The sequence below is a fragment of the Nocardia salmonicida NBRC 13393 genome, from assembly GCF_001613085.1.
GTDB lineage: Bacteria > Actinomycetota > Actinomycetes > Mycobacteriales > Mycobacteriaceae > Nocardia > Nocardia salmonicida.
The window spans coordinates 1-57,671 of the sequence record NZ_BDBR01000031.1; the positions used below are offsets into that span (position 1 = coordinate 1).

The 57,671-nt window shown below is 68.9% G+C and carries 53 protein-coding genes and 1 riboswitch (1 of these 54 running past the window's edge); of the genes, 18 read left to right on the top strand and 35 right to left on the bottom strand.

What is annotated here, in order from left to right; all coding sequences use genetic code 11:
• Both NS1_RS25820 and NS1_RS25825 read left to right on the top strand, forming a co-directional pair.
• Positions 1 to 655, top strand: a 655-nt coding sequence (locus NS1_RS25820) for an AMP-binding enzyme (protein ID WP_157125383.1), incomplete at its 5' end; no start/stop codon positions are given.
• A gap of 63 nt (positions 656 to 718) precedes the next feature.
• Entirely contained in the window at positions 719 to 1,402 is a 684-nt protein-coding gene (locus tag NS1_RS25825) for an LON peptidase substrate-binding domain-containing protein (RefSeq protein WP_084504415.1), read from the top strand.
• Between the two features lie 2 nt (positions 1,403 to 1,404).
• Here the strand turns inward: NS1_RS25825 and NS1_RS25830 are convergent, their stop codons facing one another.
• Positions 1,405 to 2,388 (bottom strand): NAD(P)-dependent alcohol dehydrogenase, encoded by a 984-nt coding sequence (locus NS1_RS25830; RefSeq protein WP_062988575.1) that lies wholly within the window; start codon positions 2,386 to 2,388, stop codon positions 1,405 to 1,407.
• A gap of 243 nt (positions 2,389 to 2,631) precedes the next feature.
• Here NS1_RS25830 and NS1_RS25835 point away from each other — a divergent pair, with 243 nt between their 5' ends.
• Positions 2,632 to 3,054: a QcrA and Rieske domain-containing protein gene (locus tag NS1_RS25835; RefSeq protein WP_062988577.1), complete on the top strand. Its 423-nt coding sequence runs from the start codon at positions 2,632 to 2,634 to the stop codon at positions 3,052 to 3,054.
• Positions 3,055 to 3,062: 8 nt separating this feature from the next.
• Here the strand turns inward: NS1_RS25835 and NS1_RS25840 are convergent, their stop codons facing one another.
• A complete protein-coding gene (locus NS1_RS25840) occupies positions 3,063 to 3,533 on the bottom strand; it encodes a VOC family protein (RefSeq protein WP_056816387.1) in 471 nt (156 codons plus the stop codon).
• A gap of 191 nt (positions 3,534 to 3,724) precedes the next feature.
• Between NS1_RS25840 and NS1_RS25845 the strand changes: the two genes are divergently transcribed.
• Complete coding sequence (locus NS1_RS25845) at positions 3,725 to 4,573, top strand: TIGR03619 family F420-dependent LLM class oxidoreductase (protein WP_062988579.1); 849 nt, start codon at positions 3,725 to 3,727, stop codon at positions 4,571 to 4,573.
• A gap of 13 nt (positions 4,574 to 4,586) precedes the next feature.
• Here the strand turns inward: NS1_RS25845 and NS1_RS25850 are convergent, their stop codons facing one another.
• A complete protein-coding gene (locus NS1_RS25850; RefSeq protein ID WP_084504417.1) occupies positions 4,587 to 5,303 on the bottom strand; it encodes a sensor domain-containing protein in 717 nt (238 codons plus the stop codon).
• Positions 5,300 to 6,253 (bottom strand): hypothetical protein, encoded by a 954-nt coding sequence (locus tag NS1_RS25855; protein WP_062988580.1) that lies wholly within the window; start codon positions 6,251 to 6,253, stop codon positions 5,300 to 5,302. The genes NS1_RS25850 and NS1_RS25855 overlap by 4 nt, the downstream gene beginning before the upstream one ends.
• A gap of 85 nt (positions 6,254 to 6,338) precedes the next feature.
• On the opposite strand from NS1_RS25855, the gene lspA reads away from it, so the two are divergent.
• The 3 genes from lspA (at position 6,339) to NS1_RS25870 (ending at position 8,711) form a co-directional block, all read left to right on the top strand.
• The gene (lspA, locus tag NS1_RS25860; protein WP_056816396.1) at positions 6,339 to 6,956 is read left to right on the top strand and encodes a signal peptidase II; all 618 of its coding nucleotides are present in this window, start codon (positions 6,339 to 6,341) and stop codon (positions 6,954 to 6,956) included.
• The gene (locus NS1_RS25865; RefSeq protein ID WP_062988582.1) at positions 6,953 to 7,879 is read left to right on the top strand and encodes an RluA family pseudouridine synthase; all 927 of its coding nucleotides are present in this window, start codon (positions 6,953 to 6,955) and stop codon (positions 7,877 to 7,879) included. The genes lspA and NS1_RS25865 overlap by 4 nt, the downstream gene beginning before the upstream one ends.
• Before the next feature lie 82 nt (positions 7,880 to 7,961).
• Complete coding sequence (locus NS1_RS25870; RefSeq protein WP_255284692.1) at positions 7,962 to 8,711, top strand: hypothetical protein; 750 nt, start codon at positions 7,962 to 7,964, stop codon at positions 8,709 to 8,711.
• Positions 8,712 to 8,727: 16 nt separating this feature from the next.
• On the opposite strand, the gene NS1_RS40255 is transcribed toward NS1_RS25870, so the two are convergent.
• Both NS1_RS40255 and NS1_RS25875 read right to left on the bottom strand, forming a co-directional pair.
• Positions 8,728 to 8,901, bottom strand: coding sequence for a hypothetical protein (locus tag NS1_RS40255; RefSeq protein WP_157125384.1), 174 nt, complete (start codon positions 8,899 to 8,901; stop codon positions 8,728 to 8,730).
• 118 nt (positions 8,902 to 9,019) lie between these two features.
• Positions 9,020 to 11,443, bottom strand: coding sequence for an HAD-IC family P-type ATPase (locus NS1_RS25875; protein WP_062988584.1), 2,424 nt, complete (start codon positions 11,441 to 11,443; stop codon positions 9,020 to 9,022).
• A 34-nt stretch (positions 11,444 to 11,477) separates the two neighbouring features.
• On the opposite strand from NS1_RS25875, the gene rarD reads away from it, so the two are divergent.
• Together rarD and NS1_RS25885 are read left to right on the top strand one after the other, a co-directional pair.
• Positions 11,478 to 12,395 (top strand): EamA family transporter RarD, encoded by a 918-nt coding sequence (rarD, locus tag NS1_RS25880; protein ID WP_062988587.1) that lies wholly within the window; start codon positions 11,478 to 11,480, stop codon positions 12,393 to 12,395.
• Between the two features lie 123 nt (positions 12,396 to 12,518).
• Entirely contained in the window at positions 12,519 to 13,448 is a 930-nt protein-coding gene (locus tag NS1_RS25885) for an ADP-ribosylglycohydrolase family protein (RefSeq protein WP_082844261.1), read from the top strand.
• Positions 13,449 to 13,478: 30 nt separating this feature from the next.
• Here the strand turns inward: NS1_RS25885 and NS1_RS25890 are convergent, their stop codons facing one another.
• From NS1_RS25890 to NS1_RS25900, 3 genes are all read right to left on the bottom strand, one after another.
• Positions 13,479 to 16,718, bottom strand: a complete 3,240-nt coding sequence (locus tag NS1_RS25890) for an arabinosyltransferase domain-containing protein (RefSeq protein WP_062988726.1) — start codon at positions 16,716 to 16,718, stop codon at positions 13,479 to 13,481.
• Between the two features lie 104 nt (positions 16,719 to 16,822).
• Positions 16,823 to 17,320: a WKL family lipoprotein gene (locus NS1_RS25895; protein WP_056816407.1), complete on the bottom strand. Its 498-nt coding sequence runs from the start codon at positions 17,318 to 17,320 to the stop codon at positions 16,823 to 16,825.
• A 60-nt stretch (positions 17,321 to 17,380) separates the two neighbouring features.
• On the bottom strand, positions 17,381 to 18,682 hold the full coding sequence (locus tag NS1_RS25900) for a DNA polymerase IV (protein ID WP_062988728.1): 1,302 nt from the start codon (positions 18,680 to 18,682) through the stop codon (positions 17,381 to 17,383).
• 179 nt (positions 18,683 to 18,861) lie between these two features.
• Between NS1_RS25900 and NS1_RS25905 the strand changes: the two genes are divergently transcribed.
• Entirely contained in the window at positions 18,862 to 19,743 is an 882-nt protein-coding gene (locus NS1_RS25905; RefSeq protein WP_056816413.1) for a UTP--glucose-1-phosphate uridylyltransferase, read from the top strand.
• Here the strand turns inward: NS1_RS25905 and NS1_RS25910 are convergent.
• Positions 19,740 to 20,270: an NlpC/P60 family protein gene (locus NS1_RS25910; protein ID WP_062988589.1), complete on the bottom strand. Its 531-nt coding sequence runs from the start codon at positions 20,268 to 20,270 to the stop codon at positions 19,740 to 19,742. The genes NS1_RS25905 and NS1_RS25910 overlap by 4 nt on opposite strands.
• Before the next feature lie 273 nt (positions 20,271 to 20,543).
• The gene (locus tag NS1_RS25915; protein ID WP_062988591.1) at positions 20,544 to 21,077 is read right to left on the bottom strand and encodes a TetR/AcrR family transcriptional regulator; all 534 of its coding nucleotides are present in this window, start codon (positions 21,075 to 21,077) and stop codon (positions 20,544 to 20,546) included.
• A gap of 111 nt (positions 21,078 to 21,188) precedes the next feature.
• On the opposite strand from NS1_RS25915, the gene NS1_RS25920 reads away from it, so the two are divergent.
• Positions 21,189 to 21,602 (top strand): organic hydroperoxide resistance protein, encoded by a 414-nt coding sequence (locus NS1_RS25920; protein ID WP_062988593.1) that lies wholly within the window; start codon positions 21,189 to 21,191, stop codon positions 21,600 to 21,602.
• A 60-nt stretch (positions 21,603 to 21,662) separates the two neighbouring features.
• Here the strand turns inward: NS1_RS25920 and ileS are convergent, their stop codons facing one another.
• The 8 genes from ileS to NS1_RS25960 form a co-directional block, all read right to left on the bottom strand.
• Positions 21,663 to 24,797 (bottom strand): isoleucine--tRNA ligase, encoded by a 3,135-nt coding sequence (gene ileS / locus NS1_RS25925; RefSeq protein WP_062988595.1) that lies wholly within the window; start codon positions 24,795 to 24,797, stop codon positions 21,663 to 21,665.
• Between the two features lie 282 nt (positions 24,798 to 25,079).
• Positions 25,080 to 25,280, bottom strand: a complete 201-nt coding sequence (locus tag NS1_RS25930; protein WP_062988597.1) for a hypothetical protein — start codon at positions 25,278 to 25,280, stop codon at positions 25,080 to 25,082.
• Positions 25,281 to 25,369: 89 nt separating this feature from the next.
• Complete coding sequence (gene wag31, locus NS1_RS25935) at positions 25,370 to 26,227, bottom strand: DivIVA-like cell division protein Wag31 (RefSeq protein ID WP_062988599.1); 858 nt, start codon at positions 26,225 to 26,227, stop codon at positions 25,370 to 25,372.
• Positions 26,228 to 26,287: 60 nt separating this feature from the next.
• Entirely contained in the window at positions 26,288 to 26,590 is a 303-nt protein-coding gene (locus NS1_RS25940; RefSeq protein ID WP_056816435.1) for a YggT family protein, read from the bottom strand.
• 89 nt (positions 26,591 to 26,679) lie between these two features.
• The gene (locus NS1_RS25945; protein ID WP_056816438.1) at positions 26,680 to 27,435 is read right to left on the bottom strand and encodes a cell division protein SepF; all 756 of its coding nucleotides are present in this window, start codon (positions 27,433 to 27,435) and stop codon (positions 26,680 to 26,682) included.
• 107 nt (positions 27,436 to 27,542) lie between these two features.
• Positions 27,543 to 28,265, bottom strand: coding sequence for a YggS family pyridoxal phosphate-dependent enzyme (locus tag NS1_RS25950; protein WP_062988601.1), 723 nt, complete (start codon positions 28,263 to 28,265; stop codon positions 27,543 to 27,545).
• Positions 28,262 to 28,993 carry a peptidoglycan editing factor PgeF gene (gene pgeF / locus NS1_RS25955; protein WP_062988603.1) on the bottom strand — a complete coding sequence of 244 codons (732 nt, stop codon included), beginning with the start codon at positions 28,991 to 28,993 and terminating at the stop codon, positions 28,262 to 28,264. Before pgeF ends, NS1_RS25950 begins: the two co-directional genes overlap by 4 nt.
• 82 nt (positions 28,994 to 29,075) lie before the next feature.
• Positions 29,076 to 32,006, bottom strand: a complete 2,931-nt coding sequence (locus tag NS1_RS25960) for a helix-turn-helix transcriptional regulator (protein WP_062988605.1) — start codon at positions 32,004 to 32,006, stop codon at positions 29,076 to 29,078.
• Positions 32,007 to 32,184: 178 nt separating this feature from the next.
• On the opposite strand from NS1_RS25960, the gene NS1_RS25965 reads away from it, so the two are divergent.
• On the top strand, positions 32,185 to 32,730 hold the full coding sequence (locus NS1_RS25965; RefSeq protein WP_062988730.1) for an LppU/SCO3897 family protein: 546 nt from the start codon (positions 32,185 to 32,187) through the stop codon (positions 32,728 to 32,730).
• A gap of 66 nt (positions 32,731 to 32,796) precedes the next feature.
• On the opposite strand, the gene ftsZ is transcribed toward NS1_RS25965, so the two are convergent.
• The 15 genes from ftsZ to NS1_RS26040 all read right to left on the bottom strand — a co-directional run bounded on the left by ftsZ (position 32,797) and on the right by NS1_RS26040 (position 50,874).
• Positions 32,797 to 34,056, bottom strand: coding sequence for a cell division protein FtsZ (gene ftsZ, locus NS1_RS25970; RefSeq protein ID WP_056816448.1), 1,260 nt, complete (start codon positions 34,054 to 34,056; stop codon positions 32,797 to 32,799).
• 160 nt (positions 34,057 to 34,216) lie between these two features.
• Positions 34,217 to 34,894 carry a cell division protein FtsQ/DivIB gene (locus NS1_RS25975; RefSeq protein ID WP_062988732.1) on the bottom strand — a complete coding sequence of 226 codons (678 nt, stop codon included), beginning with the start codon at positions 34,892 to 34,894 and terminating at the stop codon, positions 34,217 to 34,219.
• Positions 34,895 to 34,902: 8 nt separating this feature from the next.
• Positions 34,903 to 36,417 carry a UDP-N-acetylmuramate--L-alanine ligase gene (gene murC / locus NS1_RS25980; RefSeq protein ID WP_062988608.1) on the bottom strand — a complete coding sequence of 505 codons (1,515 nt, stop codon included), beginning with the start codon at positions 36,415 to 36,417 and terminating at the stop codon, positions 34,903 to 34,905.
• On the bottom strand, positions 36,414 to 37,529 hold the full coding sequence (gene murG / locus NS1_RS25985; protein ID WP_062988609.1) for an undecaprenyldiphospho-muramoylpentapeptide beta-N-acetylglucosaminyltransferase: 1,116 nt from the start codon (positions 37,527 to 37,529) through the stop codon (positions 36,414 to 36,416). Before murG ends, murC begins: the two co-directional genes overlap by 4 nt.
• A gap of 51 nt (positions 37,530 to 37,580) precedes the next feature.
• Positions 37,581 to 38,954, bottom strand: a complete 1,374-nt coding sequence (gene ftsW, locus NS1_RS25990) for a putative lipid II flippase FtsW (protein WP_062988611.1) — start codon at positions 38,952 to 38,954, stop codon at positions 37,581 to 37,583.
• A gap of 153 nt (positions 38,955 to 39,107) precedes the next feature.
• On the bottom strand, positions 39,108 to 40,544 hold the full coding sequence (murD, locus tag NS1_RS25995; RefSeq protein ID WP_062988613.1) for a UDP-N-acetylmuramoyl-L-alanine--D-glutamate ligase: 1,437 nt from the start codon (positions 40,542 to 40,544) through the stop codon (positions 39,108 to 39,110).
• Between the two features lie 50 nt (positions 40,545 to 40,594).
• Positions 40,595 to 41,671, bottom strand: a complete 1,077-nt coding sequence (gene mraY / locus NS1_RS26000) for a phospho-N-acetylmuramoyl-pentapeptide-transferase (RefSeq protein WP_062988615.1) — start codon at positions 41,669 to 41,671, stop codon at positions 40,595 to 40,597.
• The gene (locus NS1_RS26005; RefSeq protein WP_062988617.1) at positions 41,668 to 43,161 is read right to left on the bottom strand and encodes a UDP-N-acetylmuramoyl-tripeptide--D-alanyl-D-alanine ligase; all 1,494 of its coding nucleotides are present in this window, start codon (positions 43,159 to 43,161) and stop codon (positions 41,668 to 41,670) included. Before NS1_RS26005 ends, mraY begins: the two co-directional genes overlap by 4 nt.
• Positions 43,158 to 44,747, bottom strand: a complete 1,590-nt coding sequence (locus tag NS1_RS26010) for a UDP-N-acetylmuramoyl-L-alanyl-D-glutamate--2,6-diaminopimelate ligase (RefSeq protein ID WP_062988619.1) — start codon at positions 44,745 to 44,747, stop codon at positions 43,158 to 43,160. The genes NS1_RS26005 and NS1_RS26010 overlap by 4 nt, the downstream gene beginning before the upstream one ends.
• Positions 44,748 to 44,952: 205 nt before the next feature.
• Positions 44,953 to 46,830 (bottom strand): peptidoglycan D,D-transpeptidase FtsI family protein, encoded by a 1,878-nt coding sequence (locus NS1_RS26015; RefSeq protein WP_200950449.1) that lies wholly within the window; start codon positions 46,828 to 46,830, stop codon positions 44,953 to 44,955.
• Entirely contained in the window at positions 46,827 to 47,846 is a 1,020-nt protein-coding gene (gene ftsL / locus NS1_RS41855; protein WP_063816263.1) for a cell division protein FtsL, read from the bottom strand. Before ftsL ends, NS1_RS26015 begins: the two co-directional genes overlap by 4 nt.
• Positions 47,843 to 48,841 (bottom strand): 16S rRNA (cytosine(1402)-N(4))-methyltransferase RsmH, encoded by a 999-nt coding sequence (gene rsmH / locus NS1_RS26025; RefSeq protein WP_131816764.1) that lies wholly within the window; start codon positions 48,839 to 48,841, stop codon positions 47,843 to 47,845. The genes ftsL and rsmH overlap by 4 nt, the downstream gene beginning before the upstream one ends.
• A gap of 196 nt (positions 48,842 to 49,037) precedes the next feature.
• The gene (gene mraZ / locus NS1_RS26030) at positions 49,038 to 49,469 is read right to left on the bottom strand and encodes a division/cell wall cluster transcriptional repressor MraZ (RefSeq protein WP_062988735.1); all 432 of its coding nucleotides are present in this window, start codon (positions 49,467 to 49,469) and stop codon (positions 49,038 to 49,040) included.
• Between the two features lie 401 nt (positions 49,470 to 49,870).
• Positions 49,871 to 50,299, bottom strand: a complete 429-nt coding sequence (locus NS1_RS26035) for an SCO2097 family morphological protein (protein ID WP_056816472.1) — start codon at positions 50,297 to 50,299, stop codon at positions 49,871 to 49,873.
• Between the two features lie 125 nt (positions 50,300 to 50,424).
• Entirely contained in the window at positions 50,425 to 50,874 is a 450-nt protein-coding gene (locus NS1_RS26040; protein WP_062988621.1) for an SAV_6107 family HEPN domain-containing protein, read from the bottom strand.
• A gap of 117 nt (positions 50,875 to 50,991) precedes the next feature.
• Here NS1_RS26040 and NS1_RS26045 point away from each other — a divergent pair, with 117 nt between their 5' ends.
• From NS1_RS26045 to NS1_RS26065, 5 genes are all read left to right on the top strand, one after another.
• Entirely contained in the window at positions 50,992 to 51,618 is a 627-nt protein-coding gene (locus NS1_RS26045; RefSeq protein WP_062988623.1) for a GNAT family N-acetyltransferase, read from the top strand.
• A complete protein-coding gene (locus NS1_RS26050) occupies positions 51,615 to 53,180 on the top strand; it encodes a phytoene desaturase family protein (protein WP_062988625.1) in 1,566 nt (521 codons plus the stop codon). Before NS1_RS26045 ends, NS1_RS26050 begins: the two co-directional genes overlap by 4 nt.
• Positions 53,181 to 53,326: 146 nt before the next feature.
• A complete protein-coding gene (locus NS1_RS26055) occupies positions 53,327 to 54,097 on the top strand; it encodes a carotenoid biosynthesis protein (protein WP_255284693.1) in 771 nt (256 codons plus the stop codon).
• A gap of 84 nt (positions 54,098 to 54,181) precedes the next feature.
• Positions 54,182 to 54,937, top strand: a complete 756-nt coding sequence (locus NS1_RS26060) for an LppM family (lipo)protein (protein WP_084504447.1) — start codon at positions 54,182 to 54,184, stop codon at positions 54,935 to 54,937.
• A 1-nt stretch (position 54,938) separates the two neighbouring features.
• Positions 54,939 to 56,111 (top strand): glycosyltransferase family 2 protein, encoded by a 1,173-nt coding sequence (locus NS1_RS26065; protein ID WP_062988627.1) that lies wholly within the window; start codon positions 54,939 to 54,941, stop codon positions 56,109 to 56,111.
• 36 nt (positions 56,112 to 56,147) lie between these two features.
• Here NS1_RS26065 and NS1_RS26070 read toward each other — a convergent pair whose 3' ends face one another.
• Positions 56,148 to 56,861, bottom strand: coding sequence for a hypothetical protein (locus NS1_RS26070; RefSeq protein WP_062988741.1), 714 nt, complete (start codon positions 56,859 to 56,861; stop codon positions 56,148 to 56,150).
• Between the two features lie 371 nt (positions 56,862 to 57,232).
• Positions 57,233 to 57,326: riboswitch (SAM riboswitch) on the top strand.
• A 158-nt stretch (positions 57,327 to 57,484) separates the two neighbouring features.
• Between NS1_RS26070 and NS1_RS26075 the strand changes: the two genes are divergently transcribed.
• Positions 57,485 to 57,671 carry the 5' end (the start) of an amino acid ABC transporter permease gene (locus tag NS1_RS26075; protein WP_084504425.1) on the top strand. It continues 821 nt past the right edge of the window, so the window shows 187 of its 1,008 coding nt (coding positions 1-187); it begins with the start codon at positions 57,485 to 57,487; its stop codon lies off the right edge, out of view.

Below are 57,671 nucleotides of genomic sequence, written 5' to 3' on the forward strand. Positions count from 1 at the left end.
CGGAGTCACCGCGACCAAGCCCGGCGCGGCGATGGGCCCCCTACCGGGCATTTCCGCCGCGGTCGTCGACGACGACGGCACACCACTGGGTACCGACGGATCCGGTCTGCTCGTCCTGGATCAGCCGTGGCCGTCGATGCTGCGCGGCATCTGGAACGACATGGACCGCTACCGTGAAACCTATTGGCAGCGTTTCACTTCCGAGGGCTGGTACTTCGCCGGGGACGGCGCCAAGCTCGACGCCGACGGCGATCTGTGGATCCTGGGGCGCGTCGACGACGTCATGAATGTGTCCGGTCACCGCATCTCCACCGCCGAGGTGGAATCCGCGCTCGTCGGCCACCCGGCCGTCGCCGAGGCCGCCGTGGTCGGCGCGTCCGACGAGACCACCGGTCAGGGGATCGTGGCCTTCGTCATTCTCACCGGCAGGGCCGGTGCGGCCGAGTCGCTCGTGGCCGAGCTGAAGGCGGCGGTCTCGCTGGAGATCAGTCCGATCGCCAGGCCGCGTGAGATCCATATCGTGCCGGAGCTGCCCAAGACGCGCAGCGGCAAGATCATGCGCCGATTGCTGCGCGATGTCGCCGAAGGTCGCGAACTCGGCGACACCTCGACACTGGTCGACCCGACCGTGTTCGAGTCGATCGCCACCGCGTGAGCGGTCGGCGACGCGGTCCCTCGTCACCATGGAGCGTGCCCGACCTTGCCGAAAGGACACAGCATGAGCGCGCCGGATGGACGTAGTCCGCGCGACACCGGGCATGCTGGAACGGTGGAGATACCAATATTCCCGCTGGGCGCGGTGCTGCTACCCGGTGAGTCGCTGTCGTTGCAGATCTTCGAGCCGCGGTACGTAGCGCTGGTCGAGGACTGCACGGATGGGCGGCGGGAGCCGGAATTCGGTGTCGTGCTGATCGCGCGCGGGCACGAGGTAGGAGGTGGTGAGGTGCGCACGGAGGTGGGCACCGTCGCCAGGATCACCGAGGTGATCGAACTGCCCGGTTCGCGATACCGGCTGCGCTGCAAGGGAACCGACCGCATCCGCGTCGAGAAGTGGCTCGACGACGCCCCGTATCCCCGGGCGGAAACCGAGCTCTGGCCGGACGGCGCCGGTGCCGACGACGGCGAGTTGCTGGCGGGCTTGCGTGAACGCGCGGACCGTCTGCACACGCTGACGGCCCAGTTCGCGCGGCGCAACGGCATCCGCAGGCCGCCGCCGTCGGCATCGCTGGACGATCTGTCCGACGATCCGACCACCCGCTCCTACGAGCTCGCCGCCCGCCTGCCGATCGGGCCGACCGACCGCCAGTCGGCCCTGGCCGCCCCGGATGCATTCAGTCGGCTCGCGGCCCTGTCCACCTCCGTCGATGACGCGATCGCGATGATGGAGTTCCGCCTGCTGTGAGGTCAGTCCGTCGACGCGACGGTGATCACGATTTTCGCCCGCGCGTGTTCGGTCTCCATGTACTCGATCGCGGCGGGCGTTTCGGCCAGCGGATAGGTCCGGTCGATTGCCGGGCGGAGCAGGCCCGACTCGATCAGTTCCCGCAGTTCGGTCAGCGACTCCGAAGTCTGCTCGGCCGTGGGAACCCGGATAGCGGGTTTCACGAACGGTCGCGCCAGCTGACCGCGCGCGAGCAGGCCGACCGGGCCGAACCAGCTGCCGCCGTCGAAGTTGCCGCCACCGGACAGCACCAGCGTGCCGGTGGGTTCGACCAGGTGCAGCAGTGCCCGCAGGGTCCGCGTTCCAGCCAGGTCGAGGACGGTGTCGTAGCGGCCGGTCACGGTGTCGCGGGTGTAGTCGACGACGTGCTCCGCGCCGAGCGAGCGCGCCGCCTCGACATTGCGGGTGCTGCACACCCCGGTGACCTGCGCGCCCCGTGCTCGGGCGATCTGGACCGCGAAGGTGCCGACCCCACCGGACGCGCCGATGATCAGCACACGCTCCCCCTCGCCGACGTGGCGCAGGCAGGTCAGGGCGGTATTGGCGGCCAACGGCACCGCCGCGGCTTCCTCGAAGCTCAGATTCGCCGGTTTCCGGTCGAGCAACGCCCGCGGCACCGCGATGTACTCCGCGAACGCACCGCTGACCGCCTCCCCGAACACCTCCTCGCCTACGGCCAGGTCCGAGACACCGTCCCCCACCGCCTCGACGGTCCCCGCGAAATCCCCACCCTGCACCGGGTTCGTCGGCCCATGGCGACCGAACACCGACCGATCCATCCACCGCGCGATCTTCGGATCCCCCCGCATCACATGCCAATCCCGCGCGTTCACCGACGCGGCGCGCACCCGAACCAGCACCTCACCCGCGCCCACCGACGGCCGCTCGACCTCCACCGCCGCCAACATCGCCGCTGACCCGTATACCTGCTGCGCAATCGCCCTCACACCGAGAACGCTAGGCTCCCCCGACCGCCCACCACATCAGGGAATCCCCCGATCTACCCGGAGATTTCACGCCGGGTCGGCACTACCCGGCGAGGCACCGGCCGCTGGGGCGAACCGGGTACCTACGCGTCGAACAACGCCTGTAATCGGGTTCGGTCGAACCGGGAGGGGATGTCCGACGTTGACAGGGGAAGAGCCGGTCGGCGGACCGGTGGGGGTATCGACTGAATCGGAGAACGAGCGATGACCATCAACGATTTCTCGCTGAACCGGCGCGCTGTTGTCGTCGGCACGGGCGTGTTGGCCGCCGCGGCGACGCTGACCGCGTGCGGCGCCGCCGAGATGGGCGACGCGGCACCCGTGGCGCCGCCCGGGCCCGGGGCACCCGCCAGTGCGCTGGTCAAGGTGGCGGATGTCCCGGTGGGCGGCGGGGTGATCGTCGGCGACACGGTGGTCACCCAGCCGACCCCGGGCAACTTCGTCGGGCTGTCGTCGACCTGCACGCATGCCGGGTGCAAGGTCGCGACCGTGGCCGATGGCACGATCAACTGCCCGTGCCACGGCAGCCGATTCGGGCTCGACGGCGCCGTGCGTGGCGGGCCGGCCACGAAGCCGCTGGCCGCCGAACCCGTTCGCGTCGAGGGAGACTCGATCGTTCCCGCGTGAGCGGACGATCAGCCGGCGGCCTCCATCATCTCGGACATGCGCCGTTCCATTTCTTCCGGCGAGACGTCTTCGATGTGGGTGGCCACCGTCCAGCGGTGACCCCACGGATCTTCGAAGGCGCCGCTGCGGTCACCGTAGAACTGGTCGGTCATGGGGGTGGTCGCGGTGGCGCCCGCGGTGAGCGCCGCGGCGAAGGCGGCGTCGGCGTCGGCGACGTAGACCATCAGGTTCACCGGGGAGCCCCCGACGGACTTCGGGTCGACGAAGCCGATCTCGGGGACCGGGTCGCCGACCATGAGTACCGAGTCGCCGACGAGCAGTTCACTGTGGACGACGGTGCCACCCGGCCCGTCCATCTTCATGCGCACGGTCGCGCCGAAGATCGCGGTATAGAAGTCGATCGCGGCGGCCGCTCCCGCGCACGCCAGCCCGGGACAGATCCGCGGATAACCGTCAGGAAAGGGGGAAACATCAGACATCGGATACCTCCGTGTCGAGAGTGATGCTCGGACCGAACCAGCGTATTCCCCTCGCCTGATCGGGGAAAGGCCATCACCCGTTCGGCCGTCCCTCGAGATCAGGACTAGTAGAACTGGTTCTACTCATGTAGAACTGGGTTCAGGTTGTAGAACTTGTTTCAGTTTTGCTGTCGAAGTCGGAGGGCCGGGACGTGCGCTACGGGGTTGTGTTGTTCACCAGTGACCGGGGCATCACGCCCGCCGATGCGGCCAAGGCCGCCGAGGACGCCGGATTCGACGCGTTCTACGTCCCCGAGCACACCCATATCCCGGTCGTGCGCGCTGCGGCCCACCCGCAGACCGGGGACTCCTCGCTCCCCGACGACCGGTACCTGCGCACCCTCGACCCGTGGGTCGCGTTGGCCACCGCCGCCGCGGTCACCGAGCGGATCACGTTGTCGACGGCGGTGGCGCTGCCCGCCGAGCACCATCCGATCACCCTCGCCAAGACCATCGCCTCCCTGGATCACCTGTCCGGTGGCCGGGTGGAGCTGGGTGTCGGATTCGGGTGGAACACCGACGAACTCGCCCATCACGGCGTTCCCGCGAACAAGCGACGCACGGTGTTGCGCGAGAACCTCGACGCGATGCGGGCACTGTGGTCGCAGGAGGAAGCCGAGTTCTCCGGCGACTTCGTGAAGTTCGGAGCGAGCTGGTCTTGGCCCAAGCCGGTGCGCGCCGGGGTCCCGGTGCTGCTCGGCGCGGGCGGTACCGAGAAATCGTTCGGTTGGCTCGCGGCCAACGCGGACGGTTGGATCACCACCCCGACCGAAGGCGACCTCGGTGCCAAAGTCGAACTGCTGCACCGTGTCTGGAAGGACGCGGGTCGCGACGGTACCCCACGGGTGATCGCGCTGGCGGGTCGTCACGACGGCGAGCAACTCGCTCGCTGGGCCGACCTCGGCGTCACCGAGGTCGTCTTCGGCCTTCCCGACAAGAGCTCCGACGACGTCCGTGGCTATCTCGGCCACCTCGGCGGGAAACTCGCCGTCTCGGCGTGAGTCCGAACCGGTTTCAGCCGCGGAGCTTGCGCACCTGCGCCGCGGTGAGATCGGAGAGCACGCCGGGGTCGACGACTTCCGGCGCGGTGACGACCACCTGAACCAGCGTGTTGCCCACCTGGACCAGCGATGTCGCCGAGGTGAGGGTGAGCCCGTCGCTCGTCGCGGTCAGGGTGAACGCCGAGCGGGCGTCGCCCACGGGCGGCTGCGCGAGCGCGCTGGTTCGATACTCGATCCGCACTCCCGCGTCGTCACCGGAGTAGCTGGTACAGCGCCGGGGCTGGGCCTGGAGCGCGTCGAAGGCCGGAGCCAGCGCCGCGTCCGGGTAGCTCGCGGCGTCGATGTCGATGGTGGCGAAGCTGGGCCCCGCGAACTGCACCGACGCGGCCGCGGCCGACCCCGGCCACTGCTGCGCGATCGGCGAGAGCAGACGCCCGCAGTCCGGCGGATCCGTCGGCGCCGCAGGCGGTACCGCGGGCTCGGCGGCGTCACCGCGCGGCGGCACCACCGCGAAATCACCGGGCAGATCCGTAGCGGCGAGCAGACCGGCCGACAACTGCGCCGCATCGCGAACGACAGCGCCGGTTCCGGGGGCGGCCGTGACGGGGGCGGAGAACGGACCCGATCCCGGCGAATCCGCCGCGTCGTCGGACCCACAGCCCGCGACCGCGGCCAACCCGACACATGCCGAAACAGCCGCGCCGACGCGCAGCGCACCTGCTCGCATCATTCCGTCCAGGAAACGCGGGTCGACTGCGTCTGCACCAGGGTGCTCACGCTGCGCGCGTCCCGATAGGTCTGCTGGCCACCGATCTCGATGGAACCCGAAACCGGCAGCGGCATACCGAGATCGATGGTGATCGAGCCGACGCCTTCCATCACGTAGCCGTCGATGTCGAGCTCACCCGCGTCGTTGGGCAGCTCCCACACAGTGTCGGTGGGCGTCTGATTCACCTGCAGATCGATGGTGAGCCGGTCGCCCTCCCGGCTGGTGAGCGTGGCCGTGGTGATCTGGTCCAGGGTGACCCCGCCGGTGATCGTCTGGTGCACCGTCCACACCGCACCGACCCCGACAGGCTGGTCCGGGAACGCGATCGACTGATACACAGCCTGGTAGAAGGCCTGTTCGAGCGCGGCCCGCGCGGTATTCGGGGTATCCGGCGACGGGGCCATGCGCAGCTCGGTGATCGCGCCGAAGTCGCTCATCCCCAAACCGGCGTGTGAACCGTCGGCGGAAGTGAACGCCTTGTTGAGCGCGGGGTCGGGGGTGGTGACCGCGCCGACGGTGAGGTCGACGCCATCGCTGCCCGCGCGTGCGGTCATCGGGATGGTCAGCGCGGCGGGCGAGAAGTCGCGGGAGGGCTGATCGTTGACCTGCTGCTGGATCCGGTAGTCGGTGCGCAGCGTCACTTCCTGGGTAGTGCCCGTGGCATAGCGCGGCCGCAGCAGATCGCGCGGCTCCTCGCCGGGCGAGACCATCGTGGTGACCGCGGCCGAGATCGGCACGGTGACTTCCTTGCCGATGCCGAGCGGCTCGGTGCCGTCCACCTCCGCGGCAGGGGCCGAGCGGTCGGCACACCCGGCGCCGAAGGTCGCGAACCCGAGCACGAGCGCCACCAGTAACACCCCGGGGCGCGCGATGCGGGGTACGCGAGATCTAGACAACACCGTCACAGCCATCAGGGTACGACCGCTTCCTGAGTAACACCTGGGACTCCTCGGCACCGCGGCGCAGGCCAGATCACCACTAGGGAATGATGGACGCGTGAGTGAAGACCGGCCCACCGACAACGCTGCCGTCCCCGAGACCGGCGACGACTCAGCCACCCCCTCGGCCGCTGCCACACCAGAGGCCGCCGAGACGGCGAAACCCGCTGGTCGCCGCCGTTTGACGACGCTGCTGATCATCGCCGTCGTCCTGTTCGGGCTCGACCTGCTGACCAAATGCCTCGCGGTCGCCTTCATCGACCCGGGCGAATCGGTGCCGATCATCGGCGATTTCGCGCGGTTCACCCTGGTGCGCAACCCGGGCGCGGCGTTCTCGATGGCGACCGGCATGACCTGGCTGCTCACCCTGATCGCCGCCGCGGTGGTGATCGGCGTGATCCGGATCGGGCGCACCCTGCGTTCGCTGTGGTGGGCCATCGGCCTCGGCATGGTGCTGGGTGGGGCGCTGGGCAACCTGGTCGACCGGATCTTCCGATACCCAGGCCCGCTGCAGGGCCATGTGGTCGACTTCGTCGCCGTCGGCTGGTGGCCGGTCTTCAACGTCGCCGACTCGGCCATCGTGTGCGGGGCGATCCTGCTGGTCGCGCTCACCGTGTTCGGTTTCGAACCGGACGGCACCCGCAGCGGTCGCAAACACACCGAGGAGACCGTATGAGAGAAACCAGAACAATGCCCGTCCCCGATGGACTCGACGGGATGCGGGTGGACGCGGGGCTCGCCCGCCTGCTCGGCCTCTCGCGGACCGCGGTCGTGGCGCTGACCGAGGACGGCTCGGTGCAGATCGACGGGGTCGCCGCGGGTAAGTCCGACCGGCTCACCGCGGGCGCGTGGCTGGAAGTGATCTTCCCCGAACCCAAGCGCGAACTGACGGTCGAGGCCGCCCCGGTCGACGGGATGAACATTCTCTACGCCGACGACGACATCGTCGCCGTGGACAAGCCGATCGGCGTCGCCGCGCACTCCGGTGTCGGCTGGACCGGACCGACCGTGGTCGGCGGCCTGGCGGCGATGGGTTATCGCATCTCCACCTCGGGCGCGCACGAACGACAGGGCATCGTGCACCGGCTCGACGTGGGCACCTCCGGTGTGATGGTGGTGGCACAATCCGAACACGCGTACACGATGCTCAAGCGCGCCTTCAAGGAACGCACGGTCGACAAGCAATACCATGCACTCGTGCAGGGACACCCCGATCCGAGCAGCGGCACCATCGACGCGCCGATCGGGCGCGCGCGCGGTAATGCCTGGAAGTTCGCGGTGACCGGCGACGGCAGGCCGAGTGTCACCCATTACGACACCATCGAGGCGTTCCAGGCGGCCAGTCTGCTCGACGTCCACCTCGAAACCGGCCGCACGCACCAGATCCGGGTGCACTTCTCGGCGGTGCGCCACCCCTGCGCGGGTGACCTCACCTACGGCGCCGACCCGACGCTGGCCAAACGCCTCGGCCTGGAACGGCAGTGGCTGCACGCGCGTCAGCTCGGCTTCCATCATCCCGCTGACGGGCGCTGGCTCGAGATCACCAGCGAGTACCCCGCCGACCTAGCGGGCGCCCTGGACGTATTACGCAATGCCTGACGACCCGCGGTCGTCCGAACCGGCGCCGGACACGGCGCCGGACGACCGCGGGGAACCGCCCGCCGAACCAGCGGGAGCACCGGTGGACGACAGCGCACCCACCTCCTCGGAAACGCTCGGGAACATGCCCGCCGAGCCGGGATCACAGGCCGACGACGGCGATTCGGACGACCGACGACACTCCCTACGCAATGCCGTCATCTACGGGATCGCGACGATCGGTGCGGTGATCCTGCTGGTCGTCGCGTTCCGCGAGCCGCCGCCCGCGTCGGCGGTGGCGACCGACCGGCTCGGACCCGCACCCGGCGAGCAGGTTCAGCACTACCTCGACGACGCGCGGGCCTCGCTCGGCGGTGACGACGCCGACCAGCACTGGGCGCTGGTGTCGTTCTCCGAATACCTGACGCCCCAACAGATTCCGGCTACGGCCGAAGGGTTGCGGATCTCCGGGGTGATCCAGCACGTGCCGGTCGATCGGGTGCAGACACCGGTGATCACGGTCGCCACTGCGGCCGGCGACGAGCCCGCGGTGAAATCCGGCGAGGCGGCAGCGGGTCTGGTCGCGGCACAACAGTTCCGCGATCAGCGCAGCGCCGAGATCGCCCATCTCACCGAGTCGCGCCTGCGCGCGGGCTGCGCGTGCACGGCGGGCGTCGTCGTGCGCGGCACGCTGCCCCAATTACGTGACCTCGCAACACGATCCGGAGTTCGGGCGGTGCAGGCGCTACCGGCCGACGCCGTAGCGGGCCGGTTCGCGGTGAGCCCGTTGCTGCCGGGCAGCACCGATACCGTCACCCCGAACCCCGACGACGGCCCGGTTCCGACCGAGTAGCACTCCGGTCGGCCACCTACGGCCGATCGCCGGCACGGCGTGAATCGGCCAGCTCCCACAGCGTGCGTGCCCGGTCCACATCGCCGGCCTGGTCGTAGGCATCCGCCATCACTTCGAGCGCACCGGCATCGAGCCGGTCGACAGCCACGATGAGATCGGAAAAAAGATCGTCCAGTTCGTCGGGGGTCACCGGGTGGTCCCGAGACGGCGCGACAGCGTTACCTCCATAACCGGCAAAGGTACTCCAACACCGAATGTCGGTCCGGCACAAGGGTTCTGGAATCGGTTACGGCAGGGTCAGCTACTCCTCACGCCCCCTGCGCGCCCACCGGAGGAAAGAGCTTGCCCGCGCCGCCGGAGCGCCGGGCCTGCACCCACCATGCCAGCTCGACCAGCACGATGCCGATCGCACCGCACACCACCGCGGCCAGCGTCAGCCGCGGATTGGACGGGTCGAGTTTGAAGAACTCGCGGGTGAACGGGATGGTGAACAGCGCGACGTAGGCGAGTACGGAGACCGCGATCAGCACGACCTTCCACCACACATACGGCCGCGCCACCAGCACGAGCACCCACACCGCGATCATGATCAGCGTGATCAGCGCGGTGGTGCCCGCCTGCACCTTCTGCGTCTCCGAGGCTTCCGGTCCGGCGTAGGCGATGAGGTAGGACACGAACGTCGCGACGCCGATCACCACGCCCGACGGCACGGCCAGGCGCATCACCCGACCGACGAAGCCGGTGCGGGCGCGCTCGTTGTTGGGCGCCAGCGAGAGCACGAACGCCGGGATGCCGATGGTGAACCAGGCCGCGATGGTGACGTGGCGCGGCAGGAACGGATACCCGATGGGGTCGTAGCCGAAGATCTGCGAACCGACGCCCGCGATGCCGACGAGGAAGGCCAGCAGCACCGAGTACACGGTCTTGGTGAGGAACAGGTTCGAGACGCGCTCGATATTGCCGATCACCCGGCGGCCCTCCCCCACTACGTACGGCAGGGTCGCGAACTTGTTGTCCAGCAACACGATCTGCGCCACCGCGCGCGTGGCCGGGCTACCCGCGCCCATCGCGACGCCGATATCGGCATCCTTGAGCGCCAGCACGTCGTTGACGCCGTCACCGGTCATGGCGACGGTGTGCCCACGCGACTGCAAGGCGCCGACCATGGCGCGTTTCTGGTCGGGACGGACCCGGCCGAAGGTGGTTTCGTGGTCGAGGATGTCGGCGAGCGCGGCCGGATCGTCGGGCAGGGTGCGCGCGTCGACGGCGTGGTCACCGCCGGGCAGGTCGAGCGAGGAGGCGACCGCGCCGACGGACACGGCGTTGTCGCCGGAGATCACCTTGATCGAGACCTGCTGGCTCGCAAAGTATTCCAGGGTCTCCTTGGCGTCCGGCCGCACCTTCTGCTCGAGCACCACCAGGGCGGCGGGCTCGACCCGGCCGGGCGCGTCGTCGGCGTCGACCGGGCGGTCGCTGCGTGCCAGCAGCAGCACACGCAGACCCGACGAGCCGAGCTCCTCGGCATGGGCCGCATCGGCGGAGCCGGAATCGAGCAGCACGTCGGCGGCGCCGAGCAGCCAATCCCCCTGGGCGCCATAGGAAATGCCGCTCCACTTCTTGGCCGAGGAGAACGGCGCGATGGCGGTCTGCGCCCAGCCGGGCGAGTCGGGCAGCGCCTCGGCGATGGCCTGCACGCTGGCATTGGGGCGCGGGTCGTCGCCGGCGAGTGCGGCCAGTGCGGTCTTCACCTGTGCCTCGTCGAACGCGCCGAGCGGTTCGACCTGAGCCAGTCGCATGCCGTTCTCGGTGAGGGTGCCGGTCTTGTCCGCGCACACCATGTCGACGCGGGCCAGGCCCTCGATCGCGGGCAGTTCCTGGACCAGGCACTTGCGTTTGCCCAGACGCACCACACCGACCGCGAAGGCGATCGAGGTCATCAGGACCAGGCCCTCGGGAACCATCGGCACCAGCGCGGCGACCATCCCGGTCACGGCGGGTCGCCACGATTCCCCGCTGGAGACCAGCTGGTTGTAGATGCTGAGCAGACCGGCCGGAATGAGCAGGTAGGTGATGAATTTCAGGATTTTGTCGATACCCGAACGCAATTCGGAGTGCACCAGCGTGAACTTGCTGGCTTCCTCCGCCAATTGCGCGGCGTAGGCGTCCTTGCCGACCTTGGTCGCGCGGTAGGCGCCCGAACCCGACACCACGAAGCTGCCCGACATCACCGGCGCGCCGACGCCCTTGTGGATCGGGTCGGCCTCACCGGTCAGCAGCGACTCGTCGATCTCGAGCGCGGCGGCCTCTTCGACCTCGCCGTCGACCACGATCTGATCGCCGGGGCCGAGCTCGATCAGATCGTCCAGGACCACCTCGCCGGGCGCGACCTGCTGAGCGAGGCCGTCGCGGCGCACGGTCGGCTTGGCCTGGCTGACGATCGCCAGCTCGTCCAGGGTGCGCTTGGCCCTGACCTCCTGGATGATGCCGACCGCGCTGTTGGCCACGATGAGCAGCCCGAACATGCCGTCGATGATCGAGCCCGTCGAGAGTACGAGCAGGAACAGCACACCGAGAATGGCATTGATACGGGTGAAGACATTCGCGCGAACGATCTCGGCGACCGAACGACTCGCCCTGGCCGGGACGTCGTTGGTGCGCCCGTCGCGGCGACGCTCATCGACCTGTGCTGCGGTGAGCCCGGCGGCCGCGGGTTCCTGCACGGATATGGACATGCTCGCCAGATTAGCCGGTCGTAACATGGGATGAATGCAGCGCAGCTCCTCCCCGCCCGGCGTGATTTTCGGTGCGGGGGCCTACCTCATCTGGGGTTCGTTCGCCGCCTTCTTCGGGCTGCTGTCGTTCGCCTCACCTGCCGAAGTGGTGGCGCAGCGGATCGTCTGGACGCTGGTCGTGGTGCTGCTCGTGCTCACGCTGACAGGGCGACTGGGGAACTTGCGCGGGATCGATGCCAGGACCTGGCGTCTGGCGGCCGCGGCGTCGGCGGCGTTGTCGCTGAACTGGGGCGTGTACGTCTTCGGCGTCACCACCGGGCACATCGTGGAATGCGCGCTCGGTTACTTCATCAATCCGCTGGTCACCGTCGCCATCGGCGTGTTGCTGTTCCGGGAACGACTCACCCGGGCGCAGTGGGTGGCGTTGGGGCTGGGCGCGCTGGCGGTGGTGGTGCTGACCGTCGACTACGGCAGACCGCCGGTGATCGCGCTGATTCTGGCCTGCTCGTTCGCCACCTACGGGCTGGTGAAGAAGGTGATCCGGCTCGACGCGCTGCCCGGGATCGCGGCCGAGGGCATTGTCGCCGTTCCTTTCGCGCTGGCCTTTCTGATCGTCCTGATGGCCACCGGCCGCAGTGAGATGACCTCCAGCCCTGCTCATTTCGGTCTCATGCTGGCCACCGGGCCGGTCACGCTGCTACCGCTGCTACTGTTCGCCGTCGCGGCCAAGCGGGTCCCGCTCTCGACCATGGGCATCCTGCAATACCTCACCCCCGCCCTGCAGATGGCCTGGGGCGTGGCGGTCATGCACGAACCCATGCCCGCCTCCCGTTGGGCCGGATTCGCCTTGATCTGGACGGCGCTGGCGGTGTTCACCACCGACGCCCTGCTGCGGGCGCGCCGCACCAGGCAGCTCTCGGTGACCGAGACGGCGGACGCGACCACGCACTAGCCCGATTCGGTGTCACACCGGAAGCTCGATTCGGTGTCACCCCGGCGTGAATCGCCGGTGGATCACAAGCCGACCGGTAGGCTTGTCAAGCGGACAATCGGATAGCGGACACACCCGAGAGGGGTGGATTCTGTGCACGATGCGGGGTACTCGGATCGGGTCGCCGGCGTGCTGGTCGGTACCGCCGCCGGTGATGCGCTGGGGGCGGGCTACGAGTTCACTCATCCGGGGCCGGACACGGTGATCGACATGATCGGCGGCGGGGTATTCGACTGGGCGCCGGGCGAGTGGACCGACGATACGTCGATGGCCGTCGCCGTGGCGGTAGCCGCGTCCAGTGGGCCGGGAATCGATCTCGACGCGGTCGCGGCCGGGTTCGTCTCCTGGTACGACTCGAAGCCGCCGGACATCGGGAACCAGACGCGAAACGTGCTGTCCGCCAGGCCTTCCTCCGCGCTGGACATGCAGGCCGTGGCGATGTCGCTCACCGGCCGAACCGGCGGAAACGGCTCGCTGATGCGGACCGCGCCGGTCGCGCTGGCCTATCTCGACGACGCCGCGGCATGCATCGCGGCAGCGGGCCGGGTCGGGTTGCTCACGCACCACGACGAGAACGCCGTCGAGGCATGCAAGCTGTGGACCTACGCGATCCGGCACGCGGTGCTGAACGCCGATTTCGACGGAGTTCGCGAATATGTCAGCGGCTCACCACAATCCGCGTACTGGACCGACCGTCTCGACGAAGCGGAGAAGGGCACGCCCGCCGACTTCCCGAACAACGGCTGGGTCGTGCACGCCCTCCAGACCGCGTGGTGGGCGATCACGAGCACCGACCAGTCGACGCCCGAACACCTTCCGCTCGCCTTGGAGATGTGTGTCCGCGCCGGAAACGACACCGACACCACCGCGGCCATCGCGGGCGGCCTCCTCGGCGCCCGCTGGGGCGCCTCGGCCGTCCCCGCCCGCTGGCGCGGCCTCCTCCACGGGTACCCCGGCCTCACCGGCGCCGACCTTCCCGATCTGGCCCTGCGGATCGCCACCAACTCCCGCTGACGCGGGGCAGCCGATCACCACAGCCACCGCCTACCAGGCGGTGATGACCGGACCGGGGGTCCAGGTGCCCCAACGGTTCTCGGAGTCGACGCTGACCTTCGCGGGGCCGGCGGTGGTGTCGAGGGGCAGGTACTGCTCGAGAGAGCCCCAGTCCCTGTCCCAGTCGTTGTTCAGGTACGTCGGCAGGGTACGGGCGGTGAACAGGAGCTGGGTCCAGCCGAGCGGGCCACCACCGTCGTGGCCCTGCCACAGGTTGGTGATGGTGGCGCCGTTGCGGTCGGGCAGGATGCGGTATTCGGGGAGTTCGGCGATGCCGTTGTAGGTGGGCATCTGGTTCTGGCACGGGAAGTGCAGTCCCACAGCCCAATCCAGCAGGACCGGGGCGGAGCGGCCGACGACCGCGCTGAGCGTGGTGGTCTGCGGCATGCGCGGCGGGGTGAGCGCCAGCCACTGGTCGGCGCCGAGATCCTTGTCGGCGGCGACCAGGCGGACGACGCTCGTGTCCGAGGGCAGCTGATCCATCGGGACCCGCAAGTTGCGCCACATCGGCGCGGGGCCGATATCGGTCGGCGCGATCTGGCCGGTCACGGTGACGGTGCCGTCGGCCGCGGCGGTGCCGTACTCGACGGCCAGTTCCTGGCCGGGGTGGACGATGCCGTCGGCGTCGACCGAACGGATCCGGCCTGCCACCGACATCGCCAGCAGCGGGCCGCGCGGGCCGTCCGGCAGGCGGAACCAGCCCGTTGTCAGCGCGGCGGGTTCCTGGGCGCCGGAGCGGTAGCTACCGAGGACGGGGGTGGTCGCGGGGTCGAGACCGAACGGCAGCTGCAACGAGCCCTGCCGCGATTCCGAACCCGCCGAGGTCGAGGCGTCCCGCAGCTTGTCGGGATCGTCGGACACCGAATTCGCTTGGCCGGTGGTCGATTCCACCTCGTCTGAGGTGAGCACCGGCGCGACGCCGTCGGCCCGGAAGCCGGTCGAGTCGGTGCCGTTCATCGTGGTGGTCAGGTCACCGGACAGCGGCGCGAGCATCGAGGCGTTCGGGTCGGTTTCGACGAGAACCTCGTCGGCCATCCCACACCCGCCGGCGAAGGCCGCGGAGAGGTTGGCGCCGGCGAGGGAGTACGCGGGGTACTGGGAGACGGTGGCCTTGGCGAAGGAGGCCACTTCGAACAGCACCATCATCGCGGCGGCGACAGCGAGGACGGGCGTCCCGGCGAACCGGCCCACCTCGGCCTTCGGGTTCGGATTCGGGTGGACGTGGAACCACGCCGCCACCGCGAGCGCCAGCAGGGTCAGGCCGACGAACACAGTCGAGACGCCGTAGCCTGCGACGGTCGGCGGCTTGTCCCACCAGGGGATGCCCCACGAGGAGACGTACCAGTACCCGTTGGCACCGACCCAGGTCATGGCGAGGGTGAAGAAGAGGCCCGCGGCGAACAGCGCGCGATTGCGCAACGGCCGCAGCACGTCCGAACTCACCGCGACCGCCGTGACCGCGGCGACGCAGGTGGCCAGGCCCGCGAACACGCCGAACTGGTGGGTCCACTTCGTCGGCGAGAACATCATCAGCACCATGGCGGCGAGGGTGATGCCGAGCATGCGCCGGACCGGGCCGACCGCGGTGCCGGGGATGTGGCCGCCGCGCCGCAGCATGACCGCGGTGCAGACGATCAGGCCGATCAGCATCACGAAGACACCGAATCGCCTGGTCAGCCAGCCATCGGCGTTGAGCTGGAGCAGATACTGGTAGCGCAGGAATTCGAAGAACCAGGATTCCCCCGGCCCGATCACGCTGTGCACGGCGAACATCTCCCGCACACCGGCGAAGGTCCGGTCCGCGAAGACGACGGTGAGCACCACCGCGCCCGCGGCCAGGATCGGCAGCAACTGCGCCGCATAGCCCACCGACTTCGACCGGCGCACGATGATCGCGGTGACCACGCGTGCACCGGCCACCAGCGCGCCGAGGCAGATCAGGCCAGAGGGTGCGCCCGTGAGGGTGAACGCGGCCACGATCACCGCGACGGCGAACGGCACGAGCCGCCGGGTCGCGATCGCTCGTTCGACCGAGACCCAGGTGACCAGAACGCCCAGCGCGACAACGAATTCCGCGCGCAGACCATTGTTGTAGGGCAGCCAGAAGGCGAGGAAGACAAAGGCCGCGGTCCAGGTGGCGACGCGTTCGCGGCGCACGGCCACGCCGAGGCGCGGCAGCACTTCGCGGCTGATCAGCCACCAGGTGAGCACGCCCGCGCCGAGAGCGGGCAGCCGAACCAGCGGGCTGACCGCGGAGATGTGGGTGAGCCAACCGATGATGTCGACGTAGGGGGTGTAGAACGGGCCCTCGTCGACACTGAACCAGCGGTAGTAGTTGGACATGTTGCCCGAACTGCGCGCACCCCTCGCCATGCCGAGGATGTAACCGTCGTCGGAGGTGTTGGCGCCGATGAAATGCCAGACGACCAGTACCGAGAACACCAGCCAGTCGACCGGGCGCAGCCGCCACCAGCGTTGCGGCAGGAATCGGCGCGCGGAGCGGCCGTCGAGGGCGTCGAGGCGGTGCAGGGCGAACAGGGACACGGCCGTTGCCAGCAGGCACAGCACGATCGCGGCCAGCTTGAGCCAGGTCGGGGACGACGTGTAGCGGGCGTCGACGTCGATACGCACCGCGAGGTCCGCGGGGGCGGCGCCGGTCAGCTCGCTGAACACGCCCACGACCTGCGGACGCAGATCGGCGGCCACGGCGGCGCCGTCACCGAGACCTGTTGTGGTGACCGTGGATTCCTGCGGAGTGATCGCGATAGTCAGCGCGCAGGATCGGTCCAGCACGTCGGCGAGCGGGGCCGTCCACACCAGGGTCGAGCGGGAGACCACGTCTACGCGGCCGGGGCGTTCGGCGGTATCGGCGACCACCTTCACGACGAAGCCGTACTTCTCCATGTCGGCCGACTGACGCGGCACGGTGGAGACAGCGACACCGCCGGTTCCGGCCAGCGAACTCAACGCGGCACACGGCACCGTCGCCGACAGCGCGGCGGGCGCGTAGGCGACGAGCGGGGATTCGACCGCGGCGGGCGAGCCCTGCTGGGGCCACGACACCGTCGCGGCGTCGACCCGCACGGGCAGGAACGGGATCACCGCGGCACTGAGAATGCCGATCAGCCCCGCGACGATCGCGACGATGCGCGCCCACCCCGGGCGAGCACGTCGCGCGGGCCCCGAAACATCCTTGGGCGGATGCCCCTGCCGCACGATCGTCTCTACCACGGGGCCCGATAGTAGCCGCGCCACCGACAGCAGGCGAAACACCGTCTCGACTCACACGTAAAAGCCCCGTTCGGAAACATCCGAACGGGGCCGAGCGCGGAAGATCAGGGGCAGGCGACCGAGGTCTGACCCAGGTTGGTCATCATGCCGCAGGCCCACGACTTCTGGACCTTCCACTTGCCGTCCTCGGCCACGAACGGCACGTCGACGACATTGGTCTGACCGTTCACGGTGAAGTTGGCCTTGGCGTTGACGCTGTCACCGAAGGAGGTCACCTCGGTGACCTGCACCTGAACACTGGCGTCCGAGGCAGCCTGGGCCAAGCGGTTCGGCAGCTCGGGATCGGCCTCGCCACCCTGGACGAAGTCCAGCTTCTGATCGTTGGGGACCGCCGGATCCAACGCGGTGGTGAGCTGCTCGTTGAGCTGCTCCACGGTCGGCACGGGGGGCAGGTTCGCTGCCGCCGAGGCCGAAGCCTTCGCGCTGCTGGTGACCTTGGCGGCGGGCTTGTCACCCTTGTCGTCGCTGCACGCGCTCAGGCCGAGGGCGGCGACCACGGCCAGTCCGGCGATCGCTACACGTCCGGTCGTACGAAGCTTCAACTGCTCGTCCTTTGCGTTCGAGGTGGGAGTTGTTCCATCGCGGTAGCCGAGGCTACTCGCTCACGTGAGACTGGCGAGCGGATCGGCCCGTGTCAGCCCCGTGTCGTCGGCTGGAAAGGTACGCGCCGCGCCGGGGCCTGTCGAACTGGTCTCGAAACGCACGGTCACCACGCCGTACCCCGCACCCTGCACCCAGCCGTGCCCGAATTCCGGATGATTCACATCCATCCCCGGAAACCACAGTCCCACAGGCAGATTCGACTGGTCCTCCGGCGACGGTGGTGGCGGGTCCTCGGCGGTGCCGACATCGGCGGGTACCGCCTGATCCAGTTCGGGGAACAGCGATTCCTGGCGCACCAGCGACAGTCCGCCGTAACCGACGCCGACGAGGCGGATCGGGCCGAGCTCGGCGGGATCGATCGCCGAGCGTTGCGCGGCCGCGGTCAGGGTGGTCAGGTCGGCGGTGGCGTAGGGCAGGGTGAACGACCTGGTCACGATGCCCATATCCGACTTCTTGAGTTTGAGGACCACGGTGCGGGCGGCGCGGCCGTCGCGTTCGAGCCTGCGATGCGCCGACGCGGCCATCGCCGTGACGGCGGCGCGCAGGTCGGCCATGGTGACGATGTCGCGCTCGTAGGTGTTCTCGGCGCTGATCTGCTTGGCCTCGGCGCGTTCGGTGACCGGGCGGTCGTCGATCCCGCGCGCGAGCCGGTGCAGGGCGGCGCCCATGCTGCCACCGAGGGTGGAGACGGCCTCCGACTCCGGCAGCGCGGCGAACGCGCCGACCGTCTCGATGCCGAGGCTGCGCAGCCTCGCCTCGGCCACCGGACCGATCCCCCACAGTTTGCGCACCGGCAGCGCGGCGAGCAGCTCGCCCTGTTCCGAGGGTGAAATGACCCGCATGCCATCGGGTTTGGCCAGGCCGGAGCCGATCTTGGCGAGTTGTTTCCCGGTCGCCGCGCCGATCGAGGCGGTGAGCCCGGTCTGCGCCCGCACCAGAGCGCGCAGCATCGCGCAGTAGTCCTCGACCTGCGCGACACTCGCGCCCGCCAACTCGGCCGGTTCGGCGAAGGCCTCGTCGAACGACAGCGTCTCGAGCACTGGAACACAGCTGCGCAACGCGTCGAACACCCGCGCGCTCAGCACCGAGTACAGCGCGCCACGCGGCGGCACGACCACCGCCGACACGCCGATCAGACGCCGGGCCTGATGCATCGGCATGGCCGAGCGCGCGCCGTAGACCCGGGCCTCGTAGCTGGCCCCCGCGACGACACCGCGCTGAGTCGCCCCGCCGACGAGGACCGGGCGACCGCGCAGGGTGGGTCTGGTCAATTGTTCTACCGAGGCGAAGAAGGCGTCCATATCGATGTGCAGCACCCAGCGACGGGCGGTGACCGCCGCATCGGGCCTGGCCGGAGCCCCGGCGGCAGGGGTGTGGATGCTCACGAGGCGCAATCTACGCCGGGCGACCGACAAATTCCTCGAGCACATTGCCAGCCGTCGCACACAGATGACACAGCCGAATATGTGATGATCGGGAGATGAAGATCCGCAAGGCTGTCATTCCGGCGGCGGGAATCGGCTCCCGGCTGCTTCCGCTGACCAAAGCGACGCCGAAGGAGATGCTGCCGGTCGGGGACAAACCGGTTATCGAGCACACGGTGCGTGAGCTGGTGGCCTCCGGGATCACCGACATCACCATCGTCGTGAGCAGCGGCAAGTCGCTGATCCAGGATCACTTCCGGCCGAATCCGGCGCTGGTGGCGCAGCTGCGCGCCGACGGCAAGTCCGCCTACGCCGATGCCGTGGAGGAGGTGGGCGAGCTCTCCCGCGAGGGTCACATCACCTACCTCGACCAGCACGGCCCGTACGGCAACGGCACGCCGGTGCTCAACGCGGCGCGCCACCTCGGCGACGAACCGATGCTGGTGTTGTGGCCCGACGACGTGTTCGTCGCCGAGGTACCGCGCGCCCAGCAGCTGATCACCGCCTACGAATCGACGGGGTGCCCGGTGTTGGCCCTGCTGCCGATGTCGCCGGGTGAGTCGCAACGCTACGGCGTGCCGGTGGTGCGCGAGGACCTCGACGACGGACTGCTGCGCATCTCCGGCCTGATGGAGAAGCCCAAGCCCGAAGACGCGCCGTCGGCCTTCGCGGCGATCGGTGGGTATGTCGTGACGCCGGGCATCATCGACGAGCTGCGCATCCAGACCGAGAACTGGTACACCCATCAGACCGGCGAGGTGTACCTCACCGACGCGATCAACAACTACGCCGCCGAGCACGCGGTGTACGGCCAGGTGATCCAGGGCCGCTGGTACGACACCGGCAACCCGGCCGACTACCTGGTGGCCCAGTTCGCTTCGGCCCTGGCCCATCCCGAATACGGCCCGTTGTTGCGTCAGCTGGTGGACGAGAACTAGAACCGGCGAATCGCGAAGATATCGAATTCGCGCAGCGGGTGCAGGCCGACCGGGACACCCCAGTCGTGGGCGTCGAGGAGCTGGCCCATGCCCGCGTAGATGCCGACATGGGAGCCGTCGCCGTTGAGGATGACGACGTCGCCGGGTGCCAGCCCGCCGAAGGTCACCGGAAGGCCGACCTTCGCCTGCTCCCAGGTGGTACGCGGCAGGGTGACACCGACCTGCCGGAACGCCCACTGGACCAGCGCCGAGCAGTCCCAGGAGTGCGGACCCATGGCGCCCCACTCGTAGGGTTTGCCGAGCTGGGTCATGGCGGCGGTGAGTGCGCCGATACCGGTGGCGCTGGGAAACGGAATCATGCCGGAGCCACTGGAACTCCCCGACGATGATCCCGACGAGCCCGAGCCCGACCCTCCCGAACCCGACGCGCTACCCGGCTGCGAAAAGGCGGGACCGGCGAGAGCTGCTGTCGTGGTGACGGTGGCGACGAAGCCCAGGGCCAACCGTCTCAGGATTTTTCGCTTCATGTGCGCGCCCTTCCTCACGGCCGGGAGCTGAGCTGCCGGCTGGTCGGCTATCGGGCGGCATCGCCTGATCCTCGGGTGAGCCACCCACTGATCCGGTGTCGCGCCGGGATGTCACCATCTCCGGCGCGGCACCGTTTCCACAGGACAATCGTCACGAGCAGTCACTGTCGCCTCAGCGGTTCCATGCGCATCAGCAGCAACATCACGATTGTGCCGGACGAGCTCGCCGATGTCATCAACTTCAGCAACTTTCCAGCATATTTTCGAGAACGCTCAGGCGATGTGGGTCAATGCCGCACGGATACCGGCGCGCACCGTATCGGTGTCACCGACACCGCCGCTGATGGTGACGCCGTCGCGGGTGAGCAGCAGGGCGCGGGCCGCGTCGTCTGGGGCGGAGTGGCCGCCCGCACGGAGGTGTTCGGCCATCAGTTCGCGAAACCAGGTGCGGTAATCGTCGACGACGCGACGCACCGGGTGTCGCGGGTCGGGGAATTCGACGGCGGCGTTGAGAAAGGGGCAGCCACGGAAGCCGGGGCCGCAGCTGATATCGCTGAGGGTGTCGAAGATGGTGGTGATGGTGGCGAAGCCTTCGCCCTGCACCGATTCCAGCGCGGCGCGCTGGCGGGCGTACTCGCGCTGCAAATAGGCGACCACCAGGTCTTCTTTGGTCTTGAAGTGGCGATAGAACGTGGCCTTGGCGATGCCGGCCTCGGCGATGATCCGGTCGATGCCCACCGTGTGGACACCCTCGGTATAGAACAACCGGGTTGCCGTGTCGAGTAGACGTTCACGAGCCGCACTCATCGCCTGACCTGTGTCCTTTCCGGGAATCAGCGCTTCCTCTTGACGATACCAGACAGATCTGTCTACTCTGAAGTCCACAAGCGAACAGACAAGTCTGTCTAGGAGGACAACATGGCACCCCTCTACACCGCGGTCGCAACCTCGGTCGGCCGCGACGGCCGTTCCTACACCGATGACGGCGTCCTCGATCTGACGCTCGCCCGCCCCAAGGCGATGGGCGGCGACGGCGCGGGCACCAACCCGGAGCAGCTCTTCGCGGCGGGCTATTCGGCCTGTTTCGCCAGTGCGCTGCAGTTGGTCGCCCAGCGGATGAAGCTCGACGCCGACGACGCCTCGGTGACCGCCGAGGTCGGCCTGAACCCCCTGGAAGGCGGCCGGTTCGGACTCTCGGTCGTGCTGCGGGTCGAACTGCCGGAACACCTGCACAACGAGCAGGGGCAGCAGCTCATCGAGGCCACCCACCAGGTGTGCCCTTACTCCAACGCCACTCGGGGCAATATCCCGGTGGAACTGGTTGTCGAGTAACCGAATTCACGCGAAAAAGGGCGGGACCAGCAGGTCCCGCCCTTTCACTGTCTCGAAGTACTAGACCTTCGCGACCGACACCTTCACACCGCCCGTGATCTCGGCGGCATCGGCACCGGCGTCACCGAAGGTCAGTGCGGTGGCGAGGATTTCCCCGGCGATCAGGTCGCGGTGGGTCGCGGCCCACTCCGCCCGTTCGGCGGGCACATCCAGGACCACACTGATCCGGTCGGACACCTCCAGACCCTGCGACTTGCGGGTTTCCTGCAGGTCGCGGATCAGGTCGCGGGCCCAGCCCTCGGCCTCGAGCTCCTCGGTGACCACCGAGTTCAGCACCACCAGGCCGGCATTGCCGGGCAGGGCGGCGGTGGACTCGGGTTCGGCGGCCACCAGACGCTGGGTGTACTCCTCCGGCAGCAGGGTGATTCCGGCGGCGGTGACGACACCGTCGGCGGATTCGCTCCACTCCCCCGCCTTGACGGCCTTGATCACCGTCTGGACCTGCTTGCCGATGCGCGGGCCCGCGGCGCGCGCGTTGACGACCAGCTCGAACCGGCCGTGCGCGGAGACGTCGGTGGTCAGGTCGACCTTCTTGACGTTGACCTCGTCGGCGATCAGCTCGGTGAACGGCGCGAGCCGCTCGGCATCGGCCGCGGCGATGGTGACCTCGGCCAGGGGCAGCCGCACCCGCAGGTTCTGCGCCTTGCGCAGACTCAGCACGGTGGAGCAGACCACCCGCACCTCGTCCATCGCGGCGACGAGTTCGGGATCGTGCGGCAGCTCGGTCTCGGTCGGCCAGTCGGTGAGGTGCACCGAGCGCTCGCCGGTGAGCCCACGCCAGATGACCTCGGTGATGAGCGGCAGCAGCGGCGCCGCGAGGCGGGTGACCACTTCCAGCACCGTGTGCAGGGTGTCGACCGCGTCGCGGTCCTCGGACCAGAACCGCGAACGCGACCGGCGCACATACCAATTGGTGAGCGCGTCGGCGAACCCACGCAACTCGTCGGCGGCACCGGCGATGTCGTAGGCCTCCAGCGCCTCGGTGACCACGTCGCGGGTGACCGCGAGCTTGGCGAGGATGTAGCGATCGAGCACGTTCGGCGAATCCGTGCGCCATACGCCGGGCTTGGAGGCGTAGAGCTGCAGGAACGTCCACGCGTTCCACAGCGGTCGCATCGCGTGGCTCACGCCTTCGCGGATGCCGCGCTCGGTGACGATGAGATTGCCGCCACGCAGGATCGGCGAGCTCATCAGGAACCAGCGCATGGCGTCGGAGCCGTCGCGGTCGAAGACCTCGTTGACGTCGGGGTAGTTGCCCTTCGACTTCGACATCTTCAGACCGTCGTCGCCGAGCACGATGCCGTGCGCGGCCACAGTTTTGAACGACGGCGAGTCGAACAGCGCGGTCGAGAGCACGTGCAGCGTGTAGAACCAGCCACGGGTCTGCCCGTTGTATTCGACGATGAAATCGCCGGGGAAGTGACTGTCGAACCACTCCTTGTTCTCGAACGGGTAGTGCACCTGGGCGTAAGGCATCGAACCCGATTCGAACCAGCAGTCGAGCACCTCGGGCACCCGGCGCATGGTCGAGTTCCCGGTCGGGTCATCGGGATTGGGCCGGGTGAGCTCGTCGATGTGCGGACGGTGCAGGTCGGTGGGGCGCACGCCGAAGTCGGCTTCGAGCTGGTCCAGCGAACCGTAGACGTCCACGCGCGGGTAGGCCGGATCGTCGGAGACCCAGACCGGGATCGGGCTGCCCCAGTAGCGGTTTCGGCTGATGTTCCAGTCGCGCGCGCCTTCGAGCCACTTGCCGAACTGGCCGTCGCGGATGTGCTCGGGCACCCAGCTGATCTGCTGGTTGAGCTCGACCATCCGGTCGCGGAACTTGGTGACCGCGACGAACCACGACGGCACGGCCATGTAGATCAGCGGCTGACCGGAGCGCCAGCTGTGCGGGTAGGAGTGCTCGATCGTCTCGTGCCGCAGCAGCTTTCCGGCCGCCTTGAGGTCCTTGATGATCACCGGGTTGGCGTCGAACACCATCAGGCCCTCGTACGGCGGCACCATCGAGGTGAACTTGCCCGCCGGGTCCAGTGGCTGGACGATCTCGATGCCGTTGGCCGAGGCGACGTCCATGTCCTCTTCACCGAAAGCCGGTGCGAGGTGGACGATTCCGGTGCCGGAGTCGGTGGTGACGTAGTCGGCGGTGAGCACGCGGTGCGAGTTCGGGTGGCCGACGAAGAAGTCGAACGGCGGGGCATAGGACAGGTCGGCCAGCGCCGCGCCGTCGTACTCGCCGAGCACCTCCGGCTCCTCGCCCAGTTCGCGGCTGTAGTGCGACAGACGTTCGGCGGCGAGCAGATAGCGCTTGTCGTCGGCGCCGCGCACGTGCACGTAGCGCACGTCGGGGTGCACCGCGATCGCGAGGTTGGACGGGAGGGTCCACGGGGTGGTGGTCCAGATCAGCGCGTTCGCGCCGTCCAGCGCGGCGAAGGGGTGCTCGGCGGGGACGGACAGGCGCATGTCGACGGTGACCGCGGGGTCCTGACGCATCTTGTACGCGTCGTCGAGGCGGGTCTCCTGGTTCGACAGCGGCGTCTGCTCGTACCAGCTGTAGGGCAGCACGCGGAAGCCCTGGTAGATCAGGCCCTTCTCGTGCAGCGACTTGAATGCCCACATGACCGACTCCATGAAGTCGAGGTCGAGGGTCTTGTAGTCGTTGTCGAAGTCGACCCAGCGGGCCTGGCGGGTGACGTAGTCGCGCCATTCACCGGTGTAGCGCAGCACCGACGACTTACAGGCGGCGTTGAACTCGGCCAGCCCCATCTCGTCGATCTGAGCCTTGTCGGTGATGCCGAGCTGCTTCTCGGCCTCGATCTCGGCGGGCAGGCCGTGGGTGTCCCAGCCGAAGCGGCGGTCGACCTTCTTGCCGCGCATGGTCTGGAAGCGCGGGATCAGGTCCTTGACGTAGCCGGTCAGCAGGTGGCCGTAGTGCGGCAGGCCGTTGGCGAAGGGGGGCCCGTCGTAGAAGACGAACTCACCCTCACCGTCGCGGTTGTCGATGCTGGCGCGGAAGGTGTCGTCGCGGGCCCAGTAATCGAGCACCTGGGTTTCGAGCTCCGGGAACGTGGCGCCCGCAGCCGCGCCGAAATCGACCCGGGGGTATGCGCTACCGGTAGTTGTCTCGTCCGCCATCGCGGATTGCTCCTCGTGCCGCCGCGCCGTGAGCGCGGAATGTGGGCACGGGGACGATGTCGGCGCCGGTGCGCCGTACCGCGGTACCACCCCGTTTGCTCGCGCTGTCCCTCACCGGGGAGCGGCACGAGCCTCTCGTTGTGTGAGCTGTGACGGGCTCACCCGTTCGGTTCTACTGAGCGCTGCGCGCCGTTCTTCCGAAGGCTCCCCGGTGATAGCCGGATCGGCGCCATGTGTAGTTCGATTCTAACCGGGCGCGTCCAGTCGATATTCCGCGCCCGTTCAGTTCCGCCGGGCGTGTCGGCCGGGTGGGACCCGTTCGTTCTCGGGTTTTCGGCTGGTCAGCGCGCTCACGAGCAAACTCGCGGCACCGACAACACAGATCAGAATGCACCCCCACGCCCATACCACCGAACCGGTGGCGAGCGCCGCGACGAGCAGTGCGAAGCCGATCGCCGCAAGAACAAGCGTCAAGACGAGCATGGTGACTCCCAAGCCAACCGAGCAGCCCGACGATAACTGGGCATTCCCGAATCACGCGACGCGCTGCGCCGCGCGACTCGGAAACCAGTTTACTTGCCGCCCTTGGCGAAGGAAGCGGGAGCCAGACTGTTGGCCGAACCGTTGGTGTCGCCCGCGAACTCGCCGCCGTCGACCGGCACGGCCGACCCACGGTTCTCGAGCTCTTCCAGCTGCGATTCCAGGTAGGACTTCAGGCGCACGCGGTACTCGCGCTCGAAGGTCTTGAGCTGCTCGATGCGGCTTTCCAGCACCGTGCGCTGCTGGGTGATGGTGGCCATGATCTCGGCGTGCTGACGCTCGGCGTCGGCGGTGAGCGCCTCGGCCTTGTCCTTGGCCTGCCGGATCTGGGTGTCGGAGCGATTCTGCGCGTCGGAGAGCATCGCGTCGGACTTCTGACGCGCGTCGGCGATCATCGCTTCCGAACGGGTGCGGGCGTCGCCGACCAGTCGCTCGGAGTTTGCTCGCGCATTCGAGAGCAGTCCCTCGGCCTCGGTCTTGGCGTCGGTGGTGAGGCGGTCCGCCATCTCCTGCGCCAGGGTGAGCACCTTCGCGGCCTGCATGTTCGCGTCCGGGCCGTTGTTCTGCACCGGCGCCGCGACGGGCATCGGGGCGGGCGGCGCGACCGGGATCGGCTGCGGAACAGGTTCCGGCGCGGGGGGAGGTACCTGCTGCACGGGCGCCTTGGCGGCGCTGACCGGGGCAGGTCCGCGGTTCTTCTTGGCGTCGGCCAGCTCGGTGTCGAGTTCGGCGACCCGCTGACGCAAGTCGGCGTTCTCCTCGATCAGGCGCGAAAGCTCCTGTTCGACGAGATCAAGGAAGGCATCGACCTCGTCCTCGTTGTAGCCGCGCTTACCGATCGGCGGTTTGCTGAACGCGACGTTGTGCACATCGGCAGGAGTCAGCGGCATCGAAGGATCCCTTCACGCGTCTTTTGGAGAACTAGCAAGCGGTCTACTCGTTTCATTGTGTCACACGGAGGTCACGGGCTGCCCGAGCCTACCCACGATCGACATCAGGATGAAGACGAGGAAGAGCAGGACCATTATCGAAAGATCGAGACGAATCCCCCCAAGATTCACAGGAGGTATCAACCGCCTCAGAAGTTTCACCGGAGGGTCGGTAACAGTGAAGATCACCTCTAAGACGATCACCACTACACCGGTCGGGCGCCAGTCGCGCGCGAAACTGCGAATGAACTCGACGATCACCCGACTGATGAGCAACAGCCAGAAGATGAAAAGCACGAGGTACAGAACCGCGAACAGGGCCACGGCTTCACTCTGCCGCAAAATCGGCAGGGTGCAAAATGGCCGCGCCGCGCAGTGCGCGGGCGGCCATCTCGGCATCGGGTGTGTGTTGTCTATTTCTGGTTGTAGAAGCCGTTTTCGGCGATACGGCGGCGTTCTTCCGCTGATACGTCGACGTCGGCCGGTGAGAGCAGGAACACCTTCGTCGCTACCTTGTCGAACGAACCACGCAGCGCGAAAGCGAGTCCGGCCGCGAAATCGACCAGCCTTTTGGCATCGGCATTGCTCAGGTCGACCAGGTCCATGATGACCGGATTCCCTTCACGGAACCGTTCACCGATGATCCTGGCCTCGCCGTAGTCGCGTGGACGCAGCGTGGTGATCTTGGACAAGGGACCTCCGTCCTCGAAGATCCCAGGACGCCGCGCGGGCGCGGGCTCGGGGCGCATGCGCTCCTCCAGCCTGCGCTCCTCGGCGTCGGGATCGACCGCGAGCGCACCACGAGTGGAGCCGCGCATACCGGGTGCGACGCCGCCTGCCCGGAAGGACCGGCCCGACGACGGCGCCGTTTCGATCCTGGTGGGGCGACGCGGCGTCTCATAGCGATCGTCGGCGTAGGTGTCGGCGACATAGTCGTCACGACGCGCCTGGTAGGCCGACTTGTACGCCGGCTGTGGGAAGTCGTCGGCCTCGTCCTCGAAACGGTCGGAGCCGTACCGGTCTTCGGCATAACGGTCGTAGCTGCGCGGGCGGACGCGACCCGCGCGCTCCTCCGCGCCGCGAGGGGCATGATCGTCGACGTAGTCGTCTTCGTACTCATCGAGCGGAACCATGCCGAAGTACGCCTTGAACTTATGCAGGGTACTCATCTGGTCGACCTTCCTTCGGCCCCGGTGGCGGCCGGGTGTTGAAGTTCTTGCTCAGCGCCTCTTCAGCCCAATCGTATGTGTCGAATGTGACTGGTGAGGTTTCTTTGCTACGCCGAGGTTATCGGTCGGGCGCCCATCAAGGCGGTTCCGACACGCACACACGTCGAACCGTGTTCGACCGCAATCTCCAAATCACCCGACATACCTGCAGAAAGGTCGGTGGCCTCGGCGTGTTGCGCAAGCAGCGAAGTGTGCAATGTCGCAAGATTCGCAAACGACACATGACTCGGGACGTCAAGGGGCGGAATCGCCATCAGACCGGCCAGATGCAGGCCGGGCGCCTTCGCTACCAGGTCGGCCAGGGAGAGCAGATCGGCCGGTGCGACACCCCCGCGTCCGGGGTCGGCGTCCAAGCTCACCTGCAGCAGCACCCGCAGCGGCGCGATACGCTCGCCGGCTGCCAGTGCGTCCTGCGCGGCACGGTCGAGAGCGTTTGCCAGCCGTTCGCTGTCGACCGAAGCCACGGTGTGCGCCCACCGCGCCACCGCGCGTGCCTTGTTGCGTTGTAAACGGCCGATCATGTGCCATTCGACGTCGTCGTAGCCGAGCTGATCGACCTTCGCGGAGGCTTCCTGCTCGCGGGACTCGCCGAATTCGCGTCGGCCGAGAGCGTGCAGGATGGCGACGTCGGTGGCGGGAAAGAACTTCGTCACCGGGAGAAGGCTGACCGAACCCGGCGGACGACCCGCCGATTCGACGGCGGCGTCGATGCGGGCGAGCAAGCCGTCGAGACGAGCTGAGAGCTCCGCGGCGCGTCCCGTTTCGGTCATGCGGCGGAGTCCATCCAGATCACACCGGCGATGCGGCCGGTGGGTGCGCCCCGGCGGTGGCTGAACAGGGTTTTGTCCTCGATGGTGCAGCGTGGGTCAACCGCGATTCCGCTGACACCCGCCTCGGTGAGCTGTCGGCGGATACCCGCCCGCAGGTCGATACCGGGGGTCTTTCGGACGGTGGTGGTCGCGCTGCCGGGTAGGTGGGCTTCGACGTCGGCGCGCATGGCGGCGGGGACTTCGTATTGGCGGCCCGAGGCGGCGGGGCCGAGGAAGGCGCCGATGCGGTCGACGCGGGCGCCGACCGAGACCATCGCGTCGAGCACGCGCGGCACGATGCCTATCCGGGCGCCGATGCGCCCCGCGTGGACGGCGGCGATGACGCCCGCCTCGTCGTCGGAGAGCAGGATCGGCACACAATCGGCGGTGAGCACCACCAGCGCCAGTCCCGGCACGGTCGTGACCAGTGCGTCGGTCACCGGTACCGGTTCGGCGCTGGGGCCGTCGACGATCTCGACGGTGCGCCCGTGCACCTGCTCCATCCACACCAACCGATCAGGGGTGAGGCCGATACCTTCTGCCAGCCGAACCCTGTTGCGGCGCACAGCTTCCGGATCGTCACCGACGTGGTCACCCAGGTTGAACGAGTCGTAGGGCGCGGCGGAGAAGCCACCGGTGCGGGTGGTGGTCACCCGGCGAACGGTCACGGTAGGAGGTGCGGAAGTCATGTGTTCGAGCGTAGTGCCGTTGTGAGGTCGCGCGGTCCGCGCCCGGCGTGACGTCGGTCAACCCGGGTAGGAAGTCCGCCGATCACGCGGACGAATCGGCGCCGTCGAGATCGCCGAGCCTGCGTGCGATGCCCGCGCGGCCGGTCAGTCCCAGTTTGCGCAGGACCCGGCCGAGATGGTCCTCGACGGTGCGGGGGCTGAGGTAGAGGTGCTCGGCGATGGCCTTGTTCGTGTGGCCGTGGGCGGCCAATTCGGCGACCTCGCGCTCGCGCCTGGTCAGGGCGGCCGGCGCGCCGACTCGCTGGGCGCCTGCGAGCCTGCGCTGCGCGGTCGTCACCTCGTCGAGCAGGCGGATGGCGCCGGTCTCGGTGAAAGTCGCACGGGCGGCGGCGAATCGGCTGGTCGCCTGGCCGAAATCACCGCGTCTGCCCGCGATCGCACCGGCGAACAACTCGGCTTGCGCACGGTGCACCACCATCCCGGCGCGCGCGAACGCCGCGATCGCCATCTCGGCGGCCGCGGCCGCTGCCGCGGTATCGCCGATGGCCGCGGCATAGTCGGCGCGTGCCAAGGCTGCCGCGCCGACTTGGCTGCCGAGTCCGTCGACTGCCCGACTCGGGGGCGCTCCATCGGGGGCAGCAGGGTCACCGGTGATACAGGAGACGAGCTCCGGCTCGATGCCTGTGTTCGGGGGCTCGTCCGCTGCCAGTGGCGACTCCGCGTTCACAATCGCGTCACCGATCGGGACAGATGCGTCGGGGATGTGTGTAGGGCGGGCGCCGTGGGTGGTGACGGTCGCCGCGGCGGCTGCTTCGGCTCGGGTGATCAAGGCGTCGGCGGTCGAGAGATCGCCGGTGACAATCGCGGCGTGGGCCGCTCGGGAGAGGTGGGTCGGGTGGAGAGGACCCTGGCGGTCCTCGGGGGGCATCGGGCCGGGAAGGGCTGGGGCGGTATCGGAGAGGGTTGTCTCCACGACTTGTCGCCACCAGCGCATGGTGGGGCGTGGGAGGGCGGCGACGGTGTGCCACTGGACGGCGACCGCTGCGGGCGCAGCGGTCAGTTGCAGGGTGCGCAGTTTCAGTGCGCCGGCGAAAGAGAGCAGGTCGGGGTAGTGGAAGGTGGTCGCGGCATCGGTGGCTTCGTCGGCGGCGGCGATGGCGTCGGTGAGGCGGCCGAGTTTGGCCAGGCAGTAGGCACGGACGGTGTGGAGTTCGGCGAGGGCGTAGGTGCGGCCGAAGCGGCGGCTCACCGCGATCGCGCGATCCAGCTGACGGAGGCCGCTCGCGTCGCGGTCGAGGAAGTACGCGCACCAGCCGAACACGGGAGCGGCGTGGACGACTTCGCGCAGGGCGGTGTCGGTGAGCCGGCCGAAGGCACGGTCGCAGGGGTCGTAGAGCTGCGCTGCCTCGACGATTCGCGCGTCGGCGAGCAGCCCGAGGCAGCGCAGGGCGGTCGCGGCGGCGCGCACGGCCGGGTCGTCGATGGCATCGGAGTCGAACAGGGCGGTGAGGCGGGCTCGGCCTTCGGAGTCCTGGTGGTCCTGCGTTTCCAGGATCGCGAGTTCCAGTTGCACCGGTCCGTCACCGGGGCGGCGAGGCAGTGTCGCACCGTGGGCGAGCAGTGTTCGTGCCTGATCTACGCGGCCGAGCATGCGCGCGCACCGGGCCGACAGCAGCAGCGCCTCCAGTTGGTGCCTGCCCGCGGTGGCCGCCGCCGGTTCGAGGGTCTCCCCGGCCTGCGCGGCCGCACCGGACAGCAACTGGGCCCGGCCGAGTGCCAGAGCTTCGGCGAGTGGGTCGTCGGTCGCGGGGGCGACGCGCGCGGCGGCCGAGAGCCAGCGCGCGCTCGCCGCCGGTGCGTCGGCGAGCACCTGCTCGGCGGCCAGTCGCAGTTCCGCGCCCGCGATCTCGTCCGCGCCGAGGAGCGCGTGCTCGAGATGGCGTGCGCGCGAGGGCATCGACGCGTCGCGGGCCCGCAGTGCGAGGGCGGCCCGGCGGTGGGCCATCGCTCGCCATGCGTGGCCGGAAACGCGATAGGCGGCGGTGCGGATCAGCGGATGGGCGAACGTCACCGCGCCGTCGCCCACACCGACCACGCCGCGCCCGACCAGGCCGTCCACCGCCGCGACCACCACGGACTCCGGGAGAGCAGCTGTCGCGCACAGTAGTTCGAAATCGGGTGGCACCCCGCACACCGCGATGGCCTGCGCGACCAGCCGCTCGGTTTCCGGGAGCTGGGCCAGTTCGGCGCGGATCGTCCGATCCAGCGCCGCGAAGTCGTTCGACGCGGGGTCGGGTTCCTCCCCGCGCAGCGCCCGGTCCAATTCGCGGTCGGGTAGATCGGCGAGCAGCGTCAGATACAGCGGATTGCCATGGGAGGCACTCAACAGTCTGGCCCGCCGACGCGGATCCTCCCCCGGCAGCAGACCGTCGACATCGGCTTCGGTGAACGGCGGAACCCGCACCTGCACGGTCCGCACCCGCGGCGCCCGCACCAACCGGGCGATCGACGGCGGGCAACTATTTTCGCGGAAGGCGAGCAGCAGCCGGAATCCGCGGGCGGGGCGGTTGCGAATCAGAAAGTTCAGCAACCGCAACGATTCGAGGTCCGACCATTGGAGGTCGTCGACGACGAGCAGGGTCTCCTTCGCGCCGAGCGCACGTCGCACCCGGCGAGCCAAGTCGGCACCGTCGGGCGCCGATGGCGCGATCTCACTGCTGTCCAGCGCGGCGAATTCCGGTGCGGCCGGTGCCTCGTCGGCGTCGACCGGGCTCTCGTCCAACTGCTCGACGATGTCGTCGGCGAGGTAGCGCGGTTGGGCCCTGGCGTCTTCGGTGCCGGTGACCATCAGCACTCGACAGCGGGCGGCGCCGACGAACTCGGCGATCAAGCGAGACTTGCCGATTCCGGCCGGACCGTCGACCAGCAGCAACCAGGGTGCGTCGGGGCCGGTGAAAGTCGTGGTCAGTGCGGCGAGTTCGGCGGCGCGGCCGACGAATGCGCGTTCGAACATGACACTCCGTAGCTCACTGGCGAAATCGGCCGTGAACGGCCGGATCAGAGCATAACGGTGCCACCTACCCGGAATTACCGTGGTTTCCCGGATGCTCGGCGGCTCGGGGTGAGGTTGGGTGATCGGGGCCTACACCGCCGAAGGGTCCGCGGTGAGGTTCTGCAGAAAGAAGGTTCGCATGACGTTCACCGGCAAGGGCATGGTTTCGCGGTTCTCGCTCGCGCTGCTGGCGGTCACGGCACTCGGTGCCGCGGGTTGCTCGGCCATCGACAAGGTCTCCGAGGTGGCCAAGGACGCGAGCAAGTCCGACACCGCCCGCTCGAAGGTCGGTGAGTGCATCAACGTGATCTCGGCGTCGATCATCGACTCCAAGACCGAGCCGGTCGCCTGCTCGGCCGAGAACGCTGTTTACCAGGTCGTGCAGGTCCACGACAAGAAGGTCGAGTGCCACGAGGACTACACCTCCTACGAGGAGACCTTCGGCAGCGGCGGCACGGTGGCGTTCCTCTGTCTCGCCCCGAACTTCAAAGAGGGCAGCTGTTACAACGAGGGCATGATGACCGGCTACAAGTTCGTGCCGTGCACCGCCTCCGACGCCAGCTTCAAGGTCGTCACCCGCGTCGACGGTCAGGTCGACGAGCAGCTGTGTGGCGAAGACGCCGACCAGGTGCTCGTGGTCAACGATCCGAAGATCACTTATTGCCTCGGCAGCGCCAAGGGCTGATCCCCCGCACAACGCGAAAGCGCCCGGACTCGACAGGAGTTCGGGCGCTTTCGTGTCTGCGAATGCTTATCGACGCATGAAGTCCGGGACGTTGATCTCGTCGTCGTCGTCGCCTTCGTGCACTTCCGGGTTGTTGACGCGGTTCATGGCCGCCTCCGTCACCCGCTGACGCTCCGACTCCCGGTACCGCTCGGTATCGCGGTAGTTCGGCGCCGCGGCCCGACCACTGGACACCCCGGCCGTGGCGGGCTCGGTGGGACGCGACGGCGCCTCGGACGGACGTCCTTGGCCGATCTCGCCCGCGCGACCCGAACCGATCGGGTTCGACCCGGTCCGGCTGGTGGTGACCGCGCTGGTCTCGGTATTGCGTCGAGACGGGCCGCCACCGTCGAAGCCCGCGGCGATGACGGTGACCCGCACCTCGTCGCCGAGCGAATCGTCGATGACCGTACCGAAGATGATGTTGGCCTCGATGTGGGCCGCCTCCTGCACCAGCGAGGCCGCCTCGTTGATCTCGAACAGGCCGAGATCGGAACCGCCCGCGATCGAGAGCAGCACGCCGTGCGCACCATCCATGGAGGCTTCGAGCAGCGGCGAATTGATCGCCGTCTCGGCCGCCTTCACCGAACGACCCTCACCACGCGCCGAGCCGATGCCCATGAGTGCCGATCCGGCACCCGACATCACGCTCTTGACGTCGGCGAAGTCGACGTTGATCAGACCGGGGGTGGTGATCAGGTCGGTAATACCCTGAACACCGTTGAGCAGCACCTCATCCGCGGAGCGGAAGGCGTCCATCAGACTCACCGCCGCGTCGCCCAGCTGCAGCAGCCGGTCGTTCGGAATGACGATGAGGGTGTCGCACGACTCGCGAAGCAGGTTGATCCCTACTTCGGCCTGGTTCCCGCGCCGCTTGCCCTCGAAAGAGAACGGCCGGGTGACGACCCCTATAGTCAGGGCGCCCAATTTTCGGGCGATACTGGCGACGACAGGGGCGCCACCGGTACCGGTGCCACCTCCCTCGCCTGCCGTGACGAAGACCATGTCGGCGCCCTTGAGCACCTCTTCGATCTCGTCCTTGTGGTCCTCGGCGGCCTTGCGGCCGACTTCCGGATCGGCTCCGGCTCCGAGTCCTCGGGTGAGTTCGCGGCCGACATCGAGTTTGACGTCGGCATCGCTCATCAGCAGGGCTTGCGCGTCGGTATTGACCGCGATGAACTCGACTCCCTTGAGTCCTTGTTCGATCATTCGGTTGACGGCGTTCACGCCGCCGCCGCCGATACCGACGACCTTGATCACTGCAAGGTAGTTGTGCGGGGGCGTCATGGGCTCTCGCCTTCCTTCGATCTTAAACCCTCAACCTCAACCATAGGGTTGGCGTTATGTCAAGTATCCGACTGCTGCGGAACGCTATTCGCAGCCACTGCGATCGCGGCGCAGGCGCGCCGAGATGAGAGCCAGAATCTTGTGCCACAAAGAATGTCGCTCACTTTACCGTGACCAGATTCGGACTCGAAACGTCGAACACGGTCCCCTCACGGGTCAGTAGCGGCAACACGACGGCAGCTTTGCGCTCGCCGTCGCCCGTGCCGCCCCACACTACCTTCCTGCCATCGCGAAGGCTCAGCGAGACGTCCGAAATCGACCGTGCGACAACCTCGCCCACCTGCACCGACAGGGCGGGCGGCAGGGTGACCAGCACATCGACCGCCGCCCTGGCCGCCGCGGGCCCGGTGAACGAGCCCTCGGTGAGCAGTTTCGGCACCCCGATGGGCTGTTCGGGCTCGATCGCGAATTCGACGCTCTCGGCGTCGATCAGGTGGGCGCCGTCCGGGGCCTCGAAATACACCACCGGGGTTCGCTCCACGACCGTGACCAGCACTGTCGAGGGGAATTTACGCTGCACTCTGACCGAGCGCACCTTCGGGATCGCGGCCACGCGCTGGGCGATCGCGGTGGTATCGATCCGTAACATCGAACGGCCGTCAGGAATTTCGAGTCGGCCTCGCACCTCGGCGTCCGGCACCGCCGACAGGCCGTCGATGCGCACGGTGCGCACCGACAGGGCCGGGGTGAACCAGGCCAGTGCCACCAGCAGGGTCACCACGACCACCCCGACCACCGTCCAGAGACGGTAGCCGTGCCACCCGCGCGCGGCGGGCATCGGCAATCTCACCGGCCGCCCTGCTGCGGCCTGGCCCGCAGGCCGTCGAGGATCTGGCTGCCGAGCATCGTGACATCGCCCGCGCCCATGGTGATCACGACGTCGCCGTCGCCCGCGAGCCCGGCGACCTGCTTGCCGACCTTGGACATATCCGGCTGGTAGTGCACGGGTTCGGTCACCGACTGGGCGACCAGCGCGCCGTTGACGCCGGGCAGCGGGTCTTCACGGGCGCCGTAGACGTCGAGCACGACCACCTCGTCGGCCAAGCTCAACGCGGCGCCGAACTCCGTGGCGAAAGTGGCGGTGCGGCTGTAGAGATGCGGCTGGAACACCACGATCACCCGGCCGCGCTGCAGGCGGGCGCCGTCACGCGCTTCCTGGGCGACCAGTTGGGCGGCGGCCTCGAGCACCGCGCGGACCTCGGTCGGGTGGTGGGCGTAATCGTCGAAGACACGCACCCCGTTTTCCCGACCGGTGAACTGGAACCGGCGATGCACGCCGCCGAATCCCTCCAGGCCCTGCACGATCTCGTCGATATCGGCGCCGGTCGCGCGGGCGGCCAGCAGCGCCGCCAGCGCGTTGAGCGCCATGTGCCTGCCGGGCACCGACAGTCGCAACGACCGCGGCACCGTCTCGCCGTCGAGCTGGAACTCGACGATGCCGCCCACGTCCCGCGGTTGCCAGTCGATCAGCCGGGCGCCGACCGGCACGGGAGCGTCGGCCAGATCGCCGGAGCCGTAACCGAGAACCTCGATCCCGCGTTCGGCCATGCGCGGTGCGACCCGCTGGGCCAACGCGAGCGAGCCGGGATCGTCGAGGCACACCACCAGCAGACCGCCGGGGGCGAGCCGGTCGGCGAAGTCGTCGAAGACCTGGATGTAGGCCTCGTCGGTGCCGAAGTAGTCGAGGTGATCGGATTCGATATTGGTGACCACGGCGACGTCCGGGTCGTATTGCAGCAGTGAGCCGTCGGACTCGTCGGCCTCGGCGACGAAGATGTCACCGCTGCCGTGGTGGGCGTTGGTGCCCGCCTCGTTGAGCTCGCCGCCGACCGCGAACGACGGATCGGCGCCGCAGTGCTGCAACGTGACGATCAGCATCGAGGTGGTCGAGGTCTTGCCGTGGGTGCCGGAGACCAGCAGGGTCCGGTGCCCGCGCATCAGCGCGGCGAGCACGGTCGGACGCATCAGCACGGGGATGTCGCGCCGATTCGCCTCGACCAGTTCGGGGTTGGTCTTCGGGATGGCGGCATAGGTGGTGACGACGACCGTCGGGCCGCCGGGCAGCAGATCGAGCGCGTCGGCGGCGTGGCCGATGCGGACCTCGGCGCCGCGAGCCCGCAGCGACAACACACCGCGGCTCTCGCGGGCATCGGAACCGGAGACCTGCCCGCCGCGCGAGAGCAGGATGCGCGCGATACCGGACATGCCTGCACCGCCGATGCCGACCATGTGCACGCGTTGGAGTTCGGGGGGCAGGGCCGCGCCGGTGGACTCCCCGATCTCCTGTTCCGGCTTGCTCATCGGGCGACCTCGGTGACGATCCTGGCCACCGTGTCGGCGGCGTCGCGATGGCCTGCGCCTGCGGCGGCGCGGCTCATCTGCGCGAGTCGAGCGGGGTCGAGCAGCAGCGGAATCACCTCATCGATCACGTATTTCGGGGTCAGCTCGGCGTCGGCCACAATTGTGCCACCGCCCTGCGCGACCACTGGTCGGGCGTTGAATTCCTGTTCGCCGTTGCCGTGCGGCAGCGGCACGTAGAAGGCGGGAAGTCCGACCGCCGACACCTCGGCCACGGTCATCGCGCCGGATCGGCACACCACCGCGTCGGCGGCGGCGTAGGCCAAGTCCATCCGCGACAGGTAGGGCACCGCCACATACGGCGCCGGCGCGTCGGCGGTGCTCACCTCCACGCTGTTCTTGGGCCCGTGCGCGTGCAGCACCGAGACGCCGGCGGCCGCGAGTTGCGGTGCGGCGCCGGAGACGGCCTCGTTGAGGCTGCGCGCGCCCTGCGAGCCACCGAACACCAGCAGCACCGGCCCCTCGGCAGGCAGTCCGAAGTGCGCGCGAGCTTCCGCGCGCAAAGCGGCACGGTCGAGTTCGGTGATGGAGGCGCGCACCGGAATGCCGACGACCTGCGCGCCCGTCAGCCCGGAATCCGGAACGGCGGCGAGCACTTTCGCCGCGAGTTTCGCGCCGACCTTGTTGGCGATACCGGCCTTCGCATTGGCCTCGTGCACGATCACCGGCACCTTGCGCTTACGACCGAACAACCCGCCGCGCGCGGCAAGATACGCGGGTAGCGCGACGTAGCCGCCGAACCCGATGATCACGTCGGCCTGCACGTCGTCGATCACCGCCCTGGTCGCCTTCACCGAGGCGAGCACCCGGCCGGGCAGTCGCAGCAGATCGGCGGAGGGCTTGCGCGGCAGCGGCACCGGCGGAATCAGTTCCAGCGGGTACCCGCGTTCGGGCACCAGTTTCGTCTCGAGTCCACGCTCGGTACCCAAGGCGGTCACCCGGATCGAGTCGTCGAGTCTGCGCAGCGCGTCGGCGACAGCCAGCGCGGGTTCGATGTGGCCTGCGGTTCCCCCGCCTGCGACGATCACCGACAACCCGGATCGCGGGTTACTCACCTGGATCTACCTCGTTCTCTCTATCTCGAATCGATCTCGCGAAGGCGGGCGTCATGCGCCGCCACCTCCGCCGGTCCGCCGTTTCACCGGGCGGTGTGGCATCGGGTAGGTCGGTTCCCATGCTCGTGTCGACCGTAGCGAACTCGTGCCGCGGCTCTCCGGCGCGCGTCGCCTGCGGTCGGCGGGCGGCTGGCGACGAGGGGCCTGACGTGGGCGTTCGGTTCTTGGGCGCGGCGCGACTTTTCGCGGCGCGGGCGGGGTGTACACCTCGGGCACCGGCAGCCGTAGCAGCCTGCTGAGTCGGCCGTCCTGGCCCGCCTTCAACGCCGAGACCGCTTCCGGTTCGTGCCGGGCGGCGCTGGCGATGATGCCGAACATGAACAGCGTGATCGCCAGCGACGAACCACCGGCCGAGACCAACGGCAACTGCAGACCGGTCACCGGCAGCAGCCCCACGACATAGCCGATGTTGATCAGTGCCTGCGCGGTGATCCAGGTGGTGGCGGTGGCGGTGAGCAGGCGAAGGAACGGGTCGACCGAGCGCAGCGCGATGCGGATGCCCGCGTAGACGAACAGCGCCAGCAGCGCCAGCACCAGCATGCAGCCGAGGAAGCCGAGTTCCTCGCCGATGATGGCGAAGATGAAGTCGTTGTGCGAGTTGGGCAGGTAGCTCCACTTCGCGCGGCTCTGTCCGAGGCCGCGGCCCCAGATGCCACCGTCGGCGAGGGAGTACTTGGCCTGACGCGCTTGATAGTTGGCGCCCTGCGGATCGTCACCGGGGTTGAAGAACGCGCGCACCCGGTCGGAGCGGTAGCCGGCCGACAGCGCCAGCACCGACGCTGCCACCAGGCCGGTCACCATGATCCCGACGAACAGCCGCACCGGCAGCCCGCCGAACCACAGCAGCGCCATCAGCACGATGCCGAGCGCGATGGTGGTCGACAGGTTCGGTTCGAGCACCACCAGCAGGCACACCAGCAGACCGGCGGGCACCAGCGGCACCAGGATGTCCTTGAGCGCCGCACCGCGTCGCGAGGCGAGCAGGTGCGCGCCCCACACCACCAGGGTCACCTTGACCACTTCGGACGGCTGGATCGACAGCGGGCCGATGTCGAACCAGCGCCGCGCGCCACCGTGCATCGAGCCGATGCCGGGGATGAGCACCAGCACGAGCGCGAGCACCGAGATGCTGAAGATCGGAAACGACCACTGCCGCAACAGCCGCAGCGGCAGCCGCAACGCCACGTAGAAGGCGATCGCGCCCAGCCCGGCGAACATGGCCTGCTGGATGAACAGCGCGTAGGCCGAACCGCCACCGGCGTAGGCCTCGACGCTCGACGCCGACAGCACCATCACCAGACCGAGCACAGTGAGCAGGGTCGCGATGGTGACGATCAGATGGAACGACGCGAGCGGCCGGGCCAACCAGGCGCCGAAGCGCTCCCCCGCCCAATTCGGTTGCCCCGAACCGCGTCGGGTGGCACCCGCGCTATTCCCGACCCGGCTGCTGTCGACGCTGCCCCGGCTCTTACCCACGCTGCCCCCTTTCGGGCGACGGGTCGGCCGGGCGCGCCTTCGTCACAGCGCCCGCCCGATGTCACCATCTTCCAGTGCCGTCACCGCATCCACGAAACAGCGTCCGCGATGGGTGTAGTCGTCGTACATATCCAGGGAAGCGGCCGCGGGCGCGAGCAGGACGGTGTCTCCGGCGCCGGCCAGGCCCGCCGCGGCGCGCACCGCGCGGCCCATGACCGCCTCGGCTCGCTGGGATCTCGACGACTCCATGTCTGCATCGTCTCCCGCATCCAGCTCGATGACCGGGACTTCGGGTGCGTGTCGCGCCATCGCGGCGGCGATCACCGGCGCGTCGGCCCCGAACAACACCGCGCCGACCAGTCGATCACCGACCTCCTCGATCAGGTCGTCGACACTGGCGCCCTTGAGCAGACCACCAGCCACCCACACCACCTGCGGGTGCGCCATGATCGCGGCGCGTGCGGCATGCGGGTTGGTGGCCTTGGAATCGTCGATGAACTCGACACCACCCAGTTCGCGGACGAACGCGGTGCGGTGCGGGCCCACCTTGTGCTCGGCGAGACCTTCCTTGACGAACTGCGGCGCCACATCGATGGCCCTGGTGAGCGCGGACGCGGCCAGCGCGTCGGCGATGCCCGCGGGTCCCGGCGGGCTGATGTCGCTGGTCTCGGCGAGGATCGCGGCCTTGGTGAAGGCGCGATCGAGGAGCTTGCCGTCGACCACGCCCAGCTCACCGTCGGCGGGGACACCGATGCGGAAACCGACCGTGCGGCGGGCCTTGGCTTTACGGGCCAGTGCGCCCGCGACCGGATCGTCGAGGCCGACGACGCCGACCCGACCGGTCAGCGCGCGCGCTTTCGCGGCGGCGTAGGCATCGAGACCGCCGTGCCAATCCAGGTGATCCTCTGCGACATTGAGCACGACGCCTGCCTCGGGTCGCACCGACGGCGCCCAGTGCAGCTGGAACGAGGACAGCTCGACGGCCAGGACCTGCGGCCCGGGGTTGCGGCGCAGTGCGTCCAGGATCGGCAGGCCGATATTGCCGCAGGCCACGCTGGAGATGCCCGCGGCGCGCAGGATCGAGTGCGTCATCTGGGTGGTGGTGGTCTTGCCGTTGGTGCCGGTGATCACCAGCCACTTGCGGACCGGGCCGTAGATGCGGGCCTGATCGACCCACCAGGCGAATTCGACGTCCCCCCAGACGGGCACGCCGTCGGTGACCGCGGAGACCAGCACCGGCGAATCCGGTCGCCAGCCGGGGCTGGTGATCACCAGCGCGAACCGGCTCAGGTCGGCGCCTTCGAGTTCGACGCTGGTGGCGATCTCGAGTCCGAGTTCGGCGGCTTCGGCCAGTGCCTTGGCGCCGTTGTCGGTGACCACCGGGTGCGCGCCGATATCGCGCAGCGGTTCGATCAGCGAGCGCCCGGAGACGCCCCAACCGGCGACGAGAACGTCACGACCACGCAGGAATTCGAGCATCGGGCCCGGGGAACGCAGGGCGCGGGGCGAGTGTTCGACCATGTCTCTACTCACCCGACCTGTGACAGATATTCGCTGTAGAACAGGCCGAGGCCCACTGCGGCGGAGATGCCCGCCAAAATCCAGAACCGGATGATCACCGTGGTTTCGGCCCACTTACTCAACTCGAAGTGATGGTGGAACGGCGCCATCTTGAACAACCGATTGCGCGTGGTGCGGAACACCGCCACCTGCAGCATCACCGATGCCGCCTCGGCGACGAACAGCGCGCCGATCACGGCCATCAGCAGCTCGGTGCGGGTGGTGATCGACAGACCGGCGATCAGACCACCCAGCGCCAGCGAACCGGTGTCGCCCATGAAGATGCGCGCGGGCGCGGCGTTCCACCAGAGGAAGCCGATGCACGCGGCGGCCGCGGCGGCACAGACCAGGGCAAGATCGAGCGGGTCGCGCACGTCGTAGCAGCCGGGGCCCGGGTTGGTGGAGCAGGAATTGCGGTACTGCCAGAAGGTGATGATCACGTACGCGCCGAGCAGCAGGCTCATCGAACCGGCCGCGAGACCGTCGAGACCGTCGGTGAGGTTCACCGCGTTGGACCAGGCCACGACCAGGAACAGCACCCAGACGACGAAGATGAGCGCGCCCATCGACACCGTGCTCCAGTCGCGCACATACGACAGATGCTTGCTGGCGGGGGCGAGCCCGTCGGCGCTGCGGAACTGCAGGGCCAGTACCGCGAAGATGACCGCGGCGGCGGTCTGCCCGATGTACTTGCCCGCGGCCGAGAGTCCGAGGTTGCGCTGCTTGCGCAGCTTGATGAAGTCGTCGAGGAATCCGACGATGCCGAGCGCGGTGGTGAGCCCGAGCACGAGCAGACCCGACGCCGTCGGACCCTCCGCGTCGTAGCCGATACCGATCAGGTGCGAGCCGAGATAGCCCGCCCACATACCGATCAGGATCGCGACGCCACCCATGGTGGGGGTACCGCGCTTGGCCTGGTGACTGGCCGGACCGTCGACCCGGATCTCCTGGCCGAAGCCCTGCCTGGCGAACACCCGAACCAGCAACGGCGTCAACAGGATCGACACCGCCAGTGCGATCCCCGCCGCGAACAGAATCTGCCTCATCGAGCTGTATTACCTTCCGCTGCCCCGGTCAGGTGCTCGGCGACGGCCCACAGGCCCACCGCCTTCGACGCCTTGACCAGTACCACATCGCCTGCGGCGATCTCGTCGTCGAGCAGCGCGATCGCCGCGTCGATATCGGGAACGAGGATCGATTCCTCGCCCCATGAGCCTTCCATCACCGCTCCCTGGTGCATGCCGTGGGAGGGTCGTCCGGTGCCGATCACGATCAATCGGTCGACATCGAGGCGCACGGCCAGGCGTCCGATCGCGTCGTGTTCGATCACCGAGGTGTCACCGAGCTCGCCCATCTCGCCGAGCACGGCCCAGCTGCGCCGGGGTTCCGAGCTCGACTTCGCGAGGGTGACCAGCGCTTTGAGCGCCGCGCGCACCGAGTCGGGGTTGGCGTTGTAGGAGTCGTTGATGACGGTGACGCCCGCGGGAGTGGTCGTCACATCCATCCGGCGGACCGAGGCCGCGGTGGCGCCGGACAGCGCCTCGGCCACAGTCGCCAGATCGGCGCCGCATTCGAGGGCGACCGCCGCGGCGGCCAGGGCGTTGCCGACCTGGTGTTCGCCGTGCACCGCGAGCTGGATCGGGATCGATTCGCCCGCCGCGTGCAGAGTGAAACGGGCGCGGGCCTGGTCGTCGGTGATCACGTCGGTGGCGCGGATGTCGGCGTCGCCGGACAGGCCGACCTTCACCACGCGTGCCTTGGTCCGCGATGCCATGGCCGCGACGTTGGGGTCGTCGGCGTTGAGCACGGCCAGCCCTTCGGCGGGCAGTGCTTCGACCAGCTCGCCCTTGGCCTGTGCGATCGCCGCACGGCTACCGAATTCCCCGAGGTGGGCGGTGCCGACATTGAGCACCACGCCGATCCGGGGCGGTGCGATGCGGGCCAGTTCCGCGATGTGTCCGCGACCGCGCGCGGACAGTTCCAGCGCGAGGAACTTCGTGTCGGTGCCCGCGCGCAGGGCGGTCCACGGGTGGCCGAGTTCGTTGTTGAACGAGCCGGGCGGCGCGACCACCGCGCCCAGCGGTGCCAGCACCGCCGCGAGCAGGTCTTTGGTCGAGGTCTTGCCGGAGGACCCGGTGACGCCGACGACGGTGAGCCCGGTCCGTTCGGCCAGCCGCTCGGTGCTCACGCGGGCCAGTTCGGCCAGCGCCGCCAGCACGGCGGCACCGGAACCGTCACCGTCGGCGCTCAGCGCGACCGAGCTCGCGGGCACCGAGCCGAGATCAGGGGCCACGACGATCGCGGGTACGCCGACCGGGCGGGCGGCGAGTACCGCGACCGCCCCGGCGGCGACAGCGGTGGTGGCGTAGTCGTGTCCGTCGGAGTTGGCTCCGGGTAGGGCGAGGAACAGATCGCCGGAACCGATTCGGCGCGAATCGAATTCGACCGAACCGGTCACCAGTGCCTGGGGGTCGGGTACGTCGTGCAGCTCGCCGCCGACGACGTCCGCGATCTCCCGCAGTGTCATCTCGATCATGAAACCGTCAAGTCCTCCGAGTCCGTGTGCGGACTGTCTCGTCTCCGTAAGGCATCCAGCGCCGCCGCGACAACCTCGCGGTCGTCGAAGGGATGCTTGACGCCCTTGATCTCCTGCCCCGCCTCGTGGCCCTTGCCCGCGACGAGTACCACGTCGCCCGAACGCGCCCAGTCGAGTGCCGCGGCGATGGCCGCCGCGCGGTCACCGATCTCGCGGATCTCGCCGCGGTCGGTGGCCGGGAGTTCGTGCGCACCGGCCACCACGGCGGACCTGATGTCCGCCGGGTCCTCGGTGCGTGGGTTGTCGTCGGTGACGATCAGCAGGTCGGCACGGGCCGCCGCGGCGCCCATGAGCGGGCGTTTGGCCACGTCACGGTCACCACCGGCGCCGAGCACGACGGCCAGCCTGCCGACTCCGGCTTCGGTGAGGTGGCCACGCAGGGTCGTGACGACCGATTCGATGGCGGCGGGCTTGTGCGCGTAGTCGACGACGGCGAGGAAATCCTGGCCGTGCTCGACGCGCTGCATCCGGCCCGGCACATCGACAACGGCGAGCGCCGGGGCCGCCACGGCGGGATCGACGCCGGCCGCGGCACAGGTGGCGACGGCCAGCAGCGCGTTGGCGACGTTGTAGCGGCCGGGCAGGCGCAGGCGCACCGTCAGTTCGCCGTCGGGTCCGGCGGCGGTGAATTCCTGTTCGCCGCCGGTGGTCTTGATGTCGCCGCTGACCTGCCAGGTGGCCGCGCCGGTCGTCGACACGGTGACCGGCTCGACCAGGTCACCGGCCAGGCGGGTGCCCCATTCGTCGTCGACGCAGATCACCGTCGTGCGCGCGGCGACCGGCGAATCCGCGTCGAACAGCCGACGTTTCGCCGCGAAGTAGTCCTCGAAGTCGGAGTGGAAGTCCAGATGATCCTGGGAGAGATTGGTGAACGCGCCGACCGCGAATCGCACACCGTCGACCCGGCCCAGCGCGAGCGCGTGGCTCGACACCTCCATCACGACCGCGTCGACGCCCTGCTCGACCATCGCGGCGAACATCGCGTGCAACTGCGGCGCCTCGGGCGTGGTGAGCGCGCTCGGCACCCGCTGCCCGCCGATGCGGGTCTCGATGGTGCCGATCAGCCCGGTGGACAGTCCGGCCGCGGCCAGACCGGCCTCCACCAGATACGAGGTGGTGGTCTTGCCGGAGGTGCCCGTGATGCCGATGATGCGCAGCCGATCGCTGGGATGGCCGTAGATCTCGGCGGAGAGTTCACCGAGTACCGCGCGGGGCTGCTCGCGCACCAGCACGGGTACCGCGACGTCACCGATCAGCTCGGCGCCCGCGGCATCGGTGAACACCGCCACCGCGCCGTTGGCGATCGCGTCGGCGGCGAATCGGGCGCCGTGCGCGTTCGCGCCGGGTAACGCGGCGAACAGGTCACCGGCGCGCACCGCGTTGGATCGTTGCTCGATGCCGGTGACGCGCACCTCGGCGGACGCCGGAGTCGCCGTCGTGGCGCCGGTGAGGTCCGCCACGGCCTGCAGCGACGTCGACAATGGAGTGGTTGGCCGGAGCGCGTGCGGGCTGGACTGCGCGGGCACAAGGCTCCTCTCTGAGAGTGATCGAGCGCGTAGGCGAGACGAGCAGTCAGGTTACCGACGCGCGGTGTCGGTCGGACAACGCGGGTTGAGTTAATTGTTGTTCTCGGCCCGCCCGCCTCTGGACTGAGTGGAGGGTGCGACGAAGGAGTACCCGGAGGGAGGGAAGGGGCGGGCAACCAGGGGCCGAGAACTGCGGCACCAGCCGTTATGTCACCGCCTCCAGCACCAGTCGCTTGGGCTCCGGAGACGGCGGCACGCGGTCGCGCTGCAACGCCCAGGAGGCGATGCTGTGGAACAGCGGGGCGGCGGACCCGCCGCCGGTGCCGTCGGAGCTGCGCACGGGCGCGTCGAGCATCATGCCGATCACGTAGCGGGGATTGTCGGCGGGCGCCATCCCGGCGAACGTGCTGTAGAACGCCGAGGTCGAATAGCACCGGCACGCGGGGTCGACCTTCTGTGCCGTGCCGGTCTTGCCCGCCACCTGATATCCCTCGATCGAGGCCGGTACGCCGGTCCCCATCTGGACGCCCATCGGGTCCTTCTGCACGGTCGCCTGGAACAGCTCGCGCAGGGTGTGCGCGGTCTGCGGGCTCACCACGCGCACGCCGTCGGGCTGCAGTTCCTCGGTGCGGGTGCCGTCCGGGGCGACCTTGGCCTTGACGATGCGCGGCGGAATCCGCAGGCCGTCGTTGGCGATAGCCTGGTACATGGCGGTCATCTGCAGGGTCGTCATCGAAAGACCCTGACCGATGGGCAGATTCGCGAAGGAGCCGCCGGACCACTGGTCGCGGGCGGGCACCTGGCCGCCGCTCTCGCCGGGCAGACCGACGCCGGTGCGCTGTCCGAGCCCGAACCGGCTGACCATATCGGCGAACCGGTCCTCGCCCACACGCTGGGCGAGCATGAGAGTGCCGACGTTGGAGGACTTTCCGAAGATGCCGGTCGTCGTATAGGGCGCGACGTCGTGTTGCCACGCGTCGTTCACGGTGACGCCCGACATGCGGATCGAGCCCGGCACCTGCAGCACCTCGTCAGGAGTGGTCACGCCGTATTCGATGGCGGCCGCAGCGGTGACGATCTTGTTGACCGAGCCGGGTTCGAAGGGTTCGGCGACCGAGGGGTTGCCCATCTTGCCCGAGGCCCAATGATTCGGGCCGAGTGCGGGATTGAAGGTGCCGTCGTTGGCCATCGCGAGCACCTGGCCGGTCTTGGCGTCGAGCACCACCGCCGAGGCCGAGGACGCGCCGGACACCTGTTTGGCCTGTTGCACCTGCTGCTGCACGTAGTACTGCAGGTCCGCGTCGAGGGTCAGCTCAACGCCGTAACCGTTCACGGCGGGCTGCAGGTCACGGTAGCTACCGGGGATCACCGCGCCGTCGGAGCCCTGGTCGTAGGTGCGCGAACCGTCGGTACCCGACAGCACCGAGTCCAGTGCCGATTCCAGGCCCATCTGACCGTGCCGGTCGCCGCCGATCGCGCCGACGACATTCGACGCCAGCGAGCCACCGGGATACTCGCGCAAGTCCTGCCGCTCGGCGCCGACCTCCGGGAATTTGGCGGTGATCTCGGAGGCCACTCGCGGATCGACATTCTTGGCCAGGTAGTGGAACTTCTTGTCGCTGCGCAGTTTGTCGAGCAGTTCCTGCTCGGTGGGTGCGCCGAGCTTCTCGTGGATGAACTTCGCGATGTCTTCGAGCCGCTGCTCCGGATCCGGTGCGCTCGGCTTGAGCTTCTTGGCTTCGGCCAGTTGCTCGCGCACCGTCACCGGTTGGAAGGTCAGGGCTTTCACGGTGAGCGTGAAGGCGAGCTGATTGCCGTGCCGGTCGGTGATGGGACCGCGCACGGCCGCCTCGGTGGCCTTGATGGTGCGCTGTGAGGCCGCCTGCGCCGACAGGGCGGGGGCGGCGAAGCTCTGGATGTAGAGCAACTGCAACGCGACCACCGCGAGGGTGGCCAGCAGGGTGACCCGGCCGACACCGAGGCGAAGGCGGATCGGCCGGTCCGGCGAGAGCGAGCCCGAGCGACGGGCCCTCGACGAGACCGGCCCGCGTCGCTGCTGCGACGCGGGCCCGCTCTGCTTCATCGAGGACCATCCTGCGGTTCGACGACCTGCGGTTGTTCGCTCGGCGGTCCGGCCGCGGGGGCTCGTTGTCCGGGGGCCGACGCGGCGATGCCCGGCGCCGGTAACGGCGCATCGACCGGAGCCGACGGGTCGGCCACGACACCCGGTGCGAGCGGTGGCGTGTCGGCCGCGACCAGCGGTTCACCCTGACCTGCGACGTCGATCCGATCGGGCACGGTCGTCGGGGCGAGCGGAGCCGGGGCGCCGCCGTCCGCCGGCGCGGGAACCTCGCCGTTCGCCGGAGCGGGGACGGCCACGTCGACCGGAGCCGGCGCGATCGGAGCCGGGGCGGCCGCCGGCTGCGGCGCGTTCACGACGGGGGGTGTCGGCGCGGCCGGTGACGCGAGCACATTCGCCGGAACGCTGCTGGGCACAGCGCCGCGGGGCGCGCTCGCGGTAGCCGCACCGGGCTGCACCGGCACCACACGCTCACCCTGCGCCTGGGCGTGGCCCGGCGCCGGATTCGGCGTGGTGGTCGGCGGACCGTTCAGCGGCGGCACCGGCGCGCCCTGTGCGGGCGTCGGGTTACCGATCACGGTGACCTCGCCGTCGGGGCCGAGTACCAGCCGGGCCGGATCCTTCGCGGGGATCATGCCGAGTTCACGTGCGCGGGCGGCCAATTCGGGAGCGGAGTCGGCGGCGGCGACCTCGCGCTGCAGCGCGGCCCGCTCGTCGTCGAGCTTGCGGTTGACCGCCCTGGCGTCACCGAGCTGGTAGCTGTCCTCGGCGGCGCGGGTGGTGAGCAACAGGGTCAGGGCGAGGCCGCAGCCGAGCAGTCCGATGATCGCGGTGACGAACGGGATCCGCCCCGCCATCGTCGAGGACCGTTCGGGCAGTTCGATGCCGTCGAGCAGCTGTTCCCTGGTGCGCTTGCGGGCATAGGCCCGCTGTGCCGCACCGGACTTCACTCGTTCGGCCGCCTCCACGCGCCGGGCAGTCTTGCTCGGCACCGCGACTGTGCTCGTCCGCACGCTCATCGTGTCCCCTCCTGTGTCCTCCCTGACCTCTCCGCGATTCGTTCGGCCGCGCGCATCCGCACCGGCGCGGATCGCGGATTGACCTCGATCTCGGACTCGGTCGCTTTTTCCGCTCCACGGGTCAGCATCCGGAATTCCGGGCCCATGCCGGGCAGTTCGACCGGCAGGTCCATCGGCGACCGGGAGATGATCCGTGGCGCGAGTTCGTGTTTGACCAGCCGGTCTTCGAGCGACTGGTACGACATGACGCAGATCCGTCCGCCCACACGCAGTGAATCCAGTGCCGCGGGCAATGCCGCCCGCAGCGAGTCGAGCTCACCGTTGACCTCCACCCGCAGCGCTTGGAACGAGCGCTTGGCCGGATGTCCGCCGGTGCGGCGCGCCGCGGCCGGAATGGTCGCGTAGAGCACCTCGACGAGTTCGGCGCTGGTGGTGAACGGCTTGACCGTCCGCCTGCGCAGCACCTCCGACGCGATCTTGCCCGCGAACCGTTCGTCGCCATAGGTTTTCAGCACCCGGGCCAGATCTCCGTGGCTGTAGGTGTTGAGCACGTCGGCCGCGGTGATTCCGGTGGTCGGGTCCATCCGCATGTCCAGCGGCGCGTCGACGGAGTAGGCGAAGCCGCGCTCGGCCTCGTCGAGCTGCATCGACGACACCCCCAGGTCCATGAGAATGGCTGAGACGGAACCCGTTTCGTCCAGCCCCGCTTCGGCCAGCGCCGCCGGGATGCCGTCGTAGCGGGTGTGCACCAGCGTGATCCGGTCGGCGTAGGGCGCCAGACGCTCGCCCGCCATGCGTAACGCGGTGGTGTCACGATCGAGACCGACCAGACGCGCCTGCGGGTAGGTGCGCAGGAAATGCTCGGCGTGCCCGCCCAATCCGAGGGTCGCGTCGATGTAGACCGCGCCCGGCTCGCTCAGCGCGGGGCCGAGCAGATCGTCGGCGCGCTCGAGCAGAACTGGCACATGACGGGGGTTCTCGGCGTCATGGTTCACCTCGACCTCCCGGGATACTGCCTCGCGTCGCAGACAGGTCGCCTTGCCACACAGTGCTTTTCGAATGAGTGCTTGTCGAACGAGTGGGTGATGCGAATGCTTCGAGGTCTCTGACCGGGGCAAGGCACCTGGCGTCGGGGAAGTACGTCAGGGTCCACGCCCGGGCAGAGGCCTCGCAGCACTCGCGTGCTCCGGGTCAGAAGATTCCGCCCAGCGACTCGTCTCCGGCTTGCGCGTAGTCCTCCTCGTGTTCTTCGAGGTAGGCCTCCCACGCCTGCTTATCCCATATCTCGAGGAAGTCGACCGAACCGATCACCACGCAATCCCGCGAGAGGTTCGCGTAGCGCCGATGATCCGGCGACAGCGTGATCCGGCCCTGTGCGTCCGGACGTTGCTCATCGGTGCCTGCCGCCAGCGCTCGAACGAAAGCCCTTGCCTGCGGGTTACTTCGGGACGCCGACGCGGCTCGCCGCGCGAGCGCGGTGAACTCGTCTTTGGGATACACGGCCAGGCTGTGGTCTTGGCCTTTCGTGACCATCAACCCTCCCGCCAGATCGTCTCGAAATTTCGCAGGCAACGTCAGCCGCCCTTTGTCGTCCAATCGGGGGGTGTAGGTACCGAGGAACATCTCGGCCACCTCCCTACTGGATTCACCTCGCCGTACGGCCTCTCCTGTAGTGCGCGACCCACATTACCCCACTTTCCCCCACTTTCAATCGAAACCCTGAGTGATCCTGCTCCCCGCCAACACAATTCCGCAGGTCATCCCAGCTATCACTGAGATTCGCGGTTATCCGGTGTTCGGGCAACCCGCGCGGGTCGGCAACCCGCGGTTCCGACAACGTTCAGCAAACATCGCAGGTGCGACCTGGGCCGGGCGCCCGGGTGGGGCAACTGTGGGGAGTGGTGGGGAAGGTGGGGGGACCGCCCTGACCGCGCGCCATCAGCGCGGGGACCCACAGACGCACGAAGGCGGCGCCCCACCCGGTGCTGGGTGGGGCGCCGCCTTCGTGGTCGGCTAGGTCTGAGCTATTCCTGCTCGAACCGTCGTCGGAATCGGTCTTCCATTCGCTCGGAGAAGCCGCCGGACTTACGTTGGCGACCGCCTCGGGCGGCGGGTCCCGTCGCCGGGCCACTGCCCGCCGCGGGAGACTCGGTCGCGTCCGGTCGGGCGGCGCGACGCGAGGTGCCGATCATCAGCAGGACACCAGCGCCGAACATGGCGATGAATCCGACGAGACTGATGATCGGGAAACCGCCCGGTTTGAACGGGGCGGCGATGCCGGCGACGAGCAGAAAAAGGCCGACGGCGAACAATGCCGCAGCTTGGAGTCTGCGTCGACTCGACGTGGAGCGAAGTCGTCCGCCGCGAACTGACGAGGCGAACTTCGGATCCTCAGCATAGAGAGCGCTCTCGATCTGTTCGAGCATGCGCTGCTCGTGCTCGGAGAGTGGCACGGTACCTCCCCCGGCACTAGGCGTGGCTGGTCGCCTCCGGGTAGGCGACGGGTAGCCGACCTTGGCGGCTATCTGCTCCCCATGATACGAGTTCGATCGGCGGCGTACCACCTACTCGGTCATAACTAAGCGGTCATGTCGCGGCCACGACTCGGCTGCGGGAGGGTCTTAGCCGTGGCTACCAGCGCATCGTCGACGTCGTAGAGGAATGCGCCCACCCGTGAGCAGAACTCGTCAGCTTGTGTGTCGGTGATCGCGCGGTCCAATCCGGCCTCCAACGCGGCCCGCAATTGCGAGTGCGCCTCGAAGTAGTCGGCCCACATCACGAATTCCGGGCTGGCGCGTCTCAGTAACACCCAGGCGCTGCGTGAGCGTGCTCGTGGCGCCCGGTCGGCGCCGGTGAGCGCGATCATCGAGCCCGCGCCACGCAGCGCGGCCAGGTACGCGGTGCGGAACCGCTCCCCCGGTTCGTGCTCCCATGCGGAATCGGTGAGCAGGGCATCGGCCTGGCGTAGTAGTCCGCCGGCCCGCCCATCGTGGCCCGCGTGTGCTCGACCATCGTTGTGACCAGCCATCTGCTGCCCCTTTCGCCCCTCGCACTGATCGAACTAACATTCGAACGTTTGAATTGAGATTGAATATAGGGACACCCACCGACAACTTTCCCCGTCCGCGCGCCATCGACGAGAGCCATGACAGCCGTCAAGCCGAATCACACCCCCGCACCCGTCGTCGTCGACCTCAGCGTCGCCGCCCTGCGCGCACGCCTGCACGACGCCCTGTCGGTCTATGTCGCCGCCATGGATTACCCCCGCGGCACCGAACACCATCGCGCCCCGATGTGGACCGAACACACCACACGGGCGGGCTGGCGGGCGGTCGCCGCGGTGCTGCCCGACGATTCGGGCGGCGTCGACCTGCGCACCGCGCCCATCCTGGCCATCGCCTACGGCTACAGCGGCGCACCGCGGCAGTGGTGGCATCAGCAGGTGCAGACCGGGATGCGGCGCTGCGGGTGGCCCGATGCCGCCGCCCGCGACCTGCTCGCCGACTATTTCGAACTCACCGAACTGCACGTCCACCCGGCCGCGCAGGGGCGTGGGATCGGGGCGCGGCTGCTCGAGCGATTGCTGGCCGACCGCGCCGAGGCGGCCGTGCTGCTGTCGACGCCGGAAGTCCCGGAGGAGGCGAACCGCGCTTGGAAGCTGTACCGACGAGCCGGATTCACCGATGTGATCCGCAATTTCGTGTTCGCGGGCGATACGCGTCCGTTCGCCATCCTCGGGCGCAGGCTGCCGATGCCTCCCGCGCACCCGTGACGACAGTAGTGGTCGGTTCGGGCCACAACGCACTGGTCGCGGCCTGTTATCTGGCGAGAGCCGGGCAGCGGGTAGAGGTGCTCGAGCGCGACGAGGTGCCCGGTGGCGCGGTGTCGACCGTCGAGCGGTTCCCGGGGCATCTCGTCGATCGCGGATCTTCGGCGCACATCATGATCCGGCACACCGGGATCATCGAGGAGCTCGAGCTCGAGCGGTTCGGGTTGCGCTATCTCGACTGTGATCCATGGGGGTTCACACCGTCCGATGGTGTGCGCGCGCCGATCGTGTTCCACCGTGATCTCGACGAGACGTGCGCGTCGATCGCGGCGGCCTGCGGTGTCAAGGACGCTGACGCGTATCGGCGTTTCGTCGGCGTGTGGGGCGAGCGCAGCGCACGGGTGATGCGCTCGTTCGGTGGGCCGCCGACGCCGGGCAGGCTTCTTCGCTCGTTCTGGGGGCTGGACGCGCGGGCCGGTGGATCCGCGCTGTCGCGGGAGTTCCTGCAGACCGGTGACGCGCTGCTGGACTTCTGGTTCGACGACGAACGGCTCAAGGCCTCGCTCGCGTGGTTCGGCGCGCAGTCGGGTCCGCCGATGTCGGAACCGGGTACGGCGTCGATGGCCGGGTTCGCCGCGCTCATGCATACCTTGCCGCCCGGTCGCGCGGTGGGTGGCAGTGGGGCGCTCAGTGCGGCGTTGATCGCGCGCCTTCGTGCCGACGGCGGCGAGCTGCACACCGGTGACGCCGTCACCTCGCTGCGCCGATCCGGCAGCGGTTGGCAGGTGGCGACCGAGTCGGGCCGGACTCTGCGGGCCGACACGGTGATCGCGGGTTCCCACATCCTGTCGACGCTCGACCTGTTGCGCGCGGGTGATTTCGACGCCGCTGCCCTCGACGATTGGCAGCGCCGCATCCGGGTGGGCCCCGGCATCGGCATGGTGGTGCGGCTGGCCACCGATCGGCTACCCGAATACCCCGGGGCTTCCCCCGCCGAATCCGCCCGTGGTCTGCAGTTTCTCGTCTCGGATCGTCGACAGCTCCGACTGGCCCACGGTGCCGCGCTGGCCGGTTCACTGCCGCCACGTCCGGTGGTGCTCGCGATGAGTTTCAGCGCGCTCGACCCGTCCATCGCGCCCGCGGGCGAACATCAGCTATCGCTGTGGGCGCAATGGCATCCCTATGAGCTCGCCGACGGCGGCGACTGGGCAGCACACGCCGAGCACGAGGCCGATCGGATCGTCGCCGAGGTCGAACGGTACGCCCCGGGTTTCGCCTCGTCGGTGCGCCGACGATTCACGCAGACGCCGGTCGATCTCGAGCGGGAGATGGGTCTGCGCGGCGGCAATGTCATGCACGTGGAGATGTCGCTCGATCAGATGATGATGTGGCGCCCGCTGCCGGAGTTGTCGGGCCAGCGCGTCCCCGGCGCTCCCGGCCTGTACCTGACCGGCGCGTCCACCCACCCCGGCGGCGGAGTGTCCGGAGCAAGCGGGCGCAGCGCGGCCCGATTGGTTCTTGGCGATCGCCGTAAGCGCCGCTTCACCCTGCCGCACAAGCGATGAAAGCGTCGTCGTCGTACCGCCTGAGTCCGTTCGGGTGCGCTCCGCCGCGAACTCGCTGGGTTCGGGTCGATCCCCGCCGTGCGATTCCCGCTGTCATCGCGCTGGCTTTGGTGCTCGTGCAGATCACCTATCCCTTGAGTGCGGGTGTGGCACGCGATCGGATCACCGTTGTCGTGGTGGCTCTGTCGGCCGCGACGGCCTTGTCGCACGCGGCGACGACGCGCGGATTGCGGTGGGCCTGCGGATTCTTCGTCATCGTGTCCGGGCTCGGGCTCATCGCCGAGATCGTCGGCACCGCGACCGGGTTCCCCTTCGGCAGCTACGCCTACGCCGTCGATCGGCTCGGGCCGGCGTTCGCCGATGTTCCGCTGGCGGTGCCGTTGGCGTGGACCGGCGGGCTGTACCCGATCTGGATCGTCGCGAGCATGCTGGTGTCCGACGGGCCCCAGGTCGGGTCGAACGTCCGGCGGGTGGGGCTGTTCGCCCTCGGTGCGGTCGGCTGGGATCTGTTCCTCGATCCGCAGATGGTCGCCGACGGCCAGTGGACGTGGGCGGTCACCGACGCCGGTCTCCCCGGTCTGCCCGAGATCCCGTACACGAACTACCTGGGCTGGGCGCTCGTCGCCGGGATCATGGCGGTGCTGCTCACCGTGCTCGACCAGCGCCTCGCGCCCCCGCACGACCCCTCGGTGGCGGTCCCGGTCGCGGTGTTCGGGTGGACCTGGCTCGGCTCGGCCCTCGCGCACGCGGTATTCCTCGGTCTCCCCGCGTCGGCGATCTGGGGTTTCGCCGGTCTCGGTGTGCTCGGATTCCCCTTGTTTCGGCGTGTGCGGCCCCTGGCAACGCGCGTTCCGATCGGCCGACCCCGCCGAGACACACCCCGATTCCGGGCGAAAACGCCTGATCGGCACGGGTGAGCGGTGCGCGGTGGGCCCGTCGTGTGGGCTCTGGGGCCTGAGCCTGGCACGATGTCAACCGTGCAGCCGAGTCCCGTCGCCGAGATGCCCGCTCCTTCGCCGCGTCGTTCCGTGCCCGCGCGGCGCGTCGCGGCCGTTGCCGTCCTGCTGGCATTGCTCGTGCCCGCGCTGGCCGGGTGCCTGCGAGTGCAGGTGTCGATGGGGGTGTCGTCGAACGACCGCGTGTCGGGGCGGATCGTCGCCGCGGTGGTGCCGACCGGGCCCGAGGACAAGGGACCCCAGCTGAAGGCGCCGGAGTCGTTGGCGGCGAAGGTACGGGTGGAGAACTACAACCAGGACGGGTATATCGGCACCCAGGTGTTCTTCGACGATCTGTCCTTCGGCGAGGTCGGCCAGCTGGGCGGGCTCTCGGATCAGACGCAGGGCATGTTCACCCTCGACTTCCAGCGCAGTGGCGATCTGGTGAGTCTCACCGGGCGGGTCGATCTGGAATCGGTCCCCCCGCATGGCTCGGATGTGCAGTTCTCCGTAGCGTTCCCCGCCCGCGTCGCCAAGACCAACGGCACCCGCGAGACCACCGACAGCGAGAACACCGTGTCGTGGAAGCTGCCCGCGGGCGAGGTGTCGACCATGCGCGCCGAGGTGAAGTACGCCGACCCCAACACCCGTTCGTTCGCGGGCTGGGCGGGCATCGTCGGCGGCATCACCCTCGCGGTGGCCGCGCTGATCGCGGGCCTGGCGTTCCGTGATCGCAACCCCGGCCCGCCGAACGCGCCGCGCGGCGGCTTCTCCCCCTCCGAGATGTGGCGCGAGATCTCCAGTCGCAGACTGGGCCGTTGACGTGGGCGCGGCGGCCCGCTACCTGACCTGGGCGGGCACGGGTCTGGCCGTGCTCGGCGCGACCACCGCCGCCTACAACCTGGTCACCCTGCGCACCCTGCCACGCGGAGTCGCTGGCGTGATCGAACCGGTCACGGTGTGCGTCCCCGCCCGGGACGAAGCCGCCCGTCTGCCCGCGCTGATCGCCGACCTTCGCGCCCAAACCGGCGTCCCCCGCATGAATGTGCTGATCCTCGACGACGCGTCCACCGACGACACCTACGAAGCCGCACTGGCCGCGATCGCCGCAGACGAGCGCTTCACCGTCCTGCGCTCTGCCGCCCACCCCGCCCCCGGCTGGACCGGCAAAGCCGCCGCCTGCGCGCGCCTCGCCGCCCGCACCGACGCGGCCGCCCTGGTCTTCGTCGACGCAGACGTCCGCCTCGCGCCCCACGCCGTCGCCGCGGCGGTGACCGAATTACGCAGGCGCTGTGCGGGTTTGGTGTCGGCCTGGCCGATCCAGGAAGCCGGTTCGACCACCGAGCGCTTGGTCCAGCCGTTGCTCGCGTGGTCGTGGGCGTCGACCCTGCCGGTCGGCCCGGCCAATCACAGTCTGCGACCGTCCACCGCCGTCGCGTGCGGGCAGTTCCTCGCCGTCGACGCCGAGGCCTACCGCGCGGGCGGCGGTCACGCGGCCGTCGCCGCCAGCGCCACCGAGGATCTCGACCTCGCCCGTGCCGTGCGTCGCGCGGGCCACCGCACCGCGCTGGTGACCGCGGGCCCGGCCGCCAGGACCCGAATGTATACCGGCCGAACCGAGCTCACCGACGGCTACACCCGCTGGCTGTGGTCGGCCTACGGCGGCCGTCTCGACACCGGTGCGGCCATCGCCATCCTTGCCGCCCTTGCCTATTGGATCCCCCCACTGGCAGCGATCTTCGGCCGCGGACGCACCCGTCGAGCAGGTCTGCTCGGCTACCTGGCCGCCGTCACGAGCCGACTCACCGCCCGCACCATCGAAACCTGCCGAGCGCCTACAGGTTCCGACATAGCCTCGGCTGTTGCCCACCCACTCTCGGTGGCCCACTACCTCAGCCTGTGGACCCGCTCCCACCATCGTCACCGCACCGGCCGGCTGCGCTGGAAACAACGCCCCCTGGTCACACCCGACAACCCGATCGCCAAGCACGCCTGAGCCGCTTCGAACCCCACCGCCGGCCAGCGAGCGCACTCACTTCACTTCGGTGATCCCGATGGTCGGAAAGAAGAAGCAGGATCGGCCCGCATTGTCGGTGGTGCCGAAGACAGCGGCCAGCACAGTGCCCCGACCGGTATCGACGGGCACAGCACGAACACCGCCGACCGGGATCGCGGCGAAGAGGAAGTCACGAATGGCGGTCTCGGCGAGCGGACGCAACTCGACGGGAACCTCGGGCGGCACCATCGCGCGCACGATGTCGGCGATCGGACCCATCGAGGCCATCCCGCCCCGCCCGGTGCTGATATTGAGCCAGGCCACCTGCATACCGGAGGTCTTCGTGGCGGCGGTGTCGGGAGCGAGCCCGTAGGGCAGGAAGGTGAACAGCGTCTGGCCGGATTTCACGGCCGAGAGATCGAGTCCGGGTATCGGGAGGGTGCTCGTCGGCCACGGGCCGGGGACCGCGCCCGCGACGGCCGGGACGAGGCCCGCTCCGTCACCGGTGCAGTTCGCGGCGACCGTGGGGTAGAGAAACGGCTGGATACCCATGGCTTTCAGCGTCTCGACGACGGTTTGGTAGGCGCCGAGCAGATCACCCGGCCCCGCCGCGGGCGTGGCATTCGGTGCGTCCCTGGTGACAACAGGCGTCACCGGCGCGGCCGGTTCGCCGACGGCCGACGGCACGCCCAGCAGCAGCGCGGCGGCGCAGGCCACCAGCGAGGTCAGTGTGGTGGAACGACGCGGCATGATCACGACGTACTCCTCATCGACGCAGAGGAGCCCGACGCTACCGCGTGCGAGGTGTGAATCAGGCCAGGTGAAGTAACCGGCCGTTCGGCGCGTCGCAATCTCGCAGCGACCGCAGCTCGGCGTCCGCCCGCAACTCGCCACCCGATCCGGCGACCACTGCGCAGCGCTCCCACGCCACCCGCCTGGACGACCGATCGTCTCGCCCCCCCGATCACGGCCGTCCGCGGGTCACTGACCACGCCGAACCGGGGCAATTATGACTGCGTCTACGGCCGCCTCCAAGCTCTGCGCTCACGATGATTTCTACCGTTGTGCGCAGTCGCGCATATGCCACATGCTGATTCAGCTCGGGCCACGAACCCGGGGCGCAACCATCCAGAGCGACCGAGAGACCTGGCTCGATGACGTCGCAGCAACCCGCCCGTTTCAGGGTGTGGGTGCTTCTGCCGGGATCGATGGAGGAGATTTTCGTGCTGAACGTGGGCTACCGCCGCCGACATATCGACCAGTGCCGGGTGACAGCGACGGCGTGTCGGGTCTGAGCGCCGCCAGATCGCGAACCCGTCGCTGGCCGGGTGGAGGTCACCGTGCCTCGTTCCACTGTTTTCCGAAGGACTCCCATGACCGCGTCTGCCGTATCCGGCGCCGAGACCGCGCCCTTACCGCCCGGCGACGCTCCCCCCACTGAGCCGGAATCCGCCGACAAGGCGCCCGAGGACCTCCCCCGGATCGCCGGATCGTGGCACCCGTGGCGTTGGATCGTCGGGACGGTCGCGCTGGTAGTCGTCGCCCAGTTCGCGCACGGTC

Coding starts and splice junctions, on each gene's coding strand:
- NS1_RS25960 (WP_062988605.1), bottom strand. CDS start 32,006: ATGTTCGAACGCGCATTCGTCGGCCGCGCCGCCGAACTCGCCGCACTG.
- NS1_RS25865 (WP_062988582.1), top strand. CDS start 6,953: ATGAGAGAAACCAGAACAATGCCCGTCCCCGATGGACTCGACGGGATG.
- NS1_RS25840 (WP_056816387.1), bottom strand. CDS start 3,533: ATGTCTGATGTTTCCCCCTTTCCTGACGGTTATCCGCGGATCTGTCCC.
- ileS (WP_062988595.1), bottom strand. CDS start 24,797: ATGGCGGACGAGACAACTACCGGTAGCGCATACCCCCGGGTCGATTTC.
- NS1_RS26060 (WP_084504447.1), top strand. CDS start 54,182: ATGCCCGCTCCTTCGCCGCGTCGTTCCGTGCCCGCGCGGCGCGTCGCG.
- pgeF (WP_062988603.1), bottom strand. CDS start 28,993: ATGACTTCCGCACCTCCTACCGTGACCGTTCGCCGGGTGACCACCACC.
- ftsZ (WP_056816448.1), bottom strand. CDS start 34,056: ATGACGCCCCCGCACAACTACCTTGCAGTGATCAAGGTCGTCGGTATC.
- NS1_RS26005 (WP_062988617.1), bottom strand. CDS start 43,161: ATGATCGAGATGACACTGCGGGAGATCGCGGACGTCGTCGGCGGCGAG.
- NS1_RS25910 (WP_062988589.1), bottom strand. CDS start 20,270: ATGAAGCGAAAAATCCTGAGACGGTTGGCCCTGGGCTTCGTCGCCACC.
- wag31 (WP_062988599.1), bottom strand. CDS start 26,227: ATGCCGCTGACTCCTGCCGATGTGCACAACGTCGCGTTCAGCAAACCG.
- NS1_RS25975 (WP_062988732.1), bottom strand. CDS start 34,894: ATGCCCGCCGCGCGCGGGTGGCACGGCTACCGTCTCTGGACGGTGGTC.
- NS1_RS25875 (WP_062988584.1), bottom strand. CDS start 11,443: ATGTCCATATCCGTGCAGGAACCCGCGGCCGCCGGGCTCACCGCAGCA.
- NS1_RS25825 (WP_084504415.1), top strand. CDS start 719: ATGAGCGCGCCGGATGGACGTAGTCCGCGCGACACCGGGCATGCTGGA.
- NS1_RS26015 (WP_200950449.1), bottom strand. CDS start 46,830: ATGAAGCAGAGCGGGCCCGCGTCGCAGCAGCGACGCGGGCCGGTCTCG.
- NS1_RS25835 (WP_062988577.1), top strand. CDS start 2,632: ATGACCATCAACGATTTCTCGCTGAACCGGCGCGCTGTTGTCGTCGGC.
- NS1_RS25965 (WP_062988730.1), top strand. CDS start 32,185: ATGACGTTCACCGGCAAGGGCATGGTTTCGCGGTTCTCGCTCGCGCTG.
- NS1_RS26070 (WP_062988741.1), bottom strand. CDS start 56,861: ATGCCGCGTCGTTCCACCACACTGACCTCGCTGGTGGCCTGCGCCGCC.
- NS1_RS25915 (WP_062988591.1), bottom strand. CDS start 21,077: ATGAGTGCGGCTCGTGAACGTCTACTCGACACGGCAACCCGGTTGTTC.
- rarD (WP_062988587.1), top strand. CDS start 11,478: ATGCAGCGCAGCTCCTCCCCGCCCGGCGTGATTTTCGGTGCGGGGGCC.
- NS1_RS25850 (WP_084504417.1), bottom strand. CDS start 5,303: ATGATGCGAGCAGGTGCGCTGCGCGTCGGCGCGGCTGTTTCGGCATGT.
- NS1_RS25920 (WP_062988593.1), top strand. CDS start 21,189: ATGGCACCCCTCTACACCGCGGTCGCAACCTCGGTCGGCCGCGACGGC.
- mraZ (WP_062988735.1), bottom strand. CDS start 49,469: ATGTTCCTCGGTACCTACACCCCCCGATTGGACGACAAAGGGCGGCTG.
- mraY (WP_062988615.1), bottom strand. CDS start 41,671: ATGAGGCAGATTCTGTTCGCGGCGGGGATCGCACTGGCGGTGTCGATC.
- NS1_RS26045 (WP_062988623.1), top strand. CDS start 50,992: ATGACAGCCGTCAAGCCGAATCACACCCCCGCACCCGTCGTCGTCGAC.
- NS1_RS25945 (WP_056816438.1), bottom strand. CDS start 27,435: ATGAGTACCCTGCATAAGTTCAAGGCGTACTTCGGCATGGTTCCGCTC.
- NS1_RS25950 (WP_062988601.1), bottom strand. CDS start 28,265: ATGACCGAAACGGGACGCGCCGCGGAGCTCTCAGCTCGTCTCGACGGC.
- NS1_RS25905 (WP_056816413.1), top strand. CDS start 18,862: ATGAAGATCCGCAAGGCTGTCATTCCGGCGGCGGGAATCGGCTCCCGG.
- NS1_RS25900 (WP_062988728.1), bottom strand. CDS start 18,682: ATGGACGCCTTCTTCGCCTCGGTAGAACAATTGACCAGACCCACCCTG.
- murC (WP_062988608.1), bottom strand. CDS start 36,417: ATGAGCAAGCCGGAACAGGAGATCGGGGAGTCCACCGGCGCGGCCCTG.
- murD (WP_062988613.1), bottom strand. CDS start 40,544: ATGCTCGAATTCCTGCGTGGTCGTGACGTTCTCGTCGCCGGTTGGGGC.
- ftsL (WP_063816263.1), bottom strand. CDS start 47,846: ATGAGCGTGCGGACGAGCACAGTCGCGGTGCCGAGCAAGACTGCCCGG.
- NS1_RS25855 (WP_062988580.1), bottom strand. CDS start 6,253: ATGGCTGTGACGGTGTTGTCTAGATCTCGCGTACCCCGCATCGCGCGC.
- NS1_RS26040 (WP_062988621.1), bottom strand. CDS start 50,874: ATGGCTGGTCACAACGATGGTCGAGCACACGCGGGCCACGATGGGCGG.
- NS1_RS25930 (WP_062988597.1), bottom strand. CDS start 25,280: ATGCTCGTCTTGACGCTTGTTCTTGCGGCGATCGGCTTCGCACTGCTC.